General features: G+C 30.6%; 42 protein-coding genes and 6 pseudogenes (1 of these 48 running past the window's edge). 19 read left to right on the forward strand and 29 right to left on the reverse strand.

Annotation, left to right across the window (positions count from 1 at the left end; translation table 11 throughout):
* The 4 genes from LG295_RS13455 to LG295_RS13470 all read right to left on the reverse strand — a co-directional run.
* A protein-coding gene (locus LG295_RS13455) for a 3-hydroxyacyl-CoA dehydrogenase/enoyl-CoA hydratase family protein (RefSeq protein ID WP_107558319.1) crosses the window boundary here: on the reverse strand, window positions 1–1,204 show its 5' portion. It extends 1,055 nt beyond the left edge of the window; the window shows 1,204 of its 2,259 coding nt (coding positions 1–1,204); it begins with the start codon at window positions 1,202–1,204; its stop codon lies beyond the left edge, outside the window.
* Window positions 1,205–1,246: 42 nt separating this feature from the next.
* Window positions 1,247–2,455, reverse strand: a complete 1,209-nt coding sequence (locus LG295_RS13460) for an acyl-CoA dehydrogenase family protein (protein ID WP_107530677.1) — start codon at window positions 2,453–2,455, stop codon at window positions 1,247–1,249.
* 62 nt (window positions 2,456–2,517) lie between these two features.
* Window positions 2,518–4,044 (reverse strand): class I adenylate-forming enzyme family protein, encoded by a 1,527-nt coding sequence (locus LG295_RS13465; RefSeq protein WP_107558320.1) that lies wholly within the window; start codon window positions 4,042–4,044, stop codon window positions 2,518–2,520.
* A gap of 17 nt (window positions 4,045–4,061) precedes the next feature.
* Entirely contained in the window at window positions 4,062–5,636 is a 1,575-nt protein-coding gene (locus LG295_RS13470; RefSeq protein ID WP_318832470.1) for a malonate decarboxylase subunit alpha, read from the reverse strand.
* Window positions 5,637–6,516: 880 nt separating this feature from the next.
* Between LG295_RS13470 and LG295_RS13475 the strand changes: the two genes are divergently transcribed.
* From LG295_RS13475 to LG295_RS13485, 3 genes are all read left to right on the forward strand, one after another.
* The gene (locus LG295_RS13475) at window positions 6,517–6,951 is read left to right on the forward strand and encodes a MarR family transcriptional regulator (RefSeq protein WP_158262626.1); all 435 of its coding nucleotides are present in this window, start codon (window positions 6,517–6,519) and stop codon (window positions 6,949–6,951) included.
* A gap of 4 nt (window positions 6,952–6,955) precedes the next feature.
* On the forward strand, window positions 6,956–7,120 hold the full coding sequence (locus LG295_RS13480) for a hypothetical protein (protein WP_199186510.1): 165 nt from the start codon (window positions 6,956–6,958) through the stop codon (window positions 7,118–7,120).
* A 601-nt stretch (window positions 7,121–7,721) separates the two neighbouring features.
* Entirely contained in the window at window positions 7,722–9,374 is a 1,653-nt protein-coding gene (locus LG295_RS13485; protein WP_107530672.1) for an FAD-binding dehydrogenase, read from the forward strand.
* A 244-nt stretch (window positions 9,375–9,618) separates the two neighbouring features.
* On the opposite strand, the gene LG295_RS13490 is transcribed toward LG295_RS13485, so the two are convergent.
* Window positions 9,619–9,702: a hypothetical protein gene (locus tag LG295_RS13490; RefSeq protein ID WP_404476897.1), complete on the reverse strand. Its 84-nt coding sequence runs from the start codon at window positions 9,700–9,702 to the stop codon at window positions 9,619–9,621.
* A 32-nt stretch (window positions 9,703–9,734) separates the two neighbouring features.
* Here LG295_RS13490 and LG295_RS13495 point away from each other — a divergent pair.
* From LG295_RS13495 to LG295_RS13510, 4 genes and pseudogenes are all read left to right on the forward strand, one after another.
* A pseudogene (locus LG295_RS13495) lies at window positions 9,735–9,926 on the forward strand (ATP-binding protein); the annotation flags it as partial.
* 796 nt (window positions 9,927–10,722) lie between these two features.
* Window positions 10,723–11,232 (forward strand): DUF418 domain-containing protein, encoded by a 510-nt coding sequence (locus tag LG295_RS13500; RefSeq protein ID WP_404476900.1) that lies wholly within the window; start codon window positions 10,723–10,725, stop codon window positions 11,230–11,232.
* A pseudogene (locus LG295_RS13505) lies at window positions 11,210–11,645 on the forward strand (IS5/IS1182 family transposase); the annotation flags it as partial. The gene LG295_RS13500 and the pseudogene LG295_RS13505, both read left to right, overlap by 23 nt.
* Before the next feature lies 1 nt (window position 11,646).
* Window positions 11,647–11,820 carry a hypothetical protein gene (locus tag LG295_RS13510; RefSeq protein ID WP_404476903.1) on the forward strand — a complete coding sequence of 58 codons (174 nt, stop codon included), beginning with the start codon at window positions 11,647–11,649 and terminating at the stop codon, window positions 11,818–11,820.
* A 240-nt stretch (window positions 11,821–12,060) separates the two neighbouring features.
* On the opposite strand, the pseudogene LG295_RS13515 reads toward LG295_RS13510, so the two are convergent.
* From LG295_RS13515 to LG295_RS13525, 3 pseudogenes are all read right to left on the reverse strand, one after another.
* A pseudogene (locus LG295_RS13515) lies at window positions 12,061–12,180 on the reverse strand (amidohydrolase); the annotation flags it as partial.
* Between the two features lie 78 nt (window positions 12,181–12,258).
* A pseudogene (locus LG295_RS13520) lies at window positions 12,259–13,092 on the reverse strand (alpha/beta hydrolase).
* A gap of 262 nt (window positions 13,093–13,354) precedes the next feature.
* Window positions 13,355–13,729 (reverse strand): annotated as a pseudogene (locus tag LG295_RS13525) (CocE/NonD family hydrolase C-terminal non-catalytic domain-containing protein); the annotation flags it as partial.
* Window positions 13,730–13,765: 36 nt separating this feature from the next.
* Between LG295_RS13525 and LG295_RS13530 the strand changes: the two are divergent.
* On the forward strand, window positions 13,766–14,029 hold the full coding sequence (locus LG295_RS13530) for a TetR/AcrR family transcriptional regulator C-terminal domain-containing protein (protein WP_404476906.1): 264 nt from the start codon (window positions 13,766–13,768) through the stop codon (window positions 14,027–14,029).
* Between the two features lie 169 nt (window positions 14,030–14,198).
* On the opposite strand, the gene LG295_RS13535 is transcribed toward LG295_RS13530, so the two are convergent.
* The 3 genes from LG295_RS13535 to LG295_RS13545 all read right to left on the reverse strand — a co-directional run bounded on the left by LG295_RS13535 (window position 14,199) and on the right by LG295_RS13545 (window position 17,974).
* Window positions 14,199–15,269 (reverse strand): acyltransferase, encoded by a 1,071-nt coding sequence (locus LG295_RS13535; RefSeq protein ID WP_107558327.1) that lies wholly within the window; start codon window positions 15,267–15,269, stop codon window positions 14,199–14,201.
* 361 nt (window positions 15,270–15,630) lie between these two features.
* Window positions 15,631–17,010 carry an MFS transporter gene (locus tag LG295_RS13540; RefSeq protein ID WP_107558622.1) on the reverse strand — a complete coding sequence of 460 codons (1,380 nt, stop codon included), beginning with the start codon at window positions 17,008–17,010 and terminating at the stop codon, window positions 15,631–15,633.
* A 163-nt stretch (window positions 17,011–17,173) separates the two neighbouring features.
* The gene (locus LG295_RS13545) at window positions 17,174–17,974 is read right to left on the reverse strand and encodes an HAD family hydrolase (RefSeq protein ID WP_107530662.1); all 801 of its coding nucleotides are present in this window, start codon (window positions 17,972–17,974) and stop codon (window positions 17,174–17,176) included.
* 209 nt (window positions 17,975–18,183) lie between these two features.
* Here LG295_RS13545 and cidR point away from each other — a divergent pair, with 209 nt between their 5' ends.
* The 4 genes from cidR (at window position 18,184) to LG295_RS13565 (ending at window position 20,328) form a co-directional block, all read left to right on the forward strand.
* Window positions 18,184–19,071, forward strand: a complete 888-nt coding sequence (gene cidR, locus LG295_RS13550) for a cidABC operon transcriptional activator CidR (RefSeq protein ID WP_107530661.1) — start codon at window positions 18,184–18,186, stop codon at window positions 19,069–19,071.
* Between the two features lie 112 nt (window positions 19,072–19,183).
* Entirely contained in the window at window positions 19,184–19,720 is a 537-nt protein-coding gene (locus tag LG295_RS13555; RefSeq protein WP_107530660.1) for an acyl-CoA thioesterase, read from the forward strand.
* A complete protein-coding gene (locus LG295_RS13560) occupies window positions 19,717–20,091 on the forward strand; it encodes a hypothetical protein (protein ID WP_107530659.1) in 375 nt (124 codons plus the stop codon). Before LG295_RS13555 ends, LG295_RS13560 begins: the two co-directional genes overlap by 4 nt.
* Window positions 20,092–20,124: 33 nt before the next feature.
* Window positions 20,125–20,328: a hypothetical protein gene (locus tag LG295_RS13565; RefSeq protein WP_107530658.1), complete on the forward strand. Its 204-nt coding sequence runs from the start codon at window positions 20,125–20,127 to the stop codon at window positions 20,326–20,328.
* 246 nt (window positions 20,329–20,574) lie between these two features.
* Here the strand turns inward: LG295_RS13565 and LG295_RS13570 are convergent, their stop codons facing one another.
* Both LG295_RS13570 and LG295_RS13575 read right to left on the reverse strand, forming a co-directional pair.
* Window positions 20,575–22,602: an acyltransferase family protein gene (locus LG295_RS13570; RefSeq protein WP_325999215.1), complete on the reverse strand. Its 2,028-nt coding sequence runs from the start codon at window positions 22,600–22,602 to the stop codon at window positions 20,575–20,577.
* Between the two features lie 200 nt (window positions 22,603–22,802).
* On the reverse strand, window positions 22,803–24,245 hold the full coding sequence (locus tag LG295_RS13575) for a glycosyltransferase family A protein (RefSeq protein WP_107558620.1): 1,443 nt from the start codon (window positions 24,243–24,245) through the stop codon (window positions 22,803–22,805).
* A 103-nt stretch (window positions 24,246–24,348) separates the two neighbouring features.
* Here LG295_RS13575 and LG295_RS13580 point away from each other — a divergent pair, with 103 nt between their 5' ends.
* Both LG295_RS13580 and LG295_RS13585 read left to right on the forward strand, forming a co-directional pair.
* Complete coding sequence (locus LG295_RS13580; RefSeq protein WP_404476054.1) at window positions 24,349–27,537, forward strand: CDP-glycerol glycerophosphotransferase family protein; 3,189 nt, start codon at window positions 24,349–24,351, stop codon at window positions 27,535–27,537.
* Between the two features lie 101 nt (window positions 27,538–27,638).
* On the forward strand, window positions 27,639–29,822 hold the full coding sequence (locus LG295_RS13585) for a bifunctional glycosyltransferase family 2 protein/CDP-glycerol:glycerophosphate glycerophosphotransferase (protein WP_404476055.1): 2,184 nt from the start codon (window positions 27,639–27,641) through the stop codon (window positions 29,820–29,822).
* 416 nt (window positions 29,823–30,238) lie between these two features.
* Here the strand turns inward: LG295_RS13585 and LG295_RS13590 are convergent, their stop codons facing one another.
* From LG295_RS13590 to LG295_RS13610, 5 genes are all read right to left on the reverse strand, one after another.
* A complete protein-coding gene (locus LG295_RS13590) occupies window positions 30,239–30,757 on the reverse strand; it encodes a hypothetical protein (RefSeq protein WP_107531974.1) in 519 nt (172 codons plus the stop codon).
* A 105-nt stretch (window positions 30,758–30,862) separates the two neighbouring features.
* Window positions 30,863–32,779, reverse strand: a complete 1,917-nt coding sequence (locus LG295_RS13595) for a hypothetical protein (protein WP_107531975.1) — start codon at window positions 32,777–32,779, stop codon at window positions 30,863–30,865.
* Between the two features lie 611 nt (window positions 32,780–33,390).
* A complete protein-coding gene (locus tag LG295_RS13600; protein ID WP_107529927.1) occupies window positions 33,391–37,767 on the reverse strand; it encodes a non-ribosomal peptide synthetase in 4,377 nt (1,458 codons plus the stop codon).
* A 246-nt stretch (window positions 37,768–38,013) separates the two neighbouring features.
* The gene (locus LG295_RS13605; protein ID WP_325999218.1) at window positions 38,014–38,760 is read right to left on the reverse strand and encodes an SDR family NAD(P)-dependent oxidoreductase; all 747 of its coding nucleotides are present in this window, start codon (window positions 38,758–38,760) and stop codon (window positions 38,014–38,016) included.
* Window positions 38,761–39,621: 861 nt separating this feature from the next.
* Window positions 39,622–40,191 carry a CGNR zinc finger domain-containing protein gene (locus tag LG295_RS13610; RefSeq protein WP_107558697.1) on the reverse strand — a complete coding sequence of 190 codons (570 nt, stop codon included), beginning with the start codon at window positions 40,189–40,191 and terminating at the stop codon, window positions 39,622–39,624.
* 116 nt (window positions 40,192–40,307) lie between these two features.
* On the opposite strand from LG295_RS13610, the gene LG295_RS13615 reads away from it, so the two are divergent.
* Window positions 40,308–41,171, forward strand: a complete 864-nt coding sequence (locus LG295_RS13615; protein WP_107558698.1) for an alpha/beta fold hydrolase — start codon at window positions 40,308–40,310, stop codon at window positions 41,169–41,171.
* A 362-nt stretch (window positions 41,172–41,533) separates the two neighbouring features.
* On the opposite strand, the gene fucP is transcribed toward LG295_RS13615, so the two are convergent.
* The 6 genes from fucP to LG295_RS13645 form a co-directional block, all read right to left on the reverse strand.
* On the reverse strand, window positions 41,534–42,832 hold the full coding sequence (gene fucP, locus LG295_RS13620) for an L-fucose:H+ symporter permease (RefSeq protein WP_107529931.1): 1,299 nt from the start codon (window positions 42,830–42,832) through the stop codon (window positions 41,534–41,536).
* Window positions 42,833–42,847: 15 nt separating this feature from the next.
* Window positions 42,848–43,768 carry a ribokinase gene (gene rbsK, locus LG295_RS13625; RefSeq protein ID WP_107529932.1) on the reverse strand — a complete coding sequence of 307 codons (921 nt, stop codon included), beginning with the start codon at window positions 43,766–43,768 and terminating at the stop codon, window positions 42,848–42,850.
* 15 nt (window positions 43,769–43,783) lie between these two features.
* The gene (locus LG295_RS13630; RefSeq protein WP_107529933.1) at window positions 43,784–44,386 is read right to left on the reverse strand and encodes an SIS domain-containing protein; all 603 of its coding nucleotides are present in this window, start codon (window positions 44,384–44,386) and stop codon (window positions 43,784–43,786) included.
* Window positions 44,387–44,565: 179 nt separating this feature from the next.
* Window positions 44,566–45,597 (reverse strand): LacI family DNA-binding transcriptional regulator, encoded by a 1,032-nt coding sequence (locus tag LG295_RS13635; RefSeq protein WP_107529934.1) that lies wholly within the window; start codon window positions 45,595–45,597, stop codon window positions 44,566–44,568.
* A gap of 43 nt (window positions 45,598–45,640) precedes the next feature.
* Window positions 45,641–46,054, reverse strand: a complete 414-nt coding sequence (locus LG295_RS13640; RefSeq protein ID WP_107529935.1) for an RbsD/FucU family protein — start codon at window positions 46,052–46,054, stop codon at window positions 45,641–45,643.
* A 385-nt stretch (window positions 46,055–46,439) separates the two neighbouring features.
* A complete protein-coding gene (locus LG295_RS13645; protein WP_404476058.1) occupies window positions 46,440–47,861 on the reverse strand; it encodes an APC family permease in 1,422 nt (473 codons plus the stop codon).
* 217 nt (window positions 47,862–48,078) lie between these two features.
* Here LG295_RS13645 and LG295_RS13650 point away from each other — a divergent pair, with 217 nt between their 5' ends.
* The gene (locus tag LG295_RS13650; protein ID WP_107557436.1) at window positions 48,079–48,912 is read left to right on the forward strand and encodes an aldo/keto reductase; all 834 of its coding nucleotides are present in this window, start codon (window positions 48,079–48,081) and stop codon (window positions 48,910–48,912) included.
* 67 nt (window positions 48,913–48,979) lie between these two features.
* Here LG295_RS13650 and LG295_RS13655 read toward each other — a convergent pair whose 3' ends face one another.
* Window positions 48,980–49,876, reverse strand: a complete 897-nt coding sequence (locus LG295_RS13655; RefSeq protein WP_107529938.1) for an ABC transporter substrate-binding protein — start codon at window positions 49,874–49,876, stop codon at window positions 48,980–48,982.
* A 251-nt stretch (window positions 49,877–50,127) separates the two neighbouring features.
* A complete protein-coding gene (locus tag LG295_RS13660) occupies window positions 50,128–50,424 on the reverse strand; it encodes a hypothetical protein (protein ID WP_107529939.1) in 297 nt (98 codons plus the stop codon).
* A 403-nt stretch (window positions 50,425–50,827) separates the two neighbouring features.
* On the opposite strand from LG295_RS13660, the gene LG295_RS13665 reads away from it, so the two are divergent.
* From LG295_RS13665 to LG295_RS13675, 3 genes are read left to right on the forward strand one after another with little or no spacing between them, the layout of a single operon-like run.
* Window positions 50,828–51,064: a FeoA domain-containing protein gene (locus tag LG295_RS13665; protein WP_107529940.1), complete on the forward strand. Its 237-nt coding sequence runs from the start codon at window positions 50,828–50,830 to the stop codon at window positions 51,062–51,064.
* Window positions 51,057–53,051, forward strand: a complete 1,995-nt coding sequence (gene feoB / locus LG295_RS13670; RefSeq protein ID WP_318832481.1) for a ferrous iron transport protein B — start codon at window positions 51,057–51,059, stop codon at window positions 53,049–53,051. The genes LG295_RS13665 and feoB overlap by 8 nt, the downstream gene beginning before the upstream one ends.
* A gap of 12 nt (window positions 53,052–53,063) precedes the next feature.
* Complete coding sequence (locus tag LG295_RS13675; RefSeq protein ID WP_107557438.1) at window positions 53,064–53,213, forward strand: FeoB-associated Cys-rich membrane protein; 150 nt, start codon at window positions 53,064–53,066, stop codon at window positions 53,211–53,213.
* An 81-nt stretch (window positions 53,214–53,294) separates the two neighbouring features.
* Here LG295_RS13675 and LG295_RS13680 read toward each other — a convergent pair.
* The 3 genes and pseudogenes from LG295_RS13680 to glpT form a co-directional block, all read right to left on the reverse strand.
* Window positions 53,295–54,055: pseudogene (locus tag LG295_RS13680) on the reverse strand (MerR family transcriptional regulator).
* Between the two features lie 1,233 nt (window positions 54,056–55,288).
* Window positions 55,289–55,849 (reverse strand): helix-turn-helix transcriptional regulator, encoded by a 561-nt coding sequence (locus LG295_RS13685; RefSeq protein ID WP_325999324.1) that lies wholly within the window; start codon window positions 55,847–55,849, stop codon window positions 55,289–55,291.
* Between the two features lie 316 nt (window positions 55,850–56,165).
* Complete coding sequence (gene glpT / locus LG295_RS13690) at window positions 56,166–57,524, reverse strand: glycerol-3-phosphate transporter (RefSeq protein WP_107557441.1); 1,359 nt, start codon at window positions 57,522–57,524, stop codon at window positions 56,166–56,168.
* Window positions 57,525–57,671 lie beyond the last annotated feature (147 nt).

The raw sequence follows: 57,671 nt of genomic DNA on the forward strand, positions 1-57,671 counted from the left end.
GTAGCTGCCCTAACTCTTCTTTCATACGTGATTTCACACGTTCGAATCCCATTAAATCCCATAGTTGAAATGCGCCTAGTTTCCAATTGAACCCCCATACTAATGCGCGATCAATATCTTTAAAGGATTCTGCAGCTTTTGGCACATTAACTGCTGAATAATAGAAATTATTTCTTAATGTTTCCCACAAGAACACACCTGCGTCATCTTGTGCATTAAAGATAACATCTAAGTTATTAGCTAAGTCTTTACTGAATTTACCTAAAATTTCTAATTGTGGTTGCTCGGGCGCTACATATTCATTCTGTTCTGGGTCAAACACATAACGTTTTTTATCTACTTTTTTATAAAATCCTTGTTTAGTTTTATTACCTAATGCACCATTTTCCACTAATTTTTCAGATAGTTTAACATCGTGGAAGAAAGGTTGTTCTTCAGGAATACTTTGCAATCCTTTGATAACCGCTAAAGCAATATCTAACCCAACTAAATCAGATAAACCATACGTCCCCATCTTAGGACGCCCAATACTTCGACCCGTTAATGCATCTACTTCTGTAATAGAAAATCCTTGTTGTTCAGCTCTATACATAATGTCATTCATCGTTTGAGTACCTACGCGGTTAGCAACAAATCCTGGCACGTCATTTGCAACAATGACACCTTTACCAAGTACGTCTTCAGCAAATGCTTGCACACGTGCAATAACTTTATCAGAAGTGTTGCTATTTGGAATGACCTCCACTAATTTCATAATACGTGGTGGATTGAAGAAATGCATTCCAAAAAATCTTTCTTTATCTTGTGTATCAAATACATTTGCGATTGATTCAATTGGAATTCCTGACGTGTTAGTCGCAAATATCGCTTCTTTTTTGGCAACGTCTTTCACTTGATTCCAAACTTGATGTTTAATCTCTACTTCTTCTTTAACGGCTTCTATATAAATATCCGCATCATCTTGTCCTACTAAATCTTCATTGAAATTACCGTAAGATAAATTAGATGCAAATGCTAAATCAAATAATTGTGGACGTTTAGGATTTGTTATAATCTCATATGCTTTTCTTGAAATTTTATTAGGATCATTTTCATCAATCACAATGTCTAACAGTTTTACTTTTAGTCCTGCGTTAACAAGCAGGGCTGCGATTTGACTGCCCATTGTACCTGCGCCTAATACTGTTGCTTTTCTTATCGTCATACTAAACCCTCCAAATTTTTTCTTGAACTACAGATATGTGTGTTAAATAAATGCTGAGTCACCCGTGATTGCTCTTCCAATTACCAAGGCATTAACTTCATGTGTACCTTCATAAGTGTAAATAGCTTCAGCATCTGCAAAGAATCTAGCGATATCATATTCTCCTGCTAAAATACCATTACCTCCATGTACACCACGTCCCATAGCTACAGATTCTCTTAATCTTAATGAGTTCATCATTTTCGCAGTTGAAGTCGCTACTTCATCATACTCTCCATTGCCTTGCATACGAGCAAGCTGTGCACATGTAGCCATTGCTTGCGCTAAATTACCTTGCATCATGGCTAATTTTTCTTGAATTAACTGGAACTTGCTAATTTCTTTACCAAACTGTTTACGTTTTGTTACATAGTCCGTCGTTGCTCTCAAAGCACCAGCCATAGCACCTGTAGCCATATAAGCCACACCAGCACGTGTAGAGTACAAGACTTTCGCAATATCTTTAAAAGAATTGATATTTTGCAAGCGTTTTTCCTCTTTAACGACTACATTTTTCAAACGAATCTTTGCGTTAGGAACAATTCTCAGTGCAATTTTATGTTCTAATAGTTCTATTTCCACACCTTCTTGACTTGGTTCAATGATGAAACCTTTTGGCTTACCTGTATCGACATCAACCGCATATACGGGCATAACATCGGCTACATTTGCACCGCCAATCCACTTTTTCTCACCGTTGATAATCCATTCATCACCTTCTCTTTTAGCTGTCGTTTCTAACCCACCTGCAACATCAGATCCATGCTCTGGTTCTGTAAGTGCGAAACATGTACGCAATTCATGAGATTGTAATTTTGGTAAGTAGTAAGCTTGTTGTTCTTTACTACCACCAAACCAAAATGAATTATGACCTAATCCTTGATGCACACCTAACAATGTCGCTAAAGAGACATCAAATCTTGCTATTGTATAAGACATGAAGAATTGGAACATTTGGCTTGGTGTTTGCGCACCTTCACGCCCTTCAAAAAGTAATGGATTTCTGAAATAATTTAATTTACCCAACTCTTCGAAATAATCTTCTGGTTCAGTAGCATTTAACCAATGCTCATTGACTGAATCTCGGTATTTTTCTTCTAACATGTCATTCAACTGTTTTAGCAGCTTAACTTCACCTTCCGTTAAATCTTTTGCGATGCTTAATATATCCTCTGGGTACAGTGCTTTGATTGTTTCTTCTTTTGTTGGCATAATTAAAACCTCCATTGTAATGTTTGCGCTTACATTTTCGTCGAAAATTTTTTACTTAATAATTATTTTAATTCATCTTTATCTTGAGCTAACTTCTGAGCTTTATCATTCATGTATTTCTGAAGTTCCAACTTATCTGCTTTTGACGTAGAGTTCAATGGCATATGTGTCAGTTTTAGATATAGTCTCGGTATTTTATAACCTGCAATGTTCTCTCGCATATGTTCATCTAACTTACGTTCAAAGTCTGGGTCATCCTCAGTAAGTACAACTGCAGCAGAAACTGATTCACCATATTTAGGGCTATCATATCCGACAACAACACCTTGAGCTACAAGTGGGTGTTCTGATAATACCGCTTCAACTTCGGAAGGTAATACATTCTCGCCACCAGTAATAATCATTTCTTTGCGGCGATCAACGATATAAACATCACCGTCTTCATCTACTTTAGCTAAATCACCAGTTAAGAAATATTCACCATGAAATGTTTTTGCAGTTTCTTCTGGTTTATTCCAATAACCAGGTGTTATGTTATTCCCACGAACCCCAAGTTCACCAATTTCTCCAACTTCCACTTCTTCAAAATTATTATCAAATATGCATATATCCATGAACATTACCGGTTGTCCAATACTACCAGGCTTCTGCGCTCCATTTTCTGGTGTATTAACCATGACGAGTGGTGCTTCAGTTAAACCATAGCCGTTAATAATAGAATATCCCATACTATTAAATTTCTTTTGTACCATTGGTAATGGCGCTGAGCCACCTTGAATTAAGAAATCAATACTTTCAAAATTTTTCAGGTCAAAATTTTCAGCTACTAACATGGCATAATACATCGTTGGAATCTGAATTAAATAATTTGGTTTGTACTGAGCCATCAAATCATTTAAAGATTCTCCATTAAAGTAACGTTGGAGTATAAGTGTGCCACCAGCCATTAATAAAGGTAGCGTCAAATCATTAAATCCTAATACATGGAACATAGGTGTTGAAATAATAGTTGTGTACGTCGAATTAATTTTATAAGTTAGCGCTACATTAATTGGATTATTTACAAAAGAGTCATATGAAAACATAACACCTTTAGGCAACCCCGTCGTACCACTTGTATACATTAACGAAGCTAAATCGCTTCCTTCAACACTTACAGTATTGAAAGGACGATGTTGCGTTGGATCCACAATATCATCATATACTTTTGAATCTATATCCATGTGCAGTAATTCGTCAGCAACGCCTTCTAAACTTGAAACGTGCTTTTCAGCGTAGAAAATGAGTTTCACATTTGAATCAGTAATAACACTATCAATCTCCTGTGTTTTTAGACGCCAATTAATTGGCAAGTAAACTGCGCCTAATTTAAATGAAGCAAACATTAAATCCAATATCGCGACATCATTAGGTGTGAATATACCAACGACATCACCACGTTTAATACCTTGATCTTGTAAATAATTGGCTAAGTTCTCTGCACGAATATTTAAATCTTTATAGGACCATTCAGTGCCTTTGAATGGATCAATCACTGCGGCTTTATTATCATCAAACGTTGCTCTTGTTTTAATCCAGTCGTAGTTCATATTTTTCTCCCCCTTATTTAAATACGATGTTCCGACTTAATTGCTTGAGACAATCCTCCCCATTCATCTTGATAAATATCGCTATTGGTCACTTTGATATCATCTGCAATGATAGGTCTAAATGCCATATGTGCTAAAATATCTTTTTCTAAATCCAAGCCAGGTGCAATCTCAAGAAGTTCCAACCCCTTAGACGTTAATCTAAAAACTGCGCGTTCTGTTACAAAATAAACTTCTTGCTTTAGTTCCAATGCGTTACGGGCGTTAAAATCCGTATTACCAATATGCTTTACAAACTTTGAAGTATGCCCCTCTTGCTTCACAGTTACTTTGTTATTTTCATATGATAGTTGACCCCCGACAACCATCGAACCTGAAAAAACAATGGTATGCACTGTTTGGCTGATGTCTATAAAGCCACCACAGCCATTCATTTTATCTCCAAACTTTGAAACATTTACATTTCCATATTGATCAACTTCGGCAAAACTGAGATACGCTACATCTAAACCACCGTTATAAATGAAGTCCCATGTCATGTCGTGTCTCATACGGGCGCTCAAATTATAGTTCATACCAAATCGTGATCCACTACTGATTAAACCACCGAAAACACCTGTATCGATATTTGGTTGTACCAGATGATTCACTTGTTCTTCAACTAACACATTGGATAATTCATTATTGATGCCAAAACCAATACTGATTACGTCTCCCTCGAGTAAAAATTGAGCTGCACGCCTCAAAATAACTTTACGGGTACCTAAAGCTATATATGGTTCTCGCATCTTAACGATTTGATAATGACCAGAGAGCGCAGGATCATATTGTGTTTGTATGACCTGTCTATGAAGCTTTGGATTTGTATTAATCACTACATAATCCACTAGCTTTCCCGGAATAAATACATCGCTTGGGTTAAAGCTGCCTTTTTCTACAACATCTTTAACTTGAACAATCACTTTTCCTTTATTCCTATGTGTTGCAGCTGCCAAACTATAACCTTCACCTAAATGGGCCTCATGAGTCATATAAATATTTCCATCTGTGTCGGCATATGTACCTCTTAATAGTGCTATATCAATATCAGGAAAATGATACTGTAAATATTTTTGATGATTAATTTCTATCAATGACACTAAATCCTCTGTTGTGCATGTATTGACTTTACCTCCTGAGTAACGAGGATCCACATTAGTATTTAGACCAATTTTAGATATTATGCCTGGTGACGCATCTGTTTTATTTCTATAGTGTGTCGTCATCACGCCTTGTGGTAAATAATATGCTTCAATGTCATTATTACGCATTGCATTGATGGTTTCTGGTGAACCCGTAATGATGCTTGTAATTAATCGCTTAATCATACCCCTTGTAGTAAAAGAATCTAAATCATAACTATCTCCACGATAATCACTAATGTCATTCGCTAGCATAAAAGTAAAATCCTTAAAAGATTGATCTTCATCATTATGTTCGACTAACGTTTTCAATATCTCAGCTGGTAAATTAGCCGTTGATAAGGCTGCCAGAGCTATAACATCACCTTTTTTAATGATACTTGTTAAATCTGAAAATGGAATAATTTTCATATAGGTGTCTCCTATCTTTATTTAATCCAAACTATTATACATAATTTCCCCCTTTTAAAGCCTCTCCTTTTTTAAAAATGTAAGCCCTTACATGTAATATACCATTATTTTTGAAAATTATGCAAAAATTTCAAATTTTACAAACAAACACCTTTCTCAGATTTAATTATAAGTGTATCTAGCAACTAAAAAGCATTTTTCCGTTAATATGCTTCATCTAATTTACCTAATATTATCTATTAATCATCCAGATGCAATAAAACCTGAGAATACACGTGCTGACTGTTTAATAGTGTCCTATTATTCAAGTTATATAACTCAAAAAAATTTGTTTTGTTAAGAAAATTAACGCTTTAAGTTATGTTATTTTACACAAATTTTGAATACTAAAACTTTTATAATAATATGTAAATGTAATATAAATTCAAAGCAAGGGGGCGTTTGATTATGTTATCTGGATTATTAGGACCAATCGTTGATTTAATTGCTGCTTTAGGACTTTAATTTCTTTGATTCAAGATCCATGGACAATACTTCATATTCTGATTTCATAGGCGTCGTGATGATATCAAACTAAACAAGGGGGTGCTTGATTATGTTATCTGGATTATTAGGACCAATCGTTGATTTAATTGCTGCTTTAGGACTTTAATTTGTTAATATAATTGCACACAGACAGGACATTTGTTATAAAAAATCAAACCAAACACTTTCGCCAAATTTATTAAGCGAAAGTGTTTTTTACTTCAAGATATTTCAAATAAGTGTCTGCTTGCTCGCCTTTTTTACATATTTAATCTAAATAGATTGCTTTTTAGTTTGCCCTTCGATGAATATGCGTTATATTATTGTTAACCAGTTAACAATAAAGAGGTGTACTATGAATAAAGAAAATGTCATTAAATCAATCACTAAGTTGATTCAGATTAAAGAAAATCAACAACGTCATTTTTCGTTAGATGATAACCAAGACAATTTATCAATCACACAGTTTCATATACTAGCTATTATTTTAAAAGAGCAAAATGTTAATAATAGAATGTTAAAAGAGCAACTTAAAATTTCTGCACCTGCTATTACAAAGGCTACAAAAAAGTTGATCCAGCTAGAATATATTGCAGAAGATAAAAGGCAAGATAATAAAAAGATATATTATAAGCTGTTAAACAAAGGTATTGCATACGCAAATCTACACGAACATATGCATAATCAAATTATAAATAAATATTTATCCATTTTAGAGAAATATAATGATGAAGAACTAGCAACTATTGATATTTTTATTAAAGATTTAACAAATGCATTAGAGGGGTGACAACGTGGACAAAATCATATTAAAAGAACAAATCGAAAACTTATACAATGATATTTTAATTAATTTAGATATAGAACAAATCCCTAAATACTTTGCAGAAGATTATATTCAAATTACTGACCACAAAGTATCTAATATCGACGAATTAAAAATCAAGAACGATGTATAAATGCGTTTATATCAAAACATAAAAATCTAATTTGCATGTAAATGGCAGTGTCTAAAAATTAGTCACTATTTTATTCATCTTTTGGTTTGTAGAATGATAATATATTTATTTGCCTCATATTTGGTTTTAATAGCTATAAAAGTAACTCTTAATTCTCCAAAATATGACCTTTAAAATTCAAATAAAGGCATATAATAAAAAGCGCTTAACAGCATTAATTAATCTGTTAAGCGCTTTATTAACCTTGATCACAGCAATATTTAATTAATATTTCTTTTGGTGTGATACAGTATGAATAAAATTATAAACACCAGCCACCATTATAAATGGTAATAAGAAATCTATTAGTGAAGGACTTTATTGATACAGAGTTGGCAATGCTGATATTGTTTTCCATGTTAGTAATGATTATGTGACAAGCGCTAAGATTTCTTGAAAAATTACTTTAACAGCAACTATTATTAGGAGTGATTTTTAACAGAGTATTTGTATCTTTAAATAATATAAAAAGTATGAAAATTAATACCTTTGATAATGATTTGGCTTATATCTTATAATTTATGAAGAAAGCATACAGAAAAAATAAAGAAAGGAGTTCTGTATGAAAAAACATATTTTTATTATAGGTACTGGTTTAAGTGGTTTAGTTACAGCAACAGAATTATTAAAAAAAGGACACAAAGTTACGATGCTCGACCAAGAACCTCGTCAAGCAATTGGAGGACAAGCATTTTGGTCATTTGGCGGTTTATTTCTTGTTAATTCTAAAATACAAAAAAGGTTAGGCGTCAAAGATTCATATGAATTAGCACTAAATGACTGGTTAAGTTCAGCTAAATTTGATCGTTTGAAAGATGAAGATTACTGGGCGTATCAATGGGCAAAAGCTTATGTAAAGTTTGCAACATTTGAAAAAGAGGATTATTTAAAAGAAATGGGCATTAAACTAACTCCTATTTTAGGTTGGGCAGAAAGAGGTGGAACGTCGGCTTCCAACCATGGAAATTCAGTACCCCGTTTTCATGTAACGTGGGGGACTGGCCCAGGGTTAATAGAACCTTTTATTAAATATGTATTTAATAAAGAGAAAGAAAATCAGTTTGAATTGTTACCAAGACATCAAGTTGATGAAATAATTATTCAGAATAATGAAATCAAACAAATTAAGGGAAACATCCTTGAACCAAGTGATGTGGAACGGGGGAGCCCATCATCTCGTAATATAATGGCTCACTTTTCTTTAGATGTAGATTATCTAGTAATTACAACAGGAGGAATAGGCGCTAATTTCGATCTGATTAAAAAAAACTGGCCAAAACGTTTAGGAGCTCCTCCCGAAAATATGATTCAAGGCGTTCCTGACTCTACAGATGGTAAAGCTATAGAAATATCTGAGAATTCTGGCGTAAATGTAGTTAACAAAGATCGTATGTGGCATTATACAGAGGGAATTCAAAACCATAGCCCTATATGGAATAAGCATGGCATTAGAATTACCCCGGGTCCCTCATCACTATGGTTTGACGCTAGAGGCAATAGGCTGAAATCTCCGGACTATCCGGGATTTGATACTCTTCACACGTTAGAAAGTATTATGAGTACAGGATATGATTATTCATGGTTTATATTAACAGAAGATATTATAAAAAAAGAATTTATCCTTTCAGGATCCGAACAAAATCCAGATCTAACAAATAAAGATATTAAATTATTAATTAAAGAGAGGTTGCTAGGACGATCTACAACTCCAGTAGCTAAATTTTTAGATAAAGGAGCAGATTTTGTAATAGCTGAAAATTTAAAAGATTTAGTCATCAAAATGAATGATATAACAAAAAATAAACTTATTGATTATGAAACAATAAAAGAGCAAATTGAAGCTCGTGATTTACAAATAGATAACAAATTTAATAAAGACCCCCAAGTCACTTTTATTAATGGGACTCGAAAATTTTTAGGAGATAAATTGTTGCGTACAGCAAAGCCTCATAAAATTTTAGGAGGCAAAAATGGAAAGTTAATTGCAATTAAACTGCATATAATAAGTAGAAAAACATTAGGGGGTATTCAGACTGACTTAAATGGAAATGCTTTAGGTAAAAACAATAAACAAATTTTAGGACTATATGCTGCTGGTGAAGCCTCCGGATTTGGAGGGGGCGGATTACATGGATACAGAGCTTTAGAAGGAACATTTTTAGGCGGTTGTATCTTCAGTGGTATAAGAGTTGCAAAAGGTATAGACAAAAAATAACTTTTTAATATAATTTGTGTCCTCCCCTACTACAACTTTATAAGTAAACTAAAAAAGTATAGTGCCTATATCAACCCAAATCCCTGACCAATGGCATATCGAAAGGATTTTTGGTGTAAGTGTGACTAGGCAGCTCTTTATAATTTCTCTAAAGTGAATTATCCCTTCATGTTTTTAAAAAAGAGAAATAACAATTAGGCATATCTGAGCATATATAATTAATGTCATTACAAATGACTCAATATTATAGATAAAAAATAATTAAAGACATTAGCATTTGACCTAACATACCAGCTTTGGTAGTAAGCGCAGCACCTAAGTAAGGCATTAAAAAGATATTAACAGTTATAAAAATAACTCCAAAAATTATGTGTCGAAAATAAGTATGGACATGAGTATAGCAAACATTATAGTAATATCTTTAAATATATTAATTTAATTATAATAGATAAGGTTCATCGCCTTAAAGTACAACATTTAGAACAAAGAAGAGCTATTTATGATGAATGGAATTTATCAATGATATTTATTGGTATACCAAGTATAAAGAAAGCAACGTAACATATTAAATTACGTTGTTTTTTCTCATTTATTAAGTAAAACCTGTCCCATATACAAACTAAAGTGACAATAGCATTTTACAAGCACTTTTTATTGTTCGATTAGGGCAGAATCTAAATATACAAAAATAAAATGAACTAATCATTAAAGTGACAAAATCGTAAGTCAAATTCGATTTTCATTTTTTATCCCCCCTTGTATAATAAGCTTTATATTATTGGAAAAGAGGGATAAAATGAACGTACAAAAAGGTACAGCTTCGCTAACAAGAATTAACCTCATTGACGTTATACGTGGTATAGCTATTATAGGTATTCTATTAATTAATATTCACTTTTTTGAACCCTCTGATACAAAAAGTATAGAGATTAACACATTTGATAGTAAAGTTATTAATTATATAGAAATGTTCAGTTTAAATAAATTTCATTTTATATTTGCTTTTTTGTTTGGTGTCAGTACTTCTATTTTTATAAATAATTTACAAAAAAAAGGGTTAACCATTTGGGTACATATACGTCGAATGGTTCTTTTATTTATGGTGGGCGCAACAAGTTCCTTATTATGGGATGGTGATATTCTTAAACTATATGCAGTCATGGGCTTACTTTTACTACTTTTCCAAAAGATCCGAAATACAATAAAACTAATTTGTGGTGTCTTTTTGATTATTTTGGGGAATTTTCTACCTGTATTAACGAAATTTTTAGAAATAAAAGGGATTCATATTCCTAATTTGCTTAATTCATTTGTTTTATTAATGGTCATGCTCTCAACATTAGGACATATGTTATTAGGACAAGCCCTTTACTATATCGGTATTTTTACAAATAAAAGTTTATTGCCTAAATTAAAAAAATATTGGGTACTATTTTTAACACTTACCCTCCTTATATGGGTACTTGCATTATTCATTCAAAGTAACGAATTACTGCATAGCTTTAATCAGAACAGTGGTCCTATTATTGGTATATTTTATATACTAACAATTTTATTACTATATCAAATTACACCAGTACAAAAATGCCTTTCTATATTGATTCCGTATGGGAAAATGGCATTCACGAATTACTTAGGCCAAACAATCATAGGCGTTGTTATTTTAACACCGATTCTTTCAAATTATACTGTCCATACTTATGGCATGCTTTTATTATATGTGGCAATTGTTGCATTTCAGGTTGTTTTTTCATTCATATGGATGCATTATTTTTTATTTGGTCCATTAGAATGGTTATGGCGTTGTGGTACATATTTAAAAATCCAACCCATTAGAAAATCAAACAACTTCTTATAAAACAATTAATCGTTTTAGAGTAAATCCTAAAGAATATGACCTATTAGAAGCTTTATTTATTCAATTTCCCAGTCAATGTCTGAAACAAAATCTTATAGATGATAGGGCTATTTTATTGATAGTACAAAACTGAAAGCTAATATCAATAGATATACATTTGTGTAAAAAAGAGTATTCAAAACTATGAATCAAAAATGAATGAAGATTCTAAAGCTCTATATCATGAATTAATAAAAGGCAAAATCATACCTAAGATTAAAGAAGTTAATGATTATGAATTAACACAAGAAGAAATAGATTTAATTTGTATTCATTTGGATAAAGAAATCAAAGATTTAAATCATCATATTGAACATGAAAAATGTATTCGGTTAAGAAAGCAAGCACGTCAAAAGCGAACTAAAATCAAGGAAAATTGATGTAGAACCTGTTTTTAGATTTATGATGGCTATTTTGGGATTCACTCGAATGTCGGCGCGAGGCATAAATAAAGTCAAAAGAGCACTTGGATTTATATTAATGGCACTTAATATAAGAAAAAGGCAATTTCTATATTATTTGATATACTCCCTTCAAAGTAGACACTGAAAAAGTGAAAACTTTGAAGGGAGCATATCATTTCAATAGAAATTGCCTTTTTTCACTTGGCCAAGAACTTTATGTCCCATGCTCTTAACCGTGTCGAATTTCAAACCAGTAATAACAAAACTTAATTTGTGAACAATTATCTATGGTACTTTGCTTTTTCCTTCTCCACTTTGTTTAAGTCTATTGGTAATTATCACTAAGTTTAAGCAAATGCTGTGCATTTTTATAATTAGTTTTGGCTTAGTCTTCTTCCGATAACCCTAATTCCTCTAAAAATGTTCCAAGCTCTTCAGGTTTAATATATGGATAGTCAGCAGCGTAAAGTATTCTATCTATGCCAAATGTATTTTTAACCATTTCAACCGGAAGCGCCCATTACTAAAATTTTTTATTGTTTTCCATCATAATCACCTTTCATCTCATTGTTTAATCAAAATATTACGTCCATATCGATAATATTATTTCTGAAAAACCTTCTGGCTTCTGAATATATCCTAAATGTCCGCCAGGTATGTCAGCGATTCTGATACCCGTTTGTTCAGCAATATAGAAATTGACATCTTGAGGAAATGAACCCTTAGAGTCAGTTCCATTTAATAACGTTATGAGGTCTTTGTACTGTAATAAATCTCCTAATTTAATATCAGAATGGGTGTACTGTCTAATTTCATATTCCGCCCAAAACATCATGCGTTCATATTGTGCTTTCTGCATTTCATCATCTTCGGAAACAGGTTGCGACATACTTTTTTCATCGATTGCTGAAATATTCAACGTTTCTCCGAAAGTTTTCATACCTATTTGCAAACCTTAAGTTAAGACTTGTTCTACAATTTCATTATTTTTATCTTTCCAATATTTACTATCTGGTAAAAACGTATTAATGGGCGGCTCATGAAAAGCAGTTTGTTGAATTACTTCTGGATAATCTTTTAAAACATGCATGGTAACGATAGCGCCAGAACTAGACCCAAGTAGATATACTGGTTCATCGCTTAAGTGTTTCGCCAGTTCTGCAATATCCTTGGCATCACGTTTAACACGATAATCGTCATCGTGTTTTTGCGCTCGTTCAGGAAGAGGTGCGGTTAACTCACTATAACCATAGTCACGACGGTCTACAGCTACGACGGTAAAGTTATCTTTCAACTGCTCTGCTAAAGGTAAAAATATATCACCTGTACCATTGGCTCCTGGCACTAAAATAAGTATAGGGCCTTGCCCTACTTTATAATAATTTAATGTCGCGCTTTCTAATTCAAATTTATTCATTTTGCTTCCTCCAGTTATAAAAATTCGAGTTGCACTACTTAATAAGTTATCTATATGATATTTCCCTTTCATATACTTAATACTCTTTTCCCACTGTCTAAAAATGCATTTAACTTTCATAATAATATAACCGATGTACGGTATATTATTAGCAACCCTGTGAATTAACCCACATTTGAAGCGATAAATAGTACTTAACAATATTGTTAAGTTTTTGCAGTATTTTAACTTCATTTATCAGTATCAAATATAGTTATAAATATTAGTTATTATTTATCACTGGCACGAGTATGTGTGAATCATAGTCCCCACCTGTGTAAATATTATGTGTACCTTTATTTACAGTTTCGCCGTGTTCATAACGTGTTTTGAGTCCAGGTGTACTATTTTAACAACTTCGCTTGCTTTGACAACGACTTGAATACTTTCACCTTGTTTGAATAATGTACCAGAAGGTAAAATTTCAACTTCTACAGGTACGATTTCTTCTTTATTAAGTTTATCTTCGCTTTCATGTGTATGCCATGGTTGTAGCGTTGTGGATTTATCTTGATCTAATTCACGGTGAGAGACACGTAACCAATCCGACGCAACTTGCCCATCTTATATGGTTAAAAGTATGATGACTTATTTGATCGAACATATTGATGTAAATATAGGGTTCTACAAAACAATGTTTATTATTGGAAAAGTTTCAATGTTGCAAGAGAAGTTACATATGCTGATTCAAAATCATCTAAGCGCATATAAAAGTAAAGACAATAAAATAGTCGAAAGGCATGTCTTCTATTTTATGAGTTATGTTTCTGGAGCAGGAATTGCACTATTGAAACATTGGGTTCAAGATGAGAAAAGAATTAAAAAAGAGGATTTTATTCATCATTTTTATAAGATTGTGACAGAAGGAACTATAGGCATTGTTAAAAAATCAGTTTAGACGTCTCTATGTTTTAAATCTCTATTATTTTTAATGTGTTATCATTAATTTACTAATCGAACCCATATTAAAAATGGCCGCATCCATAGCATATCTATGAATGCGACCATTCGGTGGTTTTAATTATTTAATTGACTGTGTGCAGTTCACATATATTTCTCTAAGTCTTTTATTTATTTTCTAGATTTTTATTGACGATTGCTTTTTTAGACGGAATGGGAACAATGAAACTAGAAAAAGGTAATTTACTTATTAAATAAATTGATAATACTGAAACACATAATACAATGATATATGAAACAACAAACGTAGATGGATTATTTACAATAGCAACATACGGCGTTTGTCTATATACCATAATTATAAAAACATGAATTAAATAAATGCCCATAGAATAATTACCTATAACCGTTAACGTTTGAGTTAGCAATGTATGATTTTTAACATGATTATAAAATATGATTAATAAAGCCAAAAAAATTGGTATATATACGACATTAGCAACATTTGTCGAACCATATAAATTTGTGACATCAATTTTAATCATTAAATCGACAAATAGAAGTAGTCCAATGATTTTGAAATATATTTTATATTTTAAAACAATATCATTAATTTCCTTATAATACTTCGCATAACCGATACCGAGGAAAAAGAAAGATATCCAATTTAAGATAAATACTTTACTGTTAACGAACGTACTCAACATTTCACTATGCAAAGTAACTTTGCCACTACCATAGCTTAACCAAAACACATTAATAAGCGTACCTATTATATATGCAATAATAAGGGGTGCTCCTTTTTTCAATTTATGCACAAAAGGAAATAATACATAAAATTGAATCACTACTAAAATAAAGTACAAATGAATTTCCGCAGTCCCTAAAAGATAATACTTAATTATTGGTGTTCCTGCTGGATAATATGTATTCCCTAAAAGCATTCTCAATATGATATATAAAGTAGTCCAAAGTATATAAGGTATTAAAATTTTTGTGAATCTAGATTTAATAAAATAAGGTAGTTCAAACTCACGCTTTAGTGTCGAGCTTGTAAGTAAAAACGCACTAATTACTGCAAAAATAGGCGTACCTAACCTCGCTATTTGATTAAAATAAGATAAAACTGGGTCTACGATAACCCCATTAGAATTATATAATTGTGCTGTCAAATGTATACAAAGCACTAACATCGTTGCTATAGCTCTTATGACAGGGATTTCTCCATAGTATTTCATATACTGCACCTCTAAATTTGTTATAAGCATTTTGTGAATTTAATAAAATTACAACTAATTTATGATAACACGTATTATAAAATTAAAATACAAATAATATGTAATTATAATTGGAAATACATACAATTCATCTGCAAGTAATTAAGATGTATTTATGTTCACACCATCGTCCATCAATATAAGTAGCTCTTTTATGATTTTCAAAACCTAGTATGCACTTTATCTTCTTATAGTTAATATAATTGAAACATTTTAATAAAAAGAGGACAGGATGGAAACTAAAATTTTCAAATTAGTTTCTTAACTCTGTCCTCATAGTACTGACTAGATAGCTATTATATATTTATTTGCTCGTAATAAATTATGCTTTTATATTTTTAGGAATAATAATTTGCGCTACAATGATGCCAATAATCATTAGAGCTACACCTGTAATCATTGACCAAGCAGCTGCTACGCTAGCACTATTTGAAACTTGTAATGCCGCAAAAATAGTCGTATACATTGCTATACCAAAAGCACCACCTAAAGTAGCACTCATCTTATAAAGACCTGATGCAAGCCCGACCTTTTCATCAGGAATAGTTAATATCGCAACAGTTAGACCAGGTGTCGCACATAAACCATTACCAATGGCGCAAATGACAAAACCAAACGTAACTGCTGCAATATACCATTCAGATGGTAAAATAGTTAAACTGATAAATATAATACCAATTGCAGGAAAAGCTGGCCCTAATAGTAACATTGGTTTCCCGCCATGCTTCATCGCAATCTTCTCGCCTAAACGTATCATTAAAATTGCCATAATCACATAAGGCACCGTAACTAATCCCGACTGGAATGAACTCAAACCTAGTTCAGTCTGGGCATACATATTAAATACCGTTGTGATACCTACAGCAGAGTTTAAAACAAAATTGATCACAGATGATCCCATTAAACCACGATTGCGGAATAACTCAAAATCTATAAATGGTAAGTGTTTACAGCGCTCAAAGAAGTAAAATATAATAGTCGAAATAACAAAGATACTTAGACAAATCATTGAAAAAGGACTTGTCCAACCTTGTTCAAAGCCTTGTGTTGCAAATAAAGTAATACTTCCTATAAGTACCGCAAATATTAACATACCTACATAATCAAAAGGCCGTTTGTCTATAACTTCTTTAGCTTCTTCTTTTGTACCAAGTAATAATATAAATGCAATAGTTGCAATGAGGATAGATAGTATAAAGTTAGATTGCCAATTAATATATGTAGCAATCAATCCTCCAACCATAGAGGCTAAACCTATGCCACCTACACTACCAATCATTAAATAACTGAAAGCTCTACGTAATGCTTTACCATTAAATTGATCGTTGAACACACCAACTGTTGAAGGTAATAATATAGCTGCAGAGACCCCTTGCAAAATTCTACCAATAAGTAGTAGTGCTGTAATATCAGAAATAATAATTAATAGTGACCCTATAATACTTAAAACAATGCCAATATAAGTCATTTTTAAGCGGCCAATTTTATCTGATATATCACCTGCACCTACCATAAAAATACCCGTTGCAAAAGAAGTGATACTAACAGACAAATTCAAAATTCCTGGAGTAGTATGATAAGTCTGTTGAACTGGTGTTGATATATTTATAAACGATTGGGCAAACAGCCAATACGTTAATATACTTAAGACAATTGCTAAAATCAATTTATTGCCAGAGCGTGAATGTTCGCTTGTGCTCATGATGTAAAACGCCTCCTAATATCAATAATAAAGCTAGAATAACGAAAGTTTCTTAAAAATCTTTCATCATCCTGCTCCTAACTGATAATATCACAGAAATAACGTATGATCGTAAGCTTTATAACGTTTTCAGTTATTTTTTAGTAACTTTTCCTATTTCAACTTATTTAAAACCTAATAATAAATTCAATGTTTGTACCACACCATCTTCATCGTTATTTTTTGCTATTAAATTAGCTTCTTCTTTCAATTCTGGATATGCATTGTCCATCGCAACTTTATATTTAGCTGCTTTAAACAAATCAATGTCATTTAACCCGTCCCCAAAAGCTATTGTTTCTGCAGGACTTATTTGGAGTAATCGTTGTATTCTACGAATTGTTGTCCCCTTATTGACGCCTAAATCAGCTATATCAATCCACTCATCATCTGAAGCTATAATATAAACCTCTGACTCGTAATGTTTTATTTGACTAGCAGTAGTCTTACAATTTCCCGTAGCATCATGAACTGAAATTTTTAAGAAATCATCTTCAACTTCAGCGAAATCATTGATGTACGTTACGTTTTGAAATGAGCCATGCACAATTTTCTTTTCAATTTCTGGTATATGATTTAATACATAAGCGCCCTGTTCAGTACAACCTAATATGGTTTGTGTTTGGTCAATATCTTGAATTGTCTGTATAATTTCTTTCCCTTTTTTATTTTCAATTTTGGCATTATAAATAAACGCTCCATTATATTTAATCCTCGTTGCACTATCTCCAACAATAAATGTATCTTTGGACAACTCTCCAATAATACTTTCCACACGCTCACATTGTTTTCCAGTACAAAATACAAAACGAATTTGATGTTCTTCACAATTTTCTTTTAATAATTGAAAAGATTCACTATTAAATTGACTGTCACTATTTAAAAAAGTACCATCCATATCTGCAACAATAAGCTTAATGTTCACTTTAATGCACCCCTACGATTCATATTTATGCTAATTGTATCTATTTGTTATCAGAAAAAACAATATTTACATTCTATAAAACAAACATTCTATTATTAAGTAAAAAATAGATAACTTTTACCATATTAATAGTTGATATATAATAAATATATAAATTTATTATGAAAAAATCATACAAATAACGCTTTTATTTAAGGGGAGCAAATATTATGGAGCTCAGACATATGAAGTACTTCGTGGAAGTGGTTAACTTAAAAAGCATGACTAAGGCAGCGTCAAAACTGTTTATTACGCAACCTACCATTAGCAATACAATCAAATTATTAGAAGATGAATTAGATGTTACTTTATTTCACAGATTTAAAAATCAAATTTATTTAACAGACGCAGGCGAAGCATTTTTCTTCCAATGTAAGGAGATGCTAAAAATGTATGATAACATTCCTAACGATTTAAGCAATTTATTAGAAATGAAGTCCGGCCATTTAAGAATAGGCATACCCACTATCATTAATATACGAAAGTTGATTAGTTTAATTTCTCAGTTCCATGAATCTTATCCCAATGTAACTTTTCAACTTTTTGAAAATGGAAGTAAAAAAATTGAAAATGATGTTTATTATGGAGATTTAGATATGGGGATTACCGTTTTACCAACTGACACTAAAATTTTTAGTACTTTTTCATTTTTAGAGGAGTCTTTAAAACTCGTCGTACATAAAAACCATAAACTAGCCGATAAACATAAAATAGATATAGAAGACTTAGTAAATGAAGCGTTTATTTTATTTAATTCTGACTTTTACCTAAACGATAAAATTATTAATATTTGTAGAAACCATGGATTTAATCCAAATGTTATTTTTGAAACAACACAATGGAGTTTTATTGGAGAAATGCTTTTAAATAATATGGGTGTTTGTGTGCTACCAGAAGGCATTTTAGAATTATTAGACTCTGATTTAACAGCAATAAACATCAATGAAGCATCGATGAAATGGGAGTTAGCGCTTATTTGGAGAAGAGATACAATAGTCGATTCACTTACTAAAAATTGGATTAAATTTTTACAAGAAAACTTTTTATTGAATGATTAAAGAACAAGGCATTTGTAAATTTTATACCTTTATAAATTATAGATATTTTATAGTTATAACTGCTCCTCCTATAATTTAATGTGTAATAAATAATAGAAATGGGAGCTAAGTTATGGAAAATTATAAGTATCCGAACGACAGTAAAATCATTAGTACTGATCAAGTATTAATTAATGATTTAAACAATTATAATACCTTATTTGGTGGCGTATTAATGAAAAAAATTGATAATAACGCTACTTTATCAGCACGAAGACATGCTCGGGTTAAAGAATGTGTGACTGCATCCACTGATTCTATAGAATTTTTACATCCAATTACCCAATTAGACTCTGTTTGCATTGAATCTTATGTAGCTTACACAGGTGAAAAATCAATGGAAATATTTTGTAAAGTAATTGCAGAAGATATGATAACTGCTGAACGAAAAATAGCTGCAGTTGCCTTTTTAACATTTGTTGCTCTAAACGAACACAAAAAACCGATCAAAGTAGCAAATATCACACCTCAGACACATGAAGAAAAATTATTGTATATGCATGGAGAAGATAGAGCAAACATGCGAAAGAACAGACGTCAACAAAGTAAACACCTTATTCAGTCACTTAATACAGTTAAGCCATGGTCATTGGAGGTTGTAAATAAATGATAAGCGAAATGGAAAAACTACAACAAATTAAAACGAATCTGTCTCAATTACAAGTTCATTCACCCGAACTCTACTTAAAATTAGAATATATTGCCAGTTTAACTAGACAACTGAGTATACATTATAAATATTTAGGGCTACTTATGTTTTCAGAAGACGCATATGTTATTGAGGAAAATAGACCCACTTTAATTAGGGATTCTGTTTTAAGTTTATATGAACAAGAAGTTGAAAAAGTAAAAAATAATGAAGCATTTAATGATTTCTGTGGCATGATACAAAATTTTCAAGATATAGCTTATTCACAAGTATTTCTCATTATTTTAGGGGCTGAACCTAGCTTCGTATTCCACAATACGATTATTAAATAATTAGAACAAGCTTTTAAAAATGAGGTGTACTTTATGAGCATATCCGAATGTAGATATGTATGCGTCAAAAATAACCAATCCTTTACAGTAGGTACACTATATTGGTTATTTCCAACAGATGTTACAACTTTAGATGAAAACTATGCTTACGTTTCCAATGATGGCCAACTATTAACAGAATCATATAAAGCAAATTATTTTATAAAAGCCAATAATTTAGTAAATCATAGTTGTTAGTATAAAACATGCTTAATATCATTATACCGATAACACAACATCACTTCCTACCCCGTAAATCATCAATAGTAATTAAAATCAAACACCAAAACGCCGTTTCCCTTATCCTAGCGTTTTGATTCTTGATTTCAATATGATAAATCGTTGGATAATGTAAGCATTGACATAGATTAAAATGGCCGAGACATCATTTTGATGTCTCGGCCATAAACGTTATATTGACAGTATTTACCATAATCAAATATTTTATATATTATTTAAGTTTACTTCTTTATTTTCTTCTTTGTTTTCAATAATATATTTTAATTTTTCGGCCAGTACATTGCCGAAAGACTCCGAATAAGTATTTGTCATATGATCCATATCTCTATAAACGTTAATATTTCCAATTACTGGTGTATATTGATTGTCTACTTTAAAAAATTCAGTAGGGTCAAATTTATATAGTCTCTCATCATTTTTAGCAAAATCTTTCCAATATGATGTGTCTTTTTGGCTTTCAAAGTCATTCATTTTTTTGATTGTCTTCTCTTCACCAAATTTTTCAAATTCTTCAGGAACACTAAAATCATAAGTTGGAATATCTCTTATAGCAAGAACATCCATACCATACTCATCTTTTACAATATTCAGTTGATTGATCATTTGATTTTGAATCCATTTACTATCACTAGCAGCAGAAGTTGCATGTGAAACAACTAAGTCTATATCTTTATGGTGCTGTAAATAGTTGTTAACATTTTCAACCCATTTTCCTTTAGGGCTATCATCTTCATAACCAGTAGAAAAACGTGTTCCAGAACGCGTAATATTCAATATTCTATAACCATTTTTATCTGCAGCTTTAATAAATCCACCAAGCCAATGCTCAGAGTGAGAACTTCCAACTAGAGCAATTGTAGCTTTATAATTCTCTGTTTTACCATATTCACCTACTTTTACATCTGTTTCTTTAAGGTTTTGATTACTATTATCGAGATGAGATTCAGGTAAATCATCAAACACTTTTGCAAAATTTGGCATAGGTGTTTGCTCTTCAATTTCTCCACTTTTGGCCACTGCATCTACACCCGGATAGTCTTTATGACTTATTTCCTTATCAGAGCCACTGTTTTTCACTACACCCATCACAAATAATGACACAATTAAAATTAAATTGACTAATAACACTTTACCTAACTTTGAAAAAGCTTTTTTATTATTTTCACCCTTTCTAATAGGTGCTTCAATAAATCTCGTCATAAAGAAAGATAAACCAATGGATAATAAAATAATCATAATACCAGATATTAGTCCTGGCTCTTCTGCAATTTTAAACTTATAGAAAGAAAGTAATACCCAGTGCCATAAATAAATACCAAAGGATATGCCACCTAGTTTGGTCATAATAGGTAATGCTAAAAATCTTTTTACACCATATTTTGTATTCACATTACCTGAAAGAACGATAAGCAATGCACATGTCATTGGCCATAAGGCAATATAGCCTGGGAATAGTTTAGACACATCGAATAAAGCACCTGTTAATATCAATCCTACTAAACCAACCCATCCAATAATCGTAGCTACTAAACGATTGATTTTGATTCGTCCTAAATTAACACATAATAAACCACCTAAAGCAAATTCCCATACCCTTGTAAATGTAATAAAATATGCAAAAGGCTGATTTACTTGGGTAAGGTATATAGAATAAATAAATGACACTATCAATATGGTTGTTAGTAAAAAGTTAACAAGTTTTTTGCCATTCGATAGTGCGTATCTACGTACTAAATATAAAACAAATGTAAATAATACAAACCAAATAAGATAAAATTGACCTTGGATAGACATGGCCCAAAAATGTTCAAGTGGACTCTTCATTTGGTTAGCATCTAAGTAATCTGTACTACTAAAAGCAAGTTGCCAATTTTGATAATAAAATATAGAAGCTAGTGCCTCTTTAATCGTTTTCGTTAAAATCGTAAGCGGTAAGAAGAAGAAACTTAACACCAATGTCACCAAAACTATAAACAATGCCGATGGTAAGAGACGCTTCAATAATTTAGATATGTATGGCCAAAACTTATATTCTCCAGTTTTATTTATAGTTGAGATAATAGATGTTGTAATTAAAAAACCTGATATTACAAAGAAGACATCCACGCCTCCCGACACTCTTCCAAACCATATATGATAAATAGCGACAAGTAGTGCTGCTACTATTCTTAGTCCTTCAATTTCAGGACGAAATTTGCGTTCAATATCAATTAAATTTTTATTTTGATTCATTTTAATCCCCTTAATAAAATATAACTCATTACTTCTTACGACTTGTTTGATGATAGAAAACATATAAGCGCGTGACAGAAGCTTGACAAACTTTTTTCTGTCTCCCCTCTGTCTACGCTTCAATCAAATCACATGACACAAATATTAAAAATCACATAACTATTTTCAACAGAAATACCACTACACATAGCTACTTCACATCATTCATTTCGTCGAATTTTAAGCGCTAAATTACCATTGATAGTTGGATAAATAGTAGCTGTTGTTGAAGATATTTTTATTTTCTTAGTAAATCCGTATTTAATATTTATTGCTTTATAATCATCATAAACAATTATAATGTTATAAACACCTGTAGCCAGTGTCTCCAATAGATGTTGATTTAACATGATTGTAAAAAAACTATCTTTCAATGACATGTCTTCGTAAGTTATATTTTGTTTATAATCCGTACGACTTTCTAATTGAATTTCTTTTATTCTGTTATCTTTCAAATTATTAACTTCTATTTGAAGGTACATAGCTTTTTCCATTACTTGTAAATTTTTTAGGTTTGCAAATGGGGGTGTTATTCTAAAATCATAGCCATCAATAGCTTTTGATTCATAATGGTTAGCAGCTATTTTTTCTAAAAATTTATGGCCCCTTTTCAACCATTCAAAATACGCTTCAAATTTATTAAAATCATTGTCATAAATCGCTGCTACAGCAGAATTAAACTTAGCATCAATTTGTGGCACAATATGTTTTTTGACATATACATTTTCAAATGCTGTTTTAATCATTTCAAAAATATTTATCTTAGTTGCTTTTGGTGAATCTAAAAAGATATGAGAACTACAACTTGTTAATAAATCATATTCTAAATTTCGCAATAACAACTTATCTCTACGTTTTTTGTCTTTCATATTCAATATATATTCAAATATAGTTAGATCACTTTCTCTCTTTTTAATAAAATGAGTTCTTCTAACAATCGAAATATTATCTGAGTAGCGATTAATATGCACTCCAATACACGTTGTAGTTGTAACTTTTTGCGCTTTTTCATATACTCTCACAAAAAATAATTTATCTTCTCCAAAATGTAAATTTATTGGAAATTGTATATCATGTTTTTCAATTAACTTACGCTTAATAAACTTTCCACCAGGTCCTAAATAATAATATAAATAGGGAATTTTATAACTTTGCTCATTAATGTATGTCTTAGCTGTCATAAATCTCGCATGAACAGATTGATTTTTCTCTGTATGCTTAATGACTTTTGAAATAATTAAGTCGCTCTTATGCCATTTTTTATTTATTGAAATCGTTTCCAAAATATTCTGTTCTAACCAATCATCACCATCCAAAAAGTATAAATACTCACCGATACTATGTTTAATACCAGTATTTCTAGGTATAGATGGTCCGCCACTGTTTTGGGCTAATCTATACTTTTTAATATTAAAATTTTTATATCGTTGCAATATTTCCCATGTACCGTCGTTTGAACAATCATCAACAATAACTATTTCATATAAATCTGCGTCTAAACTTTGTTCCATTACTGAGTCCAAAGTTTTTTCTATTGTATTTTTATTATTAAAAGTAGTAATAACAATAGAAAAAATAATCTTTTTATCTTTGATTATAATCACCTTTTCATAGTTATATTAATACATTATGTTAATTTAAATATTATTATAACAATTTATACGTTATAATTGTTACAACTTATTAAATTTATTGGAGGCCAGTAACTTGCGACATATTAATCAAGAAGGTTCTATGCTCTATATTTCTTTCAATCAACAAAATAATAGTATTGGAAAATTATATGTTAAAAATGAATTTCATTCTATTTCGTATAATCCAGTAGATGAATTTTGTAATTTTGAAATTGATTTAAACGAAATTTTGAAAGCGTTTAAATCGTATAATAGAAGTAAAATTTTTTTAATTATGGAAGAATCCGATGCAATTATTACGACTCAAAAAAATATTAAGGTAACAGATGAGCAATCTTCTGTTTTTAATTTATCAGAGATTTCGGATGGCTCAGATGTTATTCATCCGTATATCACCAAAAATGGTTTTTTACATCTTTCTATGGAAAGTTATGTACCACAAAAAGTATTCTTTTCAAGACGACATATTGATGCGCTTAAATTTAACAATAGCGAAGCTTATATTACAGGAGAATTTTCAACATTAAATGCCATTGTACAAAAATCAAATATTGTAATACGCACGCGCTTTACGGAACGCGAAACTGAAATACCTTTGCCAATCACTTTGAAAAGTGAGAATAAGCGGACAGATACTACTAATTTTAAATTTTCAGTAGACATTTATAATGAATTGATCGACTTTATGAAATATCCTTTTGAAACAGAAGATGTTATAGATATTTATTTGAAAGTTGATGTACAAGAATCAGCTGAACCACTTCTAACCAAACTTGGTAATCCTAGAATTTTTACAGAACGGTTCCTTAAAGGGGAAATTATTACAGATTATAAAGAGGAAATTGTTTCTATCACACCCTATTTCACAATGAAAGGTCGGAACTTATCTTTTCGCATAAATCGCTATAGCATTGAAAGTTACCTGACTTATCTTCAAAGTCTGAAAACACCTTCATTAAAGAACCTATCAGTAAAATCAAAAAATAAAGTTTGGATTATCGGAGAAAAATCTTATAAAGCTCAAGATAATGGATATCATTTCTTTAAATATATGAGAACGTATCATCCAGAATTACCTGTTTATTACATTATTGATGAACACTCAAATGAAGCAAAAAATGTATTACCGTTTGGTAATGTCATTTACTATCAATCTCCTGAACATTTTTCGATAATGTTGCAAGCAGATTATATTTGTTCAACACATCATCCAGAATTATTGTTCCCAACCAATAGCGCAGCCTATACAAGAAAAATCACTGCCACTAGAGTGTTTTTACAACATGGTGTCTTAGGCACTAAAAATTTAACTCAGATTAATGGTAATCAATTAAAAGACTTCAATGTAGATGTCTTTATAACAAGTTCAGAGCGCGAAAAAGAAATTGTAGTTAGAGATCTAAATTTTGATGAAGCACAAGTTAAAGTTACAGGATTAGCTAGATTTGACGAATTGTTCAATAAAGATATTCAGACAAAAAATCAAATTTTAATTATGCCTACATGGAGAGATTGGTTAACTAACTATGAACAATTAGAATCCTCTGAATACCTAGAGCGTATGAATACTTTAATTAATAGTGATAAAGTCAAAAAAATTGCGGAACAAGGCACAAAAGTCATTTTTTGCTTACACCCTAACATGCAACCATTTATTGATTTATTTGATGTACCACAGCATGTTACAAGCATTAAGCAAGGCGATGTAAACGTTCAACAACTTATTCAAGAAAGTAAATTGATGATTACAGATTATTCAAGTGTTGCCTTTGATTTTAGTTTTTTAGGTAAACCTGTAATTTATTATCAATTTGATAAAGATCACTTTTTAGGAAAAGAACCGTCCCACATTAATGTTGAGGAAGAACTACCTGGATTAATCGTAAATAATCAAAACGATTTAGAGGCACAACTTACTAGAATAATAGCAAATGACTATACAATAGATGAAAGCGTTAACATAAAAGCGCAACGTTTCAATAACTTCAATGACCGTCATAATAGTGCACGCATCTACACAGAAGTTACTCAATTTAAAACAAAAAATCAATTTAAAAGTAAGTTGAAATACGATATTTTATCTCAACATTTATTTAAACGTTTTAGAAGAGATAAGCGTTATTTTAAAGTTATGGATAAGTATAATAGTGCAGTATCTAAAATGGTTCCTGTTAAGAAAGATTTAGTAGTATTCGAAAGTAATGTTGGTAAATCAGTTAGCGACAGTCCGAAGGTGATTTATGAGGCTTTAAAACAACACAGCGACCAATATCAAATTGTATGGGTTAGCAACACACAATACCCATTTAATGATGCGAACGTTAAATCAATAAAACGTTTATCACCAGAATATTATCACTATTTATCACGCGCTAAGTATTGGATTAACAATCAAAATTTCCCTTACTATATTAATAAGCCGAAAGATACACTTTATATTCAAACTTGGCATGGAACTCCACTCAAAAAAATGTTGAATGATATAGAAACTTTTGCAGGTCGCGATGATGGATATAAAAATCGCATTAATCATGCAATAAAATATTGGGACTATCTTGTATCACCAAGTCCTTATGCGACAGAATGCTTTAAATCTGCTTTTGATTTTCATAAAGAGATACTAGAGGTTGGGTACCCAAGAAATGACGTATTTTATCAAGATGAAGCTATATTAGAAAATGAAAGCATTCATATTAAGCAAAAATTAGGTATTCATGATGACCGTAAAATAATTTTATATGCTCCGACATTCCGTGACGATGAACTTACAAAAGCCAAAAAGCATATCATTAATCTGCAAATAGATTTATATGAAATGCAAAAACGCTTAAGTGACGATTATATCTTAATTTTACGTCCACATATTATTATCAGTAATGCGCTACAGTTAGACAGTAGTCTAGATAATTTTGTGATTAATGGCAGTGATTATAATGAAATTAGTGATTTATACCTCATTGCTGATATCTGTATTACTGACTATTCGTCAGTTATGTTTGATTACGCTAATACGAAAAAACCATTATTGTTCTTCACTTATGATCTTGAACACTATAAAAACAGTCTTAGAGGATTCTATTTTGATTTTGAAAATCAAGCACCTGGACCACTTTTAAAAACAAACGAAGACTTAATTCAATCAATAGAAAAAATCAATCAAGTTCAAGAAACTTATAAAGATAAATATGATGCATTTTATAATCGTTTCTGTACTTTTGAAACTGGCACTGCTGCTAAAAGTATAGTTCAACGCTTCTTTTAAAAACATATAATGGAGTAGCACAGAAAACATATTCTATAAGCAGTGTTTCTGTTCTACTCCCTCTAATATATTTTATAAAACAGCATGACGGAGGTTTACATATGTATAATCAGCTTACAATCATCTTACCTTTTTATAACAACGAAGCACACCTCAAACAATGCCTAGAAAGCCTTATTAATCAGACAAACCAACACTTTGAATTAATATTAGTTAATGATGGTGCACAAGATCTATCTGAAAAGTACTTATTTGAAACACTAGAAAATTATTCAAAGCAGCCTAAATATATTAAGTTAGATAAAAATCATGGTCATGCCTATGCAAGAAATAAAGGAATTGCTCATGTTGAAACACCCTATTTTATGTTTTTAGATGCTGATGATATCATCACGCCTTATACCATTGAAGTATACTTAAAGTATCTCAAACAGCAAGATGCAGTTATTTCGAAAATACAAGAATTTTCATTAAATATACCTAATTCTTATCTTGATGAAGATCTAACTGTTCATTACAAGCAGATTGATAAACATCCAGACTCCTTACTAAAACAAGATTCAATCAGTAATATTATATTCAAAACGAGCATTGTACAAAGTCATCATATAAAGCTTAATGAAAAGCTAAATATTTACGCTGATTGGTCATTCATTTTAGAATATAACAATTATGCAGAAACATTTGTTCAAATTGAAGGCATACCCTTTTACTTTTGTGGGGAGATTTACGATCCTTTTAAAACTGAAAAGTTGAGAGCCCAACCGTTTGAATCTATATTTCCAGACTATATAGACGCCTTTAAAGATGCTATTCAACGTGTTAATAGGCTCAATAATAAAAAATCATTAAAAAAATTTATAATACAGCACATGGTAGACAAACTGCATTTTTGGTTTGAACCAAATAATCAAAATAATGCAGTTCAATATCAATTCGCTAGCAAAATGTTAGCTGATATCATACCGATGATCAAACCAGCATTAAAATCAGAATCGCCTTTATTTAATTTAGAATTAGGATTTATTCAATTTGGTTTTACGCAACTTGCCATCAAACTTAATTACAAAAGGTATCGTTTACGCTTTTATAAAGCAATTTTGCTGAATAAACCGAATAAACATTATGCTAAGTATGTCTTGTTTAATAAAAATTCTGATGTGTCACATCAAACTGTAGTGTTCGAGTCGTTCGGTGGTAGTAGTTATAATGATAGCCCTAAATATATTTATGAGTATATGAAAGCACACTACCCAAACTTTCATTATTATTGGGTGTTTAGAGATACTGAAAACATAGCTGTACCAGAGGGTGTTAAGCCTATACAAAAACAAAGTGCTGAATACTACGATATTTATAAAAAAGCGCACGTTTGGGTTTCTAATGCACGATTACCATTATTTATTAAAAAGAAAAGTAATCAACTCTATATTCAAGTCTGGCATGGCACACCTTTAAAATTTCTAGCAAATGATATGACAGTAGTTCGCATGCCTAATACAACAACTGCCGCATATAAGCAATATTTTTATGAGTCTACACGGCGTTGGGATTATTTAGTATCACCGAATGCTTATTCTACTACTATATTTCAATCAGCTTTTTGGATGGCACGTAATCAAATTTTGGAAATTGGTTATCCTAGAAACGATTTACTCATCAACCATCAACATGATCAAGAACTACATCGTAAAATTAAAGATAAATTAGGAATCCCTTCCGATAAAAAAGTGATTTTATACGCACCAACTTGGAGAGATGATGAATACAGTATAGAAAATAAATATATTTCTAATTTAAAACTAGATATCAATCAACTTCGAAATCGCTTAGAGGACACATATGTAGTTTTATTCCGAATGCATTATTTAATTTCTAATGAGCTAGACCTTAGCCAATATACAAATTTTGCGATTGATGTTTCAAAGTATGACGATATTTCGGAATTATATCTGATTTCCGATTGCTTAATCACAGATTATTCTTCGGTCATGTTTGATTTTGGTATATTAAAGCGTCCTCAGATTTTCTATGCCTATGATATGGAGAAATACAGTACTGACTTGAGAGGTTTTTACTTTGATTATCTGAATGACTTACCAGGCCCTATTTATACAAATACAGAAGATTTAATTGAAGGATTGGAAAACGTTCAACAAATTGAGCAACAGTATCAGCCAAAAATCAATCAATTTTATAATCGTTTCTGTTCAATTGAGAATGGTAAAGCATCGCAATACCTCGGAGATTTAATTGCAAATAGAATACAGAATACAGGCAATTAAATTTTATAAGCTGGCAATAGTAGAAATAGAAGTTAGTGAAATATTGGGTTTAAAGCTTGCTGTATAACAGGAAATCACTTTTTAAATTTGATGGTGGTTATATTAAACGAAAATTATGATAAAAACGGGTAATTTTTTAATAAGGTGTATCTAACTATAGAAACATTTAGAGTAGTATTATTTAATAAATATAGGTAATGTCACTTTACCTTTTCATTCCAGAATCTATTACCTATATAATTAAAAGATCCGAGACATTTATCGATGTCTCGGATCTTTTCTTATTAGTAAATTTCTAACATCTTTTGATTAAATTAATTTAAATAGCTAGACAAATCATTGTAGCTAGTACTCGTCAGTAATTCTAAGTGTAGCGTTGAAAACAAACTTATATCTTTCTAAATTTTAAATCGGTCTTATTCATTATTATTGATTTGTGCTTGTAGTGATTGTGAATTAGACTGTGAAATATTGAGTAAATATTTGGACCTTGCCAATGATTGCTTACTATTATTATAGGAAACCCCAATTCGCTTGGAAAGTAACACCGTGACAAGTGACCCTAATATCGCTAACACTGTAATTGTGATAAATAATGACACATTCGCAGTTGGATTAACAAAAAAGATAATCACCGCAATAAGTATAGATACTATAGCGATACCGATTAATATTAGTGTAGCATACATATATTGCGTTGCTTGTTTCAAATCTTTTTGAAATTGTTCTTTGGAACGTCTATAGTAGAGGTTATTTTTGTATAATTTCAAATCTCTGTTTGCATCCATCGTTTGTGCAAAATCTGAAACTTCTTTATTGTCATCCTTTTTTAATGCTTCGATGATTGGTTGATAACCAAATGTAAGTGCAATTTTTTTCTCTTTTACTGTGCCCTTTGCCAGCCGGTTCAATTCTTCTAGTTTTTGTTGGTTCATTGTTTCCACTCCCGTATTGTTTAATATTGATCCGTGTTATTAAGCTAGCGCTCACTTATCCATTGAGACTGCTATTTTGTTAACAATAGGTGCTTCTAAACAGCATCATTTTTTTGATAATTCTGTTTTTTGTGAATTTTGAACTTGAGTTTGCGTCTCTGTATTATTATCTTGCTTTTCTTGGCTGTTGGCTACATGACTACCAAATAAAGTACCTGAACCTAGCACGGCACATAAAAAGAGTCCACCTAACCAAGTAAAGAACGTTGGTTTTTTTCTTCGTTCATAGCGTTTTGCTTTTTCAGCATCATCATCTAATAAGGTGCCGACATCGATGTTCTGCGGTCCAGCCACGTTACTGAAATTTGATTGATTTGAATCATTATTTGAAAAACTTAGAGCCTGTTGTTTAATTTCCATAGCACGCGCTGAGATACTTAAACTTGTTTGATTACTTTGTTCTAGTTGTTGATTTAATCGATCTAGATGACTTCTATTATTTTGAAGTTCCATTTCTTTAGAACGAATCGATTCATCTTTATCTGCGCTTTCTCTTTTTGATTTCTCTAATTCTACTCTTAACCAATTAATTTCATCTGTCATTTGTGAATCTTTTAATTCATAATCAGTTACTTTTTGATTCACTGCTAAATCTAAACGTTCATTAAATGTTGCTTCATTATGAATTAAATCTTGTTCTAACTTACTAATTTCTCCTCTAAGTTTGTCGACATCTTCACTTCTTTTTTGGACTAATGTTTCCACATCTTTTTCCATAATATTTTGAAGTTCCGACTTTTTAGTAGCTATAGTCTCTTGATGATGTTGAACGATGTCATCGACAATTTTAGTAATATACAAATCATAGTCATTTTTTACATTGGCATCTAGTACTTTAATTTGATTATTATAAGCATTTTTTGCTTTATCTGATAATGTCTTCTCATATTCACGAATACGATTTGTTAAAATCGGTCTTTCTTCTCTTTCTATTCTTTCTTCCATGTCTCTGCGTGCCTTTTCGCTACGCTCGTTTTTACTTGTTTCAAATTCTTTTTCTAATTTTTTAGTTTGCTCTTCAACTTTTTTTGGAATAACTCCTAAATCTTCTTGTAATTTACTTTCAATTTGTGTGTATGTTTTATGATATTGAGAATCATTAGATTTATAATTACGCATTTTATCTGCTTCAATGCTTTTGCTCCACAAATCATTAACAAGCTGATTGAATATGCTGTTTATAATATCTTCTCTCTTTTTTTCTAAAACTGCTAATTTATCATTTTTTGCTTTATTAAAGTCGTCTTCTGTTAATTGTTCAAGTTTTCGGTAGGTAGGTAATATGTTTTCATTATAACCTTTGTCATCGACAATACTTCTAAATTCTAAATTTTCGTCATCTAAATATATTTTATCTATAAGTGAATCCAGTGTGTGATATAGATTACTCTTTAAAAACTGTATGTCTGAAGAATTTCCGTTTTTATTTATAGATATAACTTGTTTATTCTTTTTCTCATTAAACAATTTTTTCTTAGCTCCGTTTTTATTTTTAATTTGTTCTATAATCGCGTCTTTCAGTGGTTGTAATGTTTCAAAGTTTAATCCTTTACTTAAATCAGAAATATCATAGCCAGTAATATTGATTTCTTTTAAAATATCATTGTTTATAACTTTCAATTTGGACTCATTTTTATGAGGCATATAAAGTCTTAAACCAAAATTACAGTCAGGACGTTTAACCTCTTGAATATTATGTAAAGAAGTTAAGTCTGTAATACAGTATTCTCGATCTTCGAATATTTTGAATGGCTCATTTTCATCATTATGATCTATCGTCACATCAAATGATTGTACAATTTTTGAGGACCCTAAGATTTGTTTAAAAGAATCAACAGCATTCCCTTTAGAATCTCCTTTTCTCAATACTGGTGCAACGATTGGAACAATATATATCTCGGTTTCTCCTGCAAGTACATGGTCTAATTCTAAAGAACTAATATCTAAAACGTTATTGCTCATTACATGTCATCCTTCCATTCGAGTTATTGTTTAAAAAGTATTTTAATAATACTTAAATGACTTCACTTTATGCTTAATCGATAGTCAAGAAGTCATAAAATAATATTTCTGCCTGTACAATGAAATAATATCAAAAAACAAACTTATGTATTTTTTAATATCTTCTCAAATAAATTATTATTACCAGTCATATTTAGATGATAACATATTAATTAAAGTTATAATATTAATATTTTAAACAAAAACACGTATTTTAATTATTGATTTTTAGGTTTTGTAATTATTTTTATACAATATTAGAAATATAAACATTTTTTATTGTAAAATGAAATGTTAACAGTGATATGTGAAAATTTACCCTTCAAAATCATCAAATGAACTTCGTCCAACTACCTCATTAATCACAGAAATATTTAAGATTAAACAGCGCTTTCAGGAAATGTTTGACAATGAAATCGAATTTAGTTTTACAACAATAAAGAGGTTCTTTATTCAAAAACATAAAAATAGAAAGTCCGAGACATAAATTTATGTCTCGGACTTTTATCATTTTAACTTACTTAAGAATTGATATAAAACACAATTCTAACGTGTTCTATTTAGTTAATCCTTTACTCTATTTCACTTATTTTTTGTTCTGGATACTTTATAACATTATCTAATATATTTATAAAATTATCCAACATACGTTTGATTGTTGATGAAGAAAATAACTCACTTGCATATTTTAAAGACACTTTGTAAACTTCATCACCTTCGATTATCATGTGTAAATCAAATTTAACGTTTGTATCGAAAGTTTCTTTACGTTCAATTTCCCAACCATCTATGTTCAATAATTGATTATTTATATTTTGAAATGAAAATGTTACATCATGTAATGTGTTACGAGTTAAATTATATTTTTCTATAATTTCTTCTTTTAATTGTTCAATAGGATAATCTTGGTTATCTAAAGCTTTTAACGATAAATCAGTAATTTCTGTTAATAATTGATTTATTGATTTATTTTTTTTTGGATAACCACGTAAAGCAAGCCTATTAAAAAACGGACCCGCCACCTCTTCCGTATCCTTAAAGGTACGTCCTGAAAAAGGACTACCGATTACTATATCTTCTTGATTAGTATACTTACTCATCAATATCATTAGCGATGTTAATAATATTGTATAGTCAGTACTGCCAGTTGTTTGTGCAAGTTTATCCATTGCTTTTTTCATTTCATCAGACAAGTTTACAGTAATTGTTTTGCCCTCAAAAGTTTGTTGTTTGGGTCTTGGATAGTCTAAAGGTAAATCTAAAATAGGTAATTTATCTTCAAACTGTGATAACCAAAATTTGCGTTGGTCGGTTAAATCATAATTATTAATCCACTCGCTATAATCTTTATACTGTAACTTCGTGTTTTCTATGTTATGACCTCGATATAATTTTGAAAATTCATTAATGATATGATAGATAGTGACTCCATCTGAAATGATATGATGGATATCAAATAATAATATATAACGCTGTTCATCATATTTCACTATTTTAACTCTTAACAACGGCGCCACCTTTAAATTAAACGGTTTTACAAAGTCTTGTAAAAGACTATCATAATCAATTTTTGATTTTTCTTCATAGTCTACACTAATTTGTGTATCATCTTCGATTATCTGAACAGTTTCTCCATTAATTCTGTCAAAACGAGTTCTTAATACCTCATGCCGATTAACTAAAGTTTGAAAGGCATACTGTATGCGTTGAATATCTAAATCACCTTTTATTTTAAATGCTCCAGGCATATTATATGATGTGGTTTGTTTGCCAGCAATTGTATTCAGTGTATATATATGCTGTTGAATCGGAGATATAGAATAAAATAGTTTATCTTCAGCTTTTGGTATATTTCGTATATTCTTGTATTCATTACTTTCCTTTATAATTTTAGCCAATTGTGTAACTATTGGTTTTTCAAAAAAAACTGTGACTGGTATACGAACGCCGCTTCTATATTCTATTTCATTTATAATTCCCAAAGCATTAAGTGAATGTCCACCTATTTCAAAGAAATTATCATTCATTCCAACCTTTTCAATACCTAATATCTTCTCAAATATTTGGGTAAGCATTACTTCTGTATCATCTTTAGGTGCAACATATACTTTGCTTTCAATCTTAATTTCAGGTAGCTGCCTTTTATTTAATTTACCATTATCTGTAACTGGTATTTTTTCAATTTGAGTTATATATGTTGGAATCATATAATTTGGCAAGCTTTCACTTAAATCTCTTTTTATATTTTCATAGTTTAGTTGCTCTTCTGAGACTAGGTAAGCACAAAGCGCTATATTTCCTTCTCCCATTGATTTAGCAATGACAGCGACATCTTTGATTTTTTCATTTTTACGTAAAGCACTTTCTATTTCACCAAGTTCAATGCGATAACCACGTATTTTTACTTGATCATCGATACGCCCTAAACATATAATATTGCCATCTTCTTGCCATTTCGCTAAATCACCTGTACGGTATAATTTTCCTTTACCAAACGGGTTATCAATAAATCTTTCTTTTGTTAATTGAGGGCGGTTTAAATAACCATCAGTCACACCTGCTCCTCCGATACAAAGCTCTCCTTGAGTACCAATACCCATGAGATTATTATCTTCATCCATAATATACGCTTGCGTATTCGCAATAGGTTGACCAATAGGTATAGTTTCATAGATAACATTATTTTCAAAACTAAAGTTCGTCACATCAATAGTAGTTTCAGTAGGACCATAAACGTTGATTAATTGTGTATTATTCACCTTACCAATCCATTTATTAAATTGATTAACTAACTCTGGCTTCACTGCTTCGCCTCCAACTAAGACATACCTTAAGCTAGAAAGTAAGTTCGCTTGTTTAGTTAACTGAATATAATGAATAAATGGATTAAACATAGAAGGTACAAAGACAACTATCGATACTTTAGATGTGTGAATTAATGATGTGATTACTTCTGAGTTACCTTCTTTACCCGAAGGTAACAATGTGGCTTGTGCACCAACCATAGCCCATCCAAATAATTCCCAAATTGACGGGTCAAATGTAAATGGCATTTTAAATAATATGTTATCTTTACTACTAATATCAAATCTCTTAATCCTTCTATTAAGATTATTCATAACACCTTTAGAAGTTATCTTAACACCTTTAGGTTTACCTGTAGTGCCAGAAGTATAAATAATACACATCACGTCAGATATACTTGTGACATGCGATAAATTCTTTGTCGGTTGTATTGATGTGCTTTTGTCTTCCATTAAATTTATAACCGATTGATTAAATTCAATAGAAGCGCCTAAAGCTCTATCTGTTAATAGTGTATTAGGCTTACTATCACTTAAAATATAATTGATACGCTCACTCGGATATTCTGGATCAATTGGGACATAGGCGCCACCTGCTTTTAAAACACCATATATCCCAACTATCATTTCCAAATTACGATTTGTCATTACACCTACTAAGCTATTTGGTTTAACGCCATTGCGTCGTAATTGATGCGCGACTTGATTTGCTTTAGCGTTTAATGTTTGATAAGTAAGGCTTTCACCTTCGTAAGTAACTGCCTTGTTATTTGGTGTTTTTTTTACTTGGTTTTCAAAAACTTCCACAAAGGTTTTCGTGTTATCCATACTTACTTGTGTATCATTAAAGTCCTGTAAAATAAGCGTTTTTTCTTCATCTGTAAGAGTCTCAATTTCACTAATTTTTTGTTCTGGATTTTCTAGAATTACATTTAAAATTTTTATAATATTCGAGTGTAAATTTACAACTTCATTTTCGCTGACCAGGTCCAGCTGGTACTCATAATCTATTTCAAGGGTGTCTTCACCATCTCTATTACTTATGTTTAGACCTAATGGGACATTTGTTGTACCCGGGTCTAACCATTCTTCTGAGTATCCCTTTTTAATAAAATCTGGGTTATGTTGAGTGTTTTGAAATGATACTACAAAATCTAATAAACCTTTTACATTTTTGCTATGTTCCACTATATAACTATTTGGATATTTTCTATGTTTCAACAACTTGAATGTTTCTTTTTTCATTAACTTCAAAAATTCATTAATAGATAATTTTTTATCTATTTCCACTATTATAGGTAATACTCTTGAATAGACTCCTGTCACTTGCTTTTCAAATTGCGTATTTCTATTGTGTAATATTAATCCAATTGAATTCTTATTTACTGAATTTTTTTTATACTTTAGAATTAGCATAGCAGCAGAAAATAAATTGCTAATACTTAATTGATTACTTTTACAAAATTCCATAATTTTATGTGTGTATATGTCTGAAAGTCTATAATTTAGCCTATGCCCTTGGGCACTGTTAGTCCTTTTATTTTCAAACAACTCGTTATTTTCTAAATTTTCTACTTTTTCAAGCCAAAATTGTTTATCTTTTTCAAATCTAGATGAATTTTTATAATTTATTTCTTCTTCCACGTGATCTAAATACGTATATTCAAAATTCGCTTCTTTTTTTCCGTAAATTAATGATTCACATAATGTATTACCAGCTATAGTCATGCTCCAGCCATCTGAAATAAAATGATGTTGCAACAATAATATTCCAATATCTCCACTAGGCTGTGTTAAAATTACAAATTTAAATAGTTCGCTATTGAGGGCAAATATATTTGATTTTATCTGTGTAGTAATCCATTCATCATAACCCTTTTTATTATTATAAAAATCAATATACTCAAAGTCTTTTCTTTTATATTCATCAATATATTGTTTATATTCAGAGTTCAATTTTCTAACTTTAATCCTATAACTCTCATGTCTTTTTATTAAATTGTTTAGTGATTTATCAATTTCTTCTATTTTAACATTATCTTTAATAGTAACCATTGCTGCTATATTATTAATACTAGTGTTTTCATAATATTCTTCTAACTGAATAATTTCACGTTGTGCTTCAGATAATATAAACTCTCTCACTAATTTTACCTCCATAATTTTAATCAATGTATATAACATGTAATTACATACATTTGCACATTATTTTATGATGATATTCTTTGTAATTTTTACTACAATTATATATTTAAATAAGTATAGTTCAATAAAACAGAAAAGTATTTATACTAATAGATTCTGAAACATAAATACTTTTCAGTAACTAAAAAGTGGCAGGTTTTATTTACTTTGGATTACTATATCTCAGGCTGTGTTACTTATTTCTTTTTAAGCTAAGTATTTGTGTAATTTTTTCTTCAAATATAATGGTGATATTTGATATATTTTTAAAAGGTAATGAACAAGTTGAGGCTTGTTTATTTCTTCTTTTTGCTTTTGAATACCTTTTACTATAGTTTGTGCTAATTTATCAGAATTTAATACAAATGTTTTATTCATGTTTTTATATAGTCCATGCAGATCTGCTTTCTTTAAAAAAGGAGTATCTATTGGTCCTGGATTTACTACAAGAACATGGTACTTTGGCTCTTCCATTCTTAAAGTATTTAATATTTGAGAAAATGCCGCTTTAGAAGCGCCATAATGACCAGTACCTTTATCTGTTATTAATGAAGCAAAGCTGGAAATCCCTACAATTGTTGGTTCTTCAACAAAAAATTTTCGTAAAACATTCAATAAAATAGAAAAATTAATTGTATTAATTTTATAAATTTCATTCATTTGCTCTATAGAGATGGAAGACATATTTACTATATAACTCAAACCTGCACAATGAATAAAACCGTCTATATCATTGCTTAATTTACTCTCCAACAATGTTAAATCTTCAATATTTAATAAGTCACATTCTATAACCTGAACACTCTTGTTATTTTTAAATAATTCAATTTGATTAAATTTATACAAATCTCGCGATAAGATAGTAACTTTACAACCTTTATTAAGCAATGCTTTTACGATAGAGTAACCTAAACCACTGGTTCCCCCAGTAATAATGTAATGCTTATTATCCAAACTAACACTCCTTTTAATTATATTTTAAAAATTGAAATATCAATGACAATCATGATAATAACATAAAAATCAGTTATAAATCATTTTATATATATTTGTCAATCAATAAAAAATATATTTTTATATGATGTTAAAAAAATCAAAAACAATGGGAAGCTATTCAAAGTGTAATAAAAGTGAGTTTTGTGGGTAGTACTATGACAAAAGGAATGTTTATAGAAGAAAATAAGAATCACAAGCAAAATATTTAAAGGACTAATCCATATGAAAATGAATTAGTCCTTTTAAAAAATGAAAATTGTAATCAAGCTCGTATTTACTCGTGATTGGGACATCAATCCCAGAAAAATAGCACTCAGATGATTTAATTCAATTCATCTGAGTGCTTCTTTTTTATTCAATACTCCGTATTGTTGGCTCTCTTTCTTAGGGGACAGCTTCAGCCTGTAGTCTTCAGCTTGTCCTGTTCCCTCAAGAGTCTTGCCAAAATACGTCTCATCCACATATAATCCAACATTATAATACTCAAAAAATTAATGCCCTTACGTATAATTTAATAAACACTACTAAACTAAACAATAATGAAAAAGACAATCTCTATATTACTTCAGTAGAAATTGTCTTTTTTCACTTGTCCAAGAACTTTATGTCCCAGAGCCTTCTTTATAAGATAGATTTTTAAATAGAGGCTACTACGATATAATCATTCCAATTAAGTGAATAACAATAATGCTTATATATAAATGGAAAGATTAATTGAATTAAAGTTGCAGCGAAGTATAACAAAACATACGTAAATATGAATAGTAAAATTTGAATTATCGATGTTAAAGCAACAACAATCACTATAAATGGATTAATTTAATGTTTATATTTTAGATAATGGTTGCTTGCTTTTTTCCTATTTCCACACGTTTCCATATCGCACCATTTTCGTTTTCCAGCTTTTGATATATCAAGAAAATAACATATGCAATTTTCATGATAACACTGCCTAATTCTTTTAGTATCATAACGTTTCAAAGTATCAACTAAATCATTAATAATAATATAGGTTATATTATCTTTTATAGTTTTACCTATATAAGCTAAATCTATATTTTTATCATTATCTAAAAAATCAACAGTAATATTTGTGTCATTTATATATTTCTTTATTTTATTTTTAATACTCTTCGAAAGTTCCCCTTCACTTTGGATACTATTTAATACTTCTTTAGATAGCATTCGCAATTCTTTTAGCAAAATAACTAATTCATCTTTTATAACATTTTCATTTATATTTTGATTAACCATATTATTCTCTATTAACCAATTTAATATATCTGGTTTACTAGTCAATAAATCAATATTTTTATTATCTTTAATAAATGTCGTATTAACTAGATTAATCCAGGGTCTTCCACCAATAGTTAATATTTTTTTATCCATGCTATCACCCCACTTACATACTAACCTTTAAATTATCATTTTACAAGTTAGTTATCTACGCGTATCATATAACCTGTAAAAACTTTTTAAAAGGTTATACGATAGGAGGAATTAAAATGACTACGTTTTATCAAAAAGTAACTGTGCAAGATATCAATATATTTTATAGAGAGGCTGGTAATCCAAAAGACCCGACTATTTTATTATTACACGGCTTCCCTTCTTCATCACATATGTATAAAAGTTTAATAGAAAAATTAGAAGATGATTATCACCTAGTTGCACCAGACTATCCAGGATTTGGAAATAGTGACCACCCAAATATAAATGCCTTTGATTATACATTTGACAACATTGCAAATATTATAAATGAATTTATAGAAATGCTATCTATAGAAAAATTTAGTATATATGTTCATGATTACGGCGCACCAATAGGATTTAGATTAGCTACTAAGAAACCAAATAAAATACAAGCAATTATTAGTCAAAATGGCAATGCATACGAAGAAGGATTATTATCTGCTTGGGACCCAGTTAGAGAGTATTGGGAAAATCCATCAAATGAAAACAAAGAAAAATTAAGAAAATTATTAACAGCTGATTTCACCAAATATCAATACATTGATGGTACAAGAAACCCTGATACTATAAGTCCTGATGGGTGGAATATGGATCAAAAAAATTTAGATAAAGAAGGAAATCAAGAAATACAAATCAGCCTATATTATGACTACAGAAATAATTTGAAATTATATCCAAAGTGGCAAAATTATTTTAGAACTTACCAACCATCTACATTAGTAGCTTGGGGTAAAAATGATATGTTTTTTGGGCCTGAAGGTGCATTAGGTTTTCTTAGAGACATTGAGGACTGTGAAGTTCATTTATTTAACACGGGTCATTTCCCATTAGAAGAAGAGCTTACAACAAGTGCATTTTTAATTAAAAACTTTTTAGACTCAAGATTGAAACAATAATTGTATAAAGGTTAAGTTTTGTTTTAAGTATGAAAAACTTAAAGAATTTCATAACCGACACTAAATTTGATTATAAATGCTTGATTTAATCCATTTCCAATAAGGAATTTGTTTGAAACTAAAAGACTTAAACGTACTATATATAGCCATAACTATTATTAAAAAAGAGAGCACTCGATGAATAACATAATCTATATTTCGAAATAACTAAGACACCTAAGTTTTTAGGTGTCTTTTATTATAGAAAGATAATTATAATACTTGATATGTTTAGTGATTGAAATAATATTTTCATATCATTTATAATTATTAAAACAATTTCAACAATGACGAATGTATACTTTTAGTGTTAAGATTCAATATTATTTGTTTTTTTCACTATAAAAATAAATTGCAATATATGCAAAACACAACATTGGCACTATAAATGATAATTGCATAGATCCAAATATATCAGCTGCTAGTCCTTGAATTACTGGCATTACAGCCCCACCTATGATTGACATAATAAGAATAGCTCCGGCAAATTCAATGTATTTAGAATTAGTAACTTTTTCGATAGTCTTGCCATAAATGGTTGGCCAACAAGGACCAAATAAAACACTTACAAAAACTGCTGCATATATAGCCGAAGTGTTAGGAATAAGAGAGGCATATAATAAAACAATAACCCCTATAGCTGAATAAATCATCAATATTTTATTTGCATCAAATTTTGATAATAATGAAGTAGCTATAAACCTTCCTATGAAAAATGCAATAAAGCTAAATATTACAAAATTAGTAGCAAATCTTTCATTAATATGAGGGTTTACATCAAGAGCTAATCTTAAAGTGAATGACCAAACCGTTGTTTGTAGACCCATATAAATAAATTGGGTTAAAACCCCTTTTCTAAAGCCTTTATTTTTTGATAAGTGCTGAATTGCTTCTTTAAAACCAATATTGCTATCTGATTCATTTTCTACTTCTTCAGGCTTACATTCAGGGAATTTAATTACTATAAAAAGTATCATTACGGCTATTAACACAACAATTAAAATGATATAAGGTGTCATCGTACGTTGTAACATTTCAAGCCCAAATTGAGTAGCTTCTTTGCTATTCATGACTGACATTTGTTTTTCTAAGCTACCCCCGTTAGTAAAAATAAAATATTTACCTAGTACTGCACCAATCATTGCACCAATCGGATAAAAAGTCTGACTTAAATTAATTCTTTGCGTCGCCTTCTCTTTTGGTCCTAATAATAAACTATAAGTATTTGCAGAAGTTTCTAAACAACTTAATCCAATCGCTATGATAAATAAAGCTGCTAAAAACATACCATAAGTTGCCATGTGAGAGGCTGGAAAAAATAACGCACAACCTATAATATACAAAAGTAAGCCAGTTACAATCGTCAAACGATAACTTGTTTTTTTGACTAATAATGCTGCAGGTAAGGCAAATATAAAGTACCCTCCATAAAATGCACTTTGAACAAACGCTGAAGCAAAATTACTCAAATCAAATATCGTTTTAAATTGAGCTATTAAAACATCATTTAAGCTAGCAGCTGCGCCCCATAGTGGAAATAGCAAAGTTACTAAAATATACTGCAGTATTGGCATTTTATTTAAAAACCCATCACGCTTTGTTTCTACTGTATCTTTCGACATTTAAAACACCCCTAATTATTTTACAATTTCTTTTACATTTTCAATGTCTCTCCATGTAGGTAATGAAGGCTGTGAACCTAATTTCGTTACTGTACACCCAGATGCTTTAATCGCTGATTCAATAATTTGATCAATATCCCAGTTCTTAGATAACCCATATGCTAAAGTTCCTATAAAAGAATCTCCTGCAGCAGTTGTATCTATAGGGCTAACGTTAAGTGAGTCAAAGTATTTGAATTCTTTTTTATTCACAAAAATTGCCCCGTCGCCTCCCAGTGTAACAATGACATTTTTATAACCAACACTTAACAAAATCTCAGCCGATTCCTTTGCATCCTCAATATTATTAATCGTTTTACCAGTCAATAATCCACTTTCTACTTCATTCGGTATAAAATAATCAACCTTTTTTGCTTTATTATGATCAAAATCTTGAGCAGGCGCAGGATTGACTATGATAGTTTTATTGTAATCATATGCTATATCTATACATTGGTAGACAACATCCATGGGTACTTCTAACTGAAGCACGATAATATCTGCTTCTTTAATTAATTTTTTATGATTTATAATATCTACTATCTTTAATTCTAAATTCGCCCCTGGAACAACGATAATTTTATTATTACCTTCATTATCAATGGTTACATTACCAACACCCGTTCTAGATGTTTCATCAAGCAATACAGATTTATGTGCTATCTTTTCTTTTTTTAAACTTTCAATATGTTCTTTTGCAAATTCATCATCCCCTAACTTTCCTATCATACTCACTTCACCACCGAGTCTTGCAGCTGCTACAGCTTGGTTTGCACCTTTACCGCCAGTATATTTTTCGTATTGTTCTCCAATAAAAGTTTCACCCGTGCTTGGCATTTTTGAAGTCCTAAACACAAAATCTGTCATTAAACTTCCTATTACTAATATTTTTTTCATTGTTAAACCCACCTTTTATTTTATAACTCCATCTTTTTGTAATTCTTTTCCTAGAGCACCACCAGGGTGATATTTTCCAAAAGATTGTTTTGAAAATCCCTTCATTTGCGATACTGTTAATGCAATTGCATCTCCTATGACTAAAGTTGCTGTTGAACTATTTGTTGGAGCTAAATTATACTTATCGGCTTCTTTTTTTATTGGAATTTCTATAACAATAGAAGCATTTCTACCTAAAGTGGATTTTTTTGACTTTGTGATAGCAAATATCTTTGCACCGATAGCGTTTATAGACGGTAAAACGTTTAATACTTCTTCTGTTTCTCCACTATTGGATATTGCAAAAACAATGTCTTCCTCACATATCATTCCTAAATCGCCATGAACAGCTTCAGTTGAATGAACAAAAAATGATGGCGTTCCAGTACTAGCGAAAGTTGCAGCTATTTTTTTACAAATATGTCCTGACTTTCCAACGCCAAGAAATATAATACGTCCTTTGCAATTTAAAATTTCAGTGACACATTGTTCATAACTATTATTAATACTATTTTTGACATCGTTGATTGTATTTATTTCTGAATTAAATACCTCTTCTAGCATTTTAATTGATCTCATAAAATTTCCTCCTTGGTTTTATCCGTCAATAGTAATCGATTACTATTGAACAAAAAAATTAATTATGATCAGTTAGAATAATCATTGTACCTATATAGTAATCGATTACTATATAGGTACAATTAGGGTAAGCGCTTTCATTTATTGTAAAAAAATATAGTTTTAAAAACTATATTTTTTTATCCTTTTAATTGCTTAATTGAATTCCCCTCAATAATTTTACTACTTTTTATCTCAACTTGCCCCTTATATTGACCTTCTAACTTACTCAATAAGCTAATAGCTATTGCTTCTCCCATAGATAATAAGTCTTGTTCTAGCGAAGTAATCTTAACTTTAAATAAATTATTATTGGCTAAAGACCCGTAAGACACAATTGAAAGATCTTGGGGAATCTTAATTTGATACTTATCAAATACGCTAAGCGCTCCTTTAGTCATAACATTATTGCAAATAACTATTCCAGTTGGTAATGCTAACCCTTTATACAAATATTCATTAATGAGATCAAATGTAATATCTTCCTTAAATTGACCATTAAACATCCATTCTTCTTGAAATGCTAGTCCGTACTCAGAAAGTGCTGCCTGGAAACCATTTAAACGTTCAATGCCAGTACTTGTATTTAGACTTCCAGTTACAATACCAAGCTTTTCATGTCCTTTGGATATCAATTTTTTAGTCAGTTCATAAGACTCTTTGAAATTATCAGTACCTATATAAGGTAATTGTTGATAATCATCTAATTTTCTATCAATTAAAATTATAGGAATATTTCTATTTTGTATCTCTTTTAAATTAGTATTTTTACTGTCACAAGGAGATATAGCAATGGCATCAATATTTTTACTTAATAACATGCGAATAATTTCTTCTTCTTTTTCAATTGATTCGTCAGTACTACAGGTTATCAAATTATAGCCTTTTTTAAATAAATATTTGTCAATCTGTTTTGCTATAGTCATATAATATGGATTTTCAATATCAGCTACAATAATAGCTACTAAATTAGACTTGTTTGACCTCAAACTTTTAGCTACCAAATTGGGTTCATAATTTAATTGTTCAAAAGCATTTAATATTTGATCCCTTGCTTCAGAACTTACTGGATAATTATTATTGAGGACTCTTGAAACTGTTGCTGTAGAAAATCCAGTATATAATGCAATATCTTTCATAGTTACATTATTTGTTTTGTTCTTCTGATTCATTAATAATCACCACTTAATAATATTTCAACTGCTAATTTAATAATTATGAAATAACACCCGTTGTCAGCATGATATTTGAATAAGTTCTTGTGTCTCCAGTGTTAATAACTAAAGTAACATCTTCTTCATTAGCCAGCTCATAAAATTGTTGTCGACTATAAGTTGCAAATGACTTATCTTTTAATATTTTGTTAAACTCAGTGAAAATTTCAGGCGTTTTTCCTTCAATTGGTTTCATAACTTCAAATTTTTCTATATTTATTACAGTTAATATAGATTTTAACACATCTGTGACCAAAGGTAAGTTAGGTGCAAATCCTAAATATATTTTTTCCGCATTTTCATTAGTGTTTGTCATTATAGGATAATTACCATCAGCAATCAATATTTTATTACCATGCCCACCTTTCGCCAATTCTTTTAATATTTGTTGATGAATACATTCTCCTTTTATCATATTATACCCCCCTAGAAACACATAGTAATCGATTACTATATGCAAAATTACATTAAATGTGTTTATTTGTCAAATATATTTATACTGAATATTAGTGTTAAATAAATAAATCATAAGTTTCAGTTTTATTTTTTTATTCTTTTTACATCAATATATGATAATTTCAGTTATTAAGTTATTAAGAAATGGAATTAGATGATTATAATATATATTCGAGTATTTTTTGCATTATATTTATTGCTTAATAAAAGTATTTACTTATAGACTACCCCTCACTATCAGCTAGTAGTGAGGGATTTATTATGCAAAAACTGCCATTCAAATCAATGATTTGAATGGCAGTTTGAAATATATTTTAGTATTATATTTTAACATTTACATCTAACTATTTTTGTTGACCATTCGTCTTAATGATATAGAACAGGTAGTATACTATACCAATGACAAACCAAATCAATGTATAGAATTTAGCTTGTCCACTTAATCCCCAAAATACTGCAAATACACAAATAAACACAAGTATTGGCATAACAGGATACAACGGTAATTTAAATGCTGGTAATGGCAAATCTTTACCTTCTCTTTTACGTAAAGCGAAAATACCCACTGTTACAAACATAAAGGCTACTAATGTGCCTGCTGTAATTAGTTGAGCTAAGAACCCAAACGGGAATACAGATCCAACAATTACTGCAACGATAGATAATACGACTAAAGCGCGATTTGGTAAGTTTTTATTATTCAATTTACCTAACCAAGATGGAAGGATGCCATCTCTACCAAATGAGTAAAGTAAGCGTGAACCAGCTAGCATCATTCCAATTAATGCAGTAAACATACCAATGACAGAAATAGCTTGTACAATAATTGCAATCGTACCATGACCGCTTGTACGTAATGCCCATCCAACTGGTTCAGCATTGTTTTTATATTCACTGTAATCAAACATACCAACTAACACTAACGCAACAACGACAAATAACGTCACGGCAATTAGTAATGATCCTAAAATTCCTCTAGGCATCGTCTTTTGCGGATTAATAGCTTCACCAGAATTGGCAGCGATAGAATCAAAACCAATGTAAGCAACAAATATAACAGAGCTACCTGCATAAATGCCCTGCCAGCCCCCAAAAGCACCTGCGGCTGTTTCTTTATATTCAGGAATAAATGGTACATAATGTCCAATATCTATTACCGACAAACCTACTATTATAAATAGGAAAATTGCTAGTACTTTTAACACGACTAATATATTCTGTACTCGTGCTGTTTCTGAAGTACCTCTAGACAATAATAAAGAAGTGATAACAACTACAATTGCAGCTATCAAGTCTATTACCCCACCATCAGTACCTAATGAATTAGAAAGTGAGTTAGGTAACGAAATATGGAAGGGGTCTAACAGCCCTCTTAAATTTGCAGAAAAACCAGAGGCTACAAAGGAAACTGCAATTAAATATTCAGCGATTAATGCCCAACCAACAATCCAACCAAAAAACTCTCCAAATAATATACTAATCCAAGTATATGCAGAGCCTGCAAACGGCATTACTGTCGCCATTTCAGCATATACAAATGCAACCATAGCTGCTACAATTGCTGCAACTAAAAAGGATAGACTGACGGAAGGTCCCGTATGATCCGCAGCCACAACCCCTGGCAATGTAAAAATAGCAGTTGAAACGATTGTCCCAACACCTAATGCTAAAAAGTCCTTAACGCGAAGTGTACGTTCTAAGTGCGCATCTTTATTTTGGTAGCGCGATACATCTTCTTTACGTAGTATTCTATGTATCAGATTCATTTTTATATCTCCTAGCTTTTTTTAAAACAAACATGTTTTTAAGTATAATGATTTTTGAAACTATTGTACATGCCATTTTAAAAAAGAATTATTATTTTTAAGTCATTTTACCTAGGTTACTTTAAAGTGCGTACTTACATTTTCCTAATAAGAGGTTTAAAATAGCGTTCATAGTTAATAATTTACTAAAATTTATTTAATGAAAAGGAGCATAATGATGCAAAATATAACTTTTAATAATGGCAATACAATGCCACAACTTGGCTTAGGCGTCTTTAGAGTAGAAAATGATGATACGGCAAAAAATGCAGTAAAGCATGCAATCATTAACGGATATCGTAGTATTGATGCAGCATTAGTTTATGCTAATGAAGAAATGGTTGGACAAGGTATACAAGAAGGTATAGAAGCCGCAGGTATTAATAGAGAAGACCTATTTATCACATCTAAATTATGGTTAAATCACTATGGTAAAGATAACGTGAAAGATGGCTATGAAACATCATTAAACAATCTTGGCTTAGATTACTTAGACCTATACCTCATTCACTGGCCAGGTACAAACGAATCACTCATGCTAGAAACTTGGGAAGGTATGGAAGCACTATATAATGAGGGCAAAGTTAAAAATATTGGTGTTAGTAACTTTACAATTGAACAATTAGAGTTACTAGAAGCGAAAACGACTATTAAACCAGTTATTAACCAAGTAGAATTCCACCCATACTTTACTCAAGAACCATTAAGAAAATATTTAGCTTCAGCATCTATCCAAATGGAATCTTGGTCACCTTTAATGAATGCTGAAATCCTTACAGATGAAACTATAAATGCTATAGCTGATGAAACTGGAAAATCTCCTGCACAAATTGTAATCAGATGGAACATTGAACATGGTGTTGTCACAATTCCTAAGTCTGTAACGCCACATAGAATTGAAGAAAATATAAATGTTTTTGACTTTGCATTAACTGAAGCACAAATCAATCGTATTGATGCTTTAAACCAAGATAAAAGAATTGGTCCAAATCCTGTAGAATTTAATGGATAAATAGTTAATAGAGTGGAGCGGCAATCATTTTATAATATATGATTGCTGTTCCATTTCTTTTTATTTATTATTTCATTAAATTATTTTTAAGTTCCTTTCTTTGAAATGCTAATGAATACGGATCATTGTACCAATAAGTCTCGGCTTTTACTTTAACAATATGATTATTTTTAACAGCAGGAATTTGTTGCCACATATTTGTTTTTTCAAATTCTGCTTGACCTTTACCTTCACTCATCGTGATAATGTAGTCGCCAGCGTACTTCGGTAGTTGTTCTTGTGATAATTCTTTCCAACCATCTTTTTTGACTTCTTTTTCTAACGGTTTAGGCATATTTAAATCAAATGCTTGATATAACACTTCTCCACCACGCCCCCACTCTGGGCCAAATGCATAGATGGTTTTGCTAAAATCATCAAAAATTGAAACTGTTGCGTTTTCTCCTATATGACCTTTGATTTCTTTAGAATCTTTAGCAGTTTGAGTTTTCCATTTTTCCACCCAGTCTTTAGCTTCTTTCTCCTTACCAAGTATCTTACCTAATTCAATTTGCGTATCTAAATAATCCTTATTACCGTATTCGATTGGTAATGTTGCTGCAATTTTTTCATACTTTTTAATATTTTTGTCAGTAGTATCAACAATAATTAAATCTGGCTTAAGTTTTGCAACTTTTTCCACATCGTTTTCATTTAATTTTGCAGTATTTTTAAATTTATCTTTTAGAACATTACTCTTTTCTATATCTTTAGTAACACCGATAATATTACCGCCTAAATATTTTATACCACCTGCATATGTATTAGCCACAACTGCAATACGCTTTGGATGTTTTGGAATATCAACTTTTTTACCACTGCCTAAAGTATAACTTTTCGTACTTTCTTCATTAGATTTTGACTCATTACTACACGCTGAGAGCAGCAGTACTGCTAAAATAATAAAACTTAATAATTGCTTCATTTGGCCCCTCCTATTGATAATGATTATCACTATTATTTATATTTTATGCCCAGTATTAAAAATAAGCAATATATTTATTTGAATTTTAAAATTAATAATAAATATTATTAGTTTTAATACTTTATATTTTTGCTTAACCCACCTATTAAATAGTTTACTTACAACGTACTAAAGAAATAAGATAAGCTTATTAACTCATGAGATAAAAATAAGTGGCTGGGATATGATTCCCAACCACTTTCACGTTAAATTTATTCCATACGTTTTAATATTTCTAATTTAATCACTTTTAATGCTTCGCTATATTCTCTGTTGGTACTTTCTTGGGCATTAACGATTAATAGTTCAACTAGTTCTATGTCACTTTTTTCGCTAACTTCATGTTCAAATTGATGTAAGTGCTCTTCGGATGTTTTAGCGTTTTGCTTTTCTATTTGATAATATTGGTCTGCTCCTAAACCACCTTCTTCAATCATGACAGAAATACCACTTGACCGCGTTTCATTCAGTCTTTTCACTTTAATGCATTTGTTTTCACGAATAATCATTTGAATCCCTCCTAATTTAATGCGCGTATTTTAAAGTACGTTACTGCTTATAAACATCACATTGCTTCTAGAATTAGATTGACTTCAAATAATCTAGCTGACTTTAATCATTATGTATCACGTTATCTTCACAAATATCAATTAGTTAGCTATTAAAATTATTGTTTCCTACAGTGTATTATTACACTTGTTTAATTACAACATCTTTGCTCACTATACTATACCCATTTAAATACTTATTTACGGATTACTAAATAATATCTTTTTTACTACTTCAAATAATATATGCCTTATTCAAAAATGTTTAACAAAGTTTTCATAAATACAATATGTTAACGACTTCTATTGCTTAAAATACAAATATATAATTGATAATGATTATTATTATGAAAGAGTGATGAATATGTTGAATTTAAAGACTGGTATTTTAGAAAAAAATTATAAAATCAAAGGTATGGAAATCGAAAATAAATACTTGATTCAGCGTCTTAACGCTTTAGGTTTAGCCCCTGGATCGAATGTAAAAATTAAACAAAAATGCTTATTTAGAGGCCCTTGTATTCTAGAAATAAATGGTCAAAATTTAAGTATTCGTGGTTGTGATGCATGTCATATTTTACTAGAGGAATCTCATGGCTAATAGTTTCTGTATTTTAGGAAATCCTAATGTAGGTAAAACCTCGTTATTTAACGCTTTAACTGGTACATACGAATATGTGGGTAACTGGAGTGGAGTTACTGTAGAGAAGAAGGTAGGACGTCTTAAAGCTAATGCTGGAGAGCTCATTGATTTACCGGGTATATATGAATTATCTCCTATTTCAAAAGATGAGACTGTGGTTACCGACTACTTATTAAAAAAAGAATTTTCTGGCATGGTTAATATAATCGATGCTAGCCAATTGAAACGAAATTTACAACTTACTATACAATTAATGGAACTCGGTGCACCAATAATTGTAGGGTTAAATATGATTGATGTTGCTGCAAAACGGGGCATACATATTAATCAAGACGCACTCATGAAAAAATTAAAAGTACCTTTACTTCCTATTATCGCTAGAAATGGAAAAGGTACTAAAAAATTATTAGATGCACTAAATGACGCACATTTATCTAGAAATTCCCCATTACATATCAATTATGGTGAAGCTATAGAAAACACAATTAAAAACATATCAGAACAGCTACTAAAGCACAGTAATTTCGACAGGCACTTATTACGCTTTATCGCCATACAATTTTTGTTAGATAACATAAAAATATATGAACTTCTCGATAAAACTTTAATTAATCTAATTGAACCTTTACGCCAAAAATTAGCCGCTTCTCAATCCATTGATATTCGAGCAGTAATCCAACAAAAACGAAACAATTATATAGATAATTTGTTGACTGATGTCGTCGAATATCCTGATGAAGAACGACAATATTTTTCATCACGTTTAGATAAATTATTAACACACAAATTCCTTGGTATTCCTATATTCCTCGGTATTATGTGGTTGATATTTCAAATCACATTTACTTGGGTCGGCACACCAATATCAGATCAACTTGATGAATTTATTGGGGGAAGACTGACCGACAGTGTTAAATCCGTAATGGAAAGCATTAGTTTAGTGCCGTTTCTACAGGATTTAATCACTGATGGTATTATCGCTGGTGTAGGTGCAGTCATAGTATTTGTACCTCAAATCATGGTACTTTTCTTCTTTATTTCATTATTAGAAGACTCTGGGTATATGGCACGTATTGCTGTACTCATGGACAGAATTATGGAAACCTTTGGCTTAAGTGGTAAATCATTTATTCCTATGATTATAGGGTTTGGCTGTAATGTGCCTAGTATTATGGCTGCACGTAGTATCGAAAGTGAAAAAGAACGCCTTACAACAATCTTAATTGCGCCTTTTATGTCCTGTTCTGCACGGCTTCCGGTTTATGCTTTATTTGTTGGAGTATTCTTCGCAAAACATCAAGCTTTGATTGTATTAAGTCTTTATGTCCTTGGTATCGTTGTAGCATTGGCTACGAGTATCATTTTGACTAAGACTGTATTGAAAAACGATGACTCTGTGTTCATAGTAGAATTACCAACATACCGCATGCCATCCATCAAGACATTGTGGCGAAGCACATGGGAAAAAGCTAAAGGGTTTGTAAAAAAAGCAGGTACATTTATTTTTGGTGGCTCTGTTGTTATTTGGTTATTAAATTACACTGGTCCTAGCGGGTTCAATGTAGATATTAACGAAAGCTTTTTGCATGCAATCGGTAGCTTCTTTGCCATTTTCATAGCACCATTAGGGTTCGGTACTTGGCAAGCTGGGGCAACTTTAATTCCTGGCTTCCTTGCAAAAGAAGTCATTGTTAGTTCAATGGCAATTATTTATGCTTCCGATGAGTCAGGATTAGTCAATATTATCCAAGAGCAATTCACACCATTATCTGCATATGCATTTATGATATTTATATTATTATATATACCGTGTTTATCAACCGTAGCAACTATTCGAAAAGAAACTTATTCACTTAAATGGACTTTTCTAGCAGTCGCGTATCCTCTAATTGCTGCCTATGTATTATCGTTCATTTTCTATCAAATTGTACATCTATTTATTTGAGGGAGTACTTTTATGACTATTTTAATTAATGTTATTGTCTTTTCCGCAATATTTAGCTATACCGTATATACACTCACTAGATTTATTAAAAGGTCCAAATCTGGAAAGTGTAACTCTTGTGGTTCAAAAGACGGCTGTATAACTGAACGTAGAAAAAACTAAAACAATGCCGAAGATATTGGGACATATCTCGCAGACACTTCGGCATTTTAATATTTTATCCTAATTAACATTTTTATATGCTTATACTTTACCAACAAATACTAAAATAGCATCTTTAAGAAATTGTGTACCACCTTCAACATGTTTATCATAGTAGTCAGTAAAAGTAGCATCGTTAACATACATTTCTGCTAGCCCAGCATGAGCTGCTTTAGAGTATTCAGGCCATGTATACATGAGCCAAGCTTTGTGTTTTGCTGCTAATAATTGTGCAGGTTCGGAAGCTGGGTCACCTGTTTGTACGCTTCAGATAGCAAATCGATAATTTCTTTTTCCAAATTCTTCCAAGCATCGTAATCTGTCTGTGTCATATTCTTAAATTTTTTATTGCTTTGATCTATGAGGTCATCTCCATATTGCATTCTGATTTCTCTTCCATATTTCGTTTCATTTTCTTTAATAACTTTTTCTTTGAATCCTTCAAATTTTTCTTGATCTTTCATGATAATTTCTCCTTTATGATTAGCAATCGTTTTTTCAACTGTTTGAATAATTTTATCGAGGCGTTCACGTTGTTGTTTTAAGTTATAATAATGGTTTTCTAAAGCTTTCATTCTATTAAATGTCGGTTGTTGGATAATCTCTTTAATTTCATCTAAACTGACCTCTAACTCACGGTAAAACACGATTTGTTGCAGTATATCGACTTCTTCTTGTTCATATATACGGTATCCAGATTCATTAATTCTAGCAGGCTTAAGTAAGCCTATTTGATCATAATAACGTAAAGTTCTATTACTTACTCCTGATAGTTCAGCTAATTGACTTACTGTATAGTTCATCATTGACCTCCTTTCAAATTTCACTTTACACCCTTACGTAACGTAAACCTCAAGGGGAAATTTATTATATAGTGTTATTAACTTCATGTTCATAAACTTCAAAAACATGGTTTGCTATTAAAATTAATTATTATTCCAACTTACAATACTAATAATATTTTAATATAACTGAAATAAAACTTATTTTAAAGACACTTTTAAATGTTTGATAAAATAATTGTTGGGAATACTAATACAGTAGTGAAATATTACATTTTTTAATAATCCCAAAGGAGGCATTTAAAATGACAAATAATCCTTATAGAACATGCAAAAAAGTTCAAACCTAGATACTGTAACTTAAATAACTTACTAATTAATTTAAGTTCTAGATAAATTTATCTAAAAGTATTACTACAACTTTCATTTTCAATTTTCAACAACGATGCCGCTATTAATTAATGTCTTACAGTCAACCACCCTAATACGTTAGTATTTGTGTTAAAATTTCCAATTGATGTTCATTACAAATACTTTTTATTTACCATTAGAAGTAACACAATATTTATTAGTTAGGACACATACTTACATTTCAATATTTAACTAAGGTATTAAAAACCATTTTGTCGAGAGTTTAACTTTTAATAAATAGATAGAGGTGATTCTATGAAAATAGAAGATTGCATCGAAAATTTTATTCTCAGTATTAATGAAAAAAATTCCCAGCTTTTTTGTAACTTATTAGGCCCTAGGGAACTCTCCAAATTAAGAAAAAAGTTATATATTAGTCGAAATTATATAAGTATTAACAGATATGTCAAAGAACGATATTTAGAGAAACTATCTCGTTTAGTATCTCCTCTATATTCATATGAATATTTCAAAATTGACAATAAATATATTGTTAAGTATAAATTTTCTAAAAATAAATCATATTTTATAACTGAATTTAACGTTTCAGAAAATGAAAACAGCTCTTTAATTAGTTTGAATATTACTAAAATACAAGCTAAGATATAACCTATTGTACAATCCTTGTAGTTAATAATTCAGTATATTATAGGGGGAAATGGTACATTAACCCCAACCTATTTAGTGTAAATAAAAGGAAAGGTTCCTCTGTATTGTAATAGAAACCTTTCCTTTTTATGATGTGTTATTAATTTGTTTTAGCTATCCAAATGGTTTAAATTCATCACCAAAACATGTAATGATCCTCTCGGAAAAACAATAATATAATATTCACTATTTTTATTATTTAAAAATATAAATACTTATTAGTACGATTATTAAAAATGTACCTACAACTAATATAAAACTGTACCAAAATGTGGCTATATTTCTTAGTTTAGTAGTCTTGATTTCATTTGGGTCGTTACCTTTCATAAATGCAACAATACGGTCATAGGTTTGTATATCGTATGATTTCTTAATGCTATCCACTTTAATAGAAGCCGTTATACCAATACCTAATAATATAACTTCAATTATAGTTCCAACTATTCCCCAATAATACATTGCTGGGCCAATTAAAATCGCAGCCATTAGCATTGGCCATATCATTAAATGCGTCCACAAGTTAAAGCGAGCTTTTCTTAATTTTTGCTCCATAATCTCTACACCTCCTTTGACTAAATCGTCTAAAGAAACATCGAACAATGAACTAAGCATTAATAAATTATGCACGTCAGGATAACGCTTATCATTTTCCCAGTTTGATATTGTTTGTCGTGAAACATATAGTTTATTAGCTAAGTCTTCTTGAGAAAGTTGATCACGTCGGCGGAAATATTTAATTTGATAACCTAGATTTATTGGTTTTTGCTCCTTCGATTACAGAGTAAGATAAAATATATTATTAGACTATCAAAGTTCTTTAACATCTGCATAATTTTGTTTGTCTAAATACTTTTACATGCTATTATGACAGCTTTTCAAGACTTCCTCTAGACGGAATAAGCAAAAAGGGCGAGATTGAAACCAGTAAAGTTCCATATGCTCGCCCTCACGATAATCATATATTTAGATATTAAGTAATCATTTAATTACTTATTTTTGGTAACTGTATAGATTCAGTAGTTAAAAATTCATTCACCTTTATACAATTAAATGATTGACACGGCTAACTCAATTAATGTAGTTCTTCTTGACCACGTTTGTTCCATGTTAGTATGAAGCTAAGCATTGCTAAAATACTAATAACAGTTAATAGTACAAAGCCAATGTCCCAACCAAAATGTTGCACGACAAATCCTAATACGATATTAGCCATTACAGCTCCAAATAAATAACCAAACAATCCTGTTAACCCTGCTGCAGTTCCAGCTGCTTTCTTAGGAACATAATCTAATGCCTGTAAGCCAATTAACATTACAGGTCCGTAGATAAGAAATCCAATGGCAACAAGTGAAACATTATCTAACCAAGCATTGCCTGGAGGGTTTAACCAATATATAAGTACAAATATTGTTACACCTAACATAAAGAAGAACCCTGCTGGACCACGGCGTCCTTTAAATAATTTATCAGATAAATAACCACATAATAACGTGCCTGGAATACCTGCCCATTCATATAGAAAGTAAGCCCAACCTGATTCACTTAGGTTAAACTGTTTCTCTTCACTTAAATATGTAGGCGCCCAATCTAACACACCATAACGTACAAAATAGACAAATATATTAGCAAAAGCGATTGCCCAAACCCATTTATTATTCAGGACATATTTGAATAAAATTTCTTTCGTTGTCAGTTCTGTTTCTAATGTTTGCTTAGATGATGTGGAATAATCATTATTATAATGTTCAATTGGTGGCAAACCTTGTGATTGAGGTGTATCTCTAATTAAACAGTATGAAATAATCGCAATAATGATGGCTAATATTGCTGGATAAATAAATACGCCTTCAAAACCTTTTAAATAACCAAAATTATATAGTGCTGTCATGGAAATACCCCATGTCGCTATAGGAGCCATTAACCCGCCACCAACATTATGAGCTACATTCCATATTGAAGTCTTACTACCACGTTCACTAACACTATACCAATGGACAAGCACACGACCTGAAGGTGGCCATCCCATACCTTGGAACCATCCATTTAAAAATAGTAATACAAACATAATTGTAATACTTGATGTAAAGAAAGGCACAAAACCAAGTAATAAATTTACAATCGCTGTTAGTATTAAACCTAAAGTTAAAAATATTCGCGCATTACTTCGATCACTAATGGTACCCATTACAAACTTACTAAAACCATAAGCAATCGAAATGGCTGAAAGCGCAATACCAAGTTCACCTTTACTGAAGCCGTCCTCGATTAATGATGGCATCGCTAATGAAAAGTTTTTCCGTAATAAATAATAACCTGCATAGCCTATGAAGATACCTAAGAACACTTGAAAACGTAGTTTCTTATAAGTGTCATCAACTTGATCCTTTGGCAAAGGTTCTATATGCTTTGCTGGTTTCAAAAATTTAAACATTGAATCACTCCTGACTTAATATACTTTTGATATATGATTTATAAAATATCATCATTATATTATATTCAAAAGTAAAATATAGCAAGGAGTTTTGCAGATTTTTATAAAATAGATAATCGTCTATAATTAGTTGGATATTAAAAAAGC

It is taken from the genome of Staphylococcus pseudoxylosus (assembly GCF_044794325.1).
Taxonomy (GTDB): Bacteria; Bacillota; Bacilli; order Staphylococcales; family Staphylococcaceae; genus Staphylococcus; species Staphylococcus pseudoxylosus.

What these genes read in the sequence shown, in the direction of transcription:
- LG295_RS13665 (WP_107529940.1), top strand. Translation starts at nt 50,828, where the DNA reads ATGTTGAATTTAAAGACTGGTATTTTAGAAAAAAATTATAAAATCAAA.
- LG295_RS13590 (WP_107531974.1), bottom strand. Translation starts at nt 30,757, where the DNA reads ATGAACCAACAAAAACTAGAAGAATTGAACCGGCTGGCAAAGGGCACA.
- LG295_RS13485 (WP_107530672.1), top strand. Translation starts at nt 7,722, where the DNA reads ATGAAAAAACATATTTTTATTATAGGTACTGGTTTAAGTGGTTTAGTT.
- LG295_RS13460 (WP_107530677.1), bottom strand. Translation starts at nt 2,455, where the DNA reads ATGCCAACAAAAGAAGAAACAATCAAAGCACTGTACCCAGAGGATATA.
- LG295_RS13490 (WP_404476897.1), bottom strand. Translation starts at nt 9,702, where the DNA reads ATGCCTTACTTAGGTGCTGCGCTTACTACCAAAGCTGGTATGTTAGGT.
- LG295_RS13615 (WP_107558698.1), top strand. Translation starts at nt 40,308, where the DNA reads ATGACTACGTTTTATCAAAAAGTAACTGTGCAAGATATCAATATATTT.
- LG295_RS13570 (WP_325999215.1), bottom strand. Translation starts at nt 22,602, where the DNA reads ATGAATCAAAATAAAAATTTAATTGATATTGAACGCAAATTTCGTCCT.
- fucP (WP_107529931.1), bottom strand. Translation starts at nt 42,832, where the DNA reads ATGTCGAAAGATACAGTAGAAACAAAGCGTGATGGGTTTTTAAATAAA.
- LG295_RS13585 (WP_404476055.1), top strand. Translation starts at nt 27,639, where the DNA reads ATGTATAATCAGCTTACAATCATCTTACCTTTTTATAACAACGAAGCA.
- cidR (WP_107530661.1), top strand. Translation starts at nt 18,184, where the DNA reads ATGGAGCTCAGACATATGAAGTACTTCGTGGAAGTGGTTAACTTAAAA.
- LG295_RS13650 (WP_107557436.1), top strand. Translation starts at nt 48,079, where the DNA reads ATGCAAAATATAACTTTTAATAATGGCAATACAATGCCACAACTTGGC.
- LG295_RS13535 (WP_107558327.1), bottom strand. Translation starts at nt 15,269, where the DNA reads ATGAAATACTATGGAGAAATCCCTGTCATAAGAGCTATAGCAACGATG.
- LG295_RS13635 (WP_107529934.1), bottom strand. Translation starts at nt 45,597, where the DNA reads ATGAATCAGAAGAACAAAACAAATAATGTAACTATGAAAGATATTGCA.
- LG295_RS13675 (WP_107557438.1), top strand. Translation starts at nt 53,064, where the DNA reads ATGACTATTTTAATTAATGTTATTGTCTTTTCCGCAATATTTAGCTAT.
- LG295_RS13640 (WP_107529935.1), bottom strand. Translation starts at nt 46,054, where the DNA reads ATGATAAAAGGAGAATGTATTCATCAACAAATATTAAAAGAATTGGCG.
- LG295_RS13655 (WP_107529938.1), bottom strand. Translation starts at nt 49,876, where the DNA reads ATGAAGCAATTATTAAGTTTTATTATTTTAGCAGTACTGCTGCTCTCA.
- LG295_RS13595 (WP_107531975.1), bottom strand. Translation starts at nt 32,779, where the DNA reads ATGAGCAATAACGTTTTAGATATTAGTTCTTTAGAATTAGACCATGTA.
- LG295_RS13475 (WP_158262626.1), top strand. Translation starts at nt 6,517, where the DNA reads ATGAATAAAGAAAATGTCATTAAATCAATCACTAAGTTGATTCAGATT.
- feoB (WP_318832481.1), top strand. Translation starts at nt 51,057, where the DNA reads ATGGCTAATAGTTTCTGTATTTTAGGAAATCCTAATGTAGGTAAAACC.
- rbsK (WP_107529932.1), bottom strand. Translation starts at nt 43,768, where the DNA reads ATGAAAAAAATATTAGTAATAGGAAGTTTAATGACAGATTTTGTGTTT.
- glpT (WP_107557441.1), bottom strand. Translation starts at nt 57,524, where the DNA reads ATGTTTAAATTTTTGAAACCAGCAAAGCATATAGAACCTTTGCCAAAG.
- LG295_RS13610 (WP_107558697.1), bottom strand. Translation starts at nt 40,191, where the DNA reads ATGGATAAAAAAATATTAACTATTGGTGGAAGACCCTGGATTAATCTA.
- LG295_RS13465 (WP_107558320.1), bottom strand. Translation starts at nt 4,044, where the DNA reads ATGAACTACGACTGGATTAAAACAAGAGCAACGTTTGATGATAATAAA.
- LG295_RS13645 (WP_404476058.1), bottom strand. Translation starts at nt 47,861, where the DNA reads ATGAATCTGATACATAGAATACTACGTAAAGAAGATGTATCGCGCTAC.
- LG295_RS13560 (WP_107530659.1), top strand. Translation starts at nt 19,717, where the DNA reads ATGATAAGCGAAATGGAAAAACTACAACAAATTAAAACGAATCTGTCT.
- LG295_RS13555 (WP_107530660.1), top strand. Translation starts at nt 19,184, where the DNA reads ATGGAAAATTATAAGTATCCGAACGACAGTAAAATCATTAGTACTGAT.
- LG295_RS13530 (WP_404476906.1), top strand. Translation starts at nt 13,766, where the DNA reads ATGTTTATTATTGGAAAAGTTTCAATGTTGCAAGAGAAGTTACATATG.
- LG295_RS13630 (WP_107529933.1), bottom strand. Translation starts at nt 44,386, where the DNA reads ATGAGATCAATTAAAATGCTAGAAGAGGTATTTAATTCAGAAATAAAT.
- LG295_RS13470 (WP_318832470.1), bottom strand. Translation starts at nt 5,636, where the DNA reads ATGAAAATTATTCCATTTTCAGATTTAACAAGTATCATTAAAAAAGGT.
- LG295_RS13660 (WP_107529939.1), bottom strand. Translation starts at nt 50,424, where the DNA reads ATGATTATTCGTGAAAACAAATGCATTAAAGTGAAAAGACTGAATGAA.
- LG295_RS13500 (WP_404476900.1), top strand. Translation starts at nt 10,723, where the DNA reads ATGTTATTAGGACAAGCCCTTTACTATATCGGTATTTTTACAAATAAA.
- LG295_RS13565 (WP_107530658.1), top strand. Translation starts at nt 20,125, where the DNA reads ATGAGCATATCCGAATGTAGATATGTATGCGTCAAAAATAACCAATCC.
- LG295_RS13540 (WP_107558622.1), bottom strand. Translation starts at nt 17,010, where the DNA reads ATGAGCACAAGCGAACATTCACGCTCTGGCAATAAATTGATTTTAGCA.